Genomic DNA, 57671 nt, shown 5'->3' with positions numbered 1-57671 from the left:
GACGGCCGGCCGCCTCGAACTCACCCTGACCAACCACGGCCGCACCGACTGCCACCTCACCGTCACCCACGCCTACGGCGGCGCACACGAGACCTTCACGGTCCGCGCCGGTGCCACCGTCAAGAAGCAGGTCGACCTGCGTGCCAGCAAGCGCTGGTACGACGTGTCGGTCACCTCCGACGGTGACAGCACCTTCCTGCGCCGGTTCGCCGGCCATGTGGAGAACGGCGAGCCGGGCGTGAGCGACCCGGCGATCATCACGGGCTGAGCGGGCGGACGACGTCCGTCCGGCCCGTCGGCACCACCACATGGGGCACCCGTCGTCGTATCGGCGGGTGCCCTGTGGCGTGGGGGCAGCCGGGCCGGTGCCCCCGTACCCGCCGCGGCGGTGTGGTGCGCGCTGCACCACCGCGGCACCAAACGGTCAAACGGTCAGTCGGTCAGCCGTAGTTGCAGCCAGCACGAGAGCCGTACGTCCGGGTGGTCGAGGTCGATCCCGAACAGTTCACGGGCGCGGCGGAGGCGGTACTTGAGGGTGTTGGGGTGCACGGTCAGCCGCCGGGCGGCCTCCCCGACGTTGCCGGCCGCGTCCAGCCAGGCCAGGACCGACGCCGCGTAAGCGGTGTGCCGGGTCCGGTCGTGCTCCCGCATGGCCTCGATACCGGGGTGGCGCAGACGGGGCCGGCGGTCCAGCACGTCGGCGCAGTGCAGCAGCAGGACCCGGGCGTGTACGTCGCCGAGCGCCGCGACACCGGGGGCTTTTGGGTCGGCGGTCGTCACCCGGAGGATGTCGTCCACCTCCGCGCGCAGCGCGGGCAGTTCGGCAGGGTCGTCGGCGGGGCGGCTGACCGCGCAGCGCAGCGGGGTCTCCAGGGTGCGGCCGAGCGCGGCCACGGCCTGTTCGGACAGCCGGCGGGCCTCGGCCTGGCCGGCCCGGGGCAGCAGGACGTACACCGTACGGCCGACGGTGGCCACCGCCGCCTCGGCGTGCACGGCGGCCCAGTGCCGGGCGGCCGCGGCACCCAGCCGGACCGCCTCCGGACCGGTACGGTCAGGTCCGCCCGCGGCCGGCGCACAGCCGAGGAGCGTCAGCGGCGACCCCTCCGGCAGACCGAGCTGGAAGCGGATCTCCTGCGCCGTGCCGTCGCCGCGCAGCGCCGCCCGCAGGGTGTCCTCGCGGGCCCGCAGATCCAGTTCGGCCGAACTGCGGCGGCGCAGCATGTGCAGCGCGGCGAGCCGCGCACCGTCCAGCAGCGCCCGGTCACCGGCCGCATCGAGCCGGGAGTCTCCCTCGATCGCCCAGATGGTGCCCAGCGGCAGATCGCCCGCGCGTACGGCGGCCGCGGCGCGCGGCAGCTCGTCGGGGGCGAGGACCGGCAGCCGCACGACACCGGGCGCGCCGAGCACCTCGCGGTACTGGCGCTGCTGTGCGGGCTCGTCGGGCACCCGCCGGTCCAGGATGCCGCGGCGGCGCAGCTCATCGATGCGCTGGCCCGGCAGGGACGAATACGCCAGCACCCGGTGGTCGAGGTCCTCGATCGCCACCGACCCGCCGATCACCGCGGCAACGGCATTGGCCAGCGCGAACAGCTCCTCGCTGGTACCGCCGAGGCCGGCCGGGTTTGGCGTATCCGTCAGTTCCACGGTCGGACCCTAGGCGATCGCGCCAACGACGGGGAAGGGGGTGGGGCCCAGCATGGTGCGGAGCCGATCCGGGGCCGGAGTCCGACGGGCGCACCGCGCGTCCCCGCTCCCGGCGCGACCCCAGCAAGGAGATTTCCCATGGCCGTCCCGACCACCCCCGCGGCGCCTGCCCCGCCGTCCTCCGACGCCCTGCTCGGGCTGTTCCCGCCCGGCACCACGACGGCACCGGACGGCGGGCTGCGCATCGGCGGATGCCATGTGACCGACCTCGCCGCGCGCCACGGCACCCCCGCGCTGCTCATCGACGAGGGCGCCCTGCGGGACCGGGCCGGCCGCTACGCCGACGGGCTGGCCGCGCGCCGGCCGGACTCGATGGTGGCCTTCGCCTCCAAGGCCTTCCCGTGCACCGCCGTCTACCGGCTGCTCGCCGAGGAGGGCCTCGGCGTCGATGTCGCCAGTGGCGGCGAACTGGCGCTCGCCCTCGCCGCGGGCACCGACCCGGCCAAGGTGATCGTGCACGGCAACGCCAAGTCGGAGAGCTACCTCCGGGCGGCCCTGGAGGCCGGTGTGGGCCTTGTCGTCATCGACAACTTCGACGACATCGACCGGCTGGAACACCTCATGGCCCGGGTCAAGGCCCACGGCCCCGGCCGCCGCGAGCAACCCGTCCTGGTCCGGGTCACCCCCGATGTCCGCCCCGACACCCATGAGGCGGTCTCCACCGGCCAGCGCGGCTCGAAGTTCGGACTGCTGCTGCCCCAGGCGCGCGAGGCGATCGCCCGGCTGCGCGGCAGCGCCCGGCTGCGCCTGGACGGGCTGCATGTGCACATCGGCTCGCAGATCCTCGACACCGAGCCGTTCGTCCGGGCCGTGGCGGCGGTGGCGGAACTCGGCCGGTTTCCCGTGTACGACCTCGGCGGCGGGCTGGGGGCCCGCTATACGTACCACGACCGGCCGCCGGGGATCGAGGCCTACCTCGACGCGCTGACCGCCGCGGCCGACGAGCTGCTGCCGGCCGGCGCCCGGGTCATCATCGAGCCGGGCCGGTCGATGGTCGCGGAGGCCGGTGTCTCGCTCTACCGCGTGGTGTCGGTCAAGCGGTCCGGCGGCGAGACCTTTGTCGCCGTGGACGGCGGGATGGGCGACAACCTCGAAGTCTCGCTGTACGGGCAGCGGTTCGAGGCGACCGTGGCCACCCGGGTGCGGGCCCCCGCCGACGGGCCGCCCGGCGAGTGGTGCCGTGTCGTCGGCCGGCACTGCGAGTCCGGCGATGTGCTCAGCACGGGCGTGTTCCTCCAGGACCCGCGGCCCGGGGACCTGATCGCCGTCCCGGCCACCGGCGCGTACACCTACTCCCTCGCCAACAACTACAACGCGGCCCGCCGTCCACCGGTCGTCTTCTGCCGGGACGGCCGCTCCCGCCCCGTCGTACGACGCGAGACCTACGCGGACCTGATGCGCCGCGACCTGCCCTGACGGACCCCTGACGGACTCCCTGCCCCTCCCCGGATCGAGGCCCCTGTGCGACCCGCTGATGTACTGCCCGGTCAACCACCCCGCGCCCGACCGGGCCTGCGCCACCAACTCCTGCGCCGCAAACCGCCGGAGGCCTTTCTCGCCGAGGCCGCGTCACCGGCCGGCGGCGGACTGCGCCGCACCGTGGGCGCCTTCCAGCTGACCATGATCGGTATCGGGGCGACCGTCGGCACCGGCATCTTCTTCGCCCTCAACGCCGCGGTGCCCGAGGCCGGCCCCGCCGTCCTCGTCTCCTTCGTCATCGGAGCCGTCGCGGCGGCGCTCACCGCCCTGTGCTACGCCGAACTCGCCTCCGCCGTACCGGTCTCCGGGTCCTCGTACTCCTACGCCTATGCCACGCTCGGCGAGTTCGCGGCGTACGCCGTCGGCTGGTGCCTGCTGCTGGAGTACGCGGTCTCCGGTGCGGCCATCGCGGTGAGCTGGGGCCAGTACCTCAACGACCTGACCCAGCGGGTCTTCGGCGTCCAGATGCCGGCGGCGGTCTCCGCCCCTCCCGGTCAGGGCGGCTACCTCAATGTGCCCGGCGCCGTACTGGTGCTGCTGTGCGGACTGCTGCTGGTGCGCGGCGCCAGGGAGTCGGCGCTGGTCAACACCGTGATGGTGCTGCTCAAGCTGGCGGTGCTGGGGCTGTTCGTCACGCTGGGCGCCACCGGCTTCGACCCGGCGCATCTGCACCCCTTCGCCCCGATGGGCATGGCGGGCATCGGGGCCGCCGCCTCCACGGTCTTCTTCTCCTTCATCGGGCTGGACGCGGTCTCCACGGCCGGCGAGGAGGTCCGCAACCCGCGCCGGACGCTCCCGCTCGCCATCATCGGTGCGCTGCTGGCGGTCACCACCGTGTATGTGCTGGTGGCCCTCGTCGGTGTCGGTGCCCAGCCGTGGACCGCGTTCGCGGGCCAGGAAGCGGGGCTGTCGGCGATCCTGGCGAAGGTCACCGGGGCGGGCTGGCCCGGGGTGCTGCTGTCGGCGGGCGCGGTGCTGTCCATCGTCAGCGTCACCCTGGTGGTGCTCTACGGGCAGACCCGGATCCTGTACTCCATGGGCCGGGACGGGATGCTGCCCGCCGTCTTCCACCGCGTCGATCCCCGCACCGGAACCCCGGTGCTCGGCACGGCCCTGGTCAGCGGATTCGTCGCCGTACTGGCCGCGGTCTGCCCGCTCGACGTGCTGGCGGATCTGACCAGCCTCGGCACCCTCGTCGCCTTCGTCGTGGTCTCGGTGGGCGTGATCATCCTGCGCCGTACCGCGCCCGGTCTCGCCCGTGGCTTCAAGGTGCCGGGCTATCCGGTGGTGCCGCTGCTCTCGGTGGCGTTCTGCGGCTATCTGCTCGCCGGACTGCCGCTGCCCACCTACCTCATGTTCGCCGGCTGGCTCGCCCTGGCGCTGGCCGTGTACCTCGGCTACAGCCGGCACCGTTCGCGGCTCCCATGAGCCGCGGGCCGCGGCGACCAGGTTCTCCAGTGCGGCGCGCACCTCGGGCCAGCCGCGGGTCTTCAGGCCGCAGTCGGGGTTCACCCACAGCCGTTCGGCAGGGATGGCACCGAGTCCCTTGCGCAGCAGTGCCGTTGCCTCGTCCACGTCCGGTACGCGCGGCGAGTGGATGTCATAGACACCGGGCCCCACCTCGCGCGGATAGCCGGCCGTGGCGAGCTCCCCGGCGACCTGCATATGGGAGCGGGCCGCCTCCAGGCTGATGACATCGGCGTCGAGAGCGTCGATGGCCTGAAGGATGTCGCCGAACTCCGCGTAGCACATGTGGGTGTGGATCTGGGTGTCCGGGCGGACCCCGCTGGTGGTGAGGCGGAACGCCTCGGTGGCCCAGGCCAGGTACTCCGCATGGCCGGCGGTGCGCAGCGGCAGCGTCTCGCGCAGCGCGGGCTCATCGACCTGGATCACCGAACTCCCGGCTGTTTCCAGGTCGTTCACCTCGTCCCGCAGGGCGAGCGCCACCTGCCGGGCGGTCTCGCCGAGCGGCTGGTCGTCGCGGACGAAGGACCAGGCGAGCATGGTGACCGGACCGGTGAGCATGCCCTTGACGGGCCGGTCGGTGAGCGACTGGGCGTACGTCGTCCAGCGGACCGTCATCGGCTCGGGGCGGGAGATGTCCCCGGCCAGGATCGGCGGGCGGACGTAGCGGGTGCCGTAGGACTGCACCCAGCCGTGCTGGGTGGCCAGGTAGCCGGTGAGCTGCTCGGCGAAGTACTGGACCATGTCGTTGCGCTCGGGCTCGCCGTGCACCAGGACGTCGATGCCGGCCTTTTCCTGGAAGCCGAGGACGTCGCGGATCTCGGTCTTGATGCGCTCCTCGTACCCCGCGGTGTCGATCCGCCCGGCCCGCAGATCGGCGCGGGCGGTGCGCAGTTCGGCGGTCTGCGGGAACGAGCCGATGGTGGTGGTCGGCAGCAGCGGCAGCCCCAGGTGCGCGCGCTGGGCGGCGGCGCGCTCGGCGTACGGCTGCGAACGGCGGCCGTCGGCGTCGGTGACGGCCGCGGCACGGGCGCGCACCGCCGGGTCATGGGTGAGCGCCGAACCCGCCCGGGAGGACAAGTCCGCGCGGTTGGCGGCGAGTTCGGCCGCGATGGAGCCGGTGCCCTGGGCCAGGCCACGCGCCAGCGTCACGACCTCCGCGGTCTTCTGCCGGGCGAAGGCCAGCCAGCGGGCGATCTGCGGGTCGATGTCCCGCTCGGCGGCGGCGTCCAGCGGCACATGCAGCAGCGAGCACGAGGACGAGACATCGACCCGGTCGGCCAGGCCGAGGAGGGTCCCCAGCGTGGCCAGCGACTTCTCGAAGTCGTTGATCCACACATTGCGGCCGTTGACGACACCGGCCACCAGCCGCTTGCCGGGCAGCCCGCCGACCGCCGCCAGATCACCGAGGTTGCCGGCCGCGGCACCGGTGAAGTCCAGCGCCAGTCCGTCGACGGGCGCCTTGGCCAGCACGGGCAGCGCCTCGCCCAGCCGGTCGAAGTACGAGGCGACCAGCAGCCGCGGGCGGTCGCCGAGCGTGCCGAGATCGCGGTAGGCGCGGGCCGCGGCGTCCAGCACGGCGGGGGAGCGGTCCTGCACCAGCGCCGGTTCGTCCAGCTGCACCCAGTCGGCGCCGGCCGCCCGCAGATCGGCGAGCACCTCGGCGTAGACGGGCAGCAGCCGGTCGAGCAGCGTCAACGGGTCAAAACCGGCCGCGACACCGGGCGCGGGCTTGGCCAGCAGAAGATAGGTCACCGGCCCGACGAGGACCGGGCGGGCGCTGAGGCCGAGACCGAGTGCCTCCGTCAGCTCGGCGACCTGCTTGGCGGAGTCCGCGGCGAAGACCGTGTCCGGACCCAACTCCGGTACCAGGTAGTGGTAGTTGGTGTCGAACCACTTGGTCATCTCCAGCGGCGCCACGTCCTGCGTGCCGCGGGCCATCGCGAAGTAGCCGTCCAGAGGGTCGGCGGCCACCGCGGCGCGGTGCCGGGCGGGGATCGCGCCGAGCATCACGCTGGTGTCCAGGACGTGGTCGTAGTACGAGAAGTCGCCGGTCGGCACCTCGTGGACACCGGCCTCGGCGAGCTGCTGCCAATTGCCGCGGCGCAGCTCGGCGGCGGTGCCGCGGAGGGCGTCGGCGCCGACGCGGCCCTTCCAGTAGTCCTCGATGGCCTTCTTCAGTTCACGGTGCTGCCCCTGACGGGGATAGCCGTGCACGGTGGCGTGTGCTGCCGCGGCTGCGGACGTGCTGGTCACGGAACTCTCCTTCGCGAGTGTGTCTCCATGGACCCCGGGGACGGGTCGAGGACGCGAAGGGACGGCAAACCGGACGGACCCCGGCGCATTGCCGCCGTGTGATGCCCGTCTGATGTCCGCCGACCCGCCCTCGAGGTCACCGAGATCTCCCCGCGCACCGGTCGCGCGGGGGCACTGGCAGGTCTTCGGACTCGCGGGCACGTCCGCCGAAGGCGGACATCTACTGGCCGTCGCTTCCCAGACCCGGCCGGGCCCAGTGCGTATGACGGCGGTCGTTCCCACTCACCGCTGCGGGGCAGTCCCGGATTTCCACCGGGTTCCCTCTTGCGACGCGCCTGCCTGGCGGGCAGGGCGAACCAGTTGCTGCGGCCACCCTAGGGCATGCCGTCAACGCCCCTCCCGGCCCGTGCCCCGGCCGCGGCCGGAACCGGACGCCGCCGCCGGGCCGCGTCTTGCGCTGGAGCGCGCTCCAGCTCCTAGCGTGAGCGCACCACAGGAGAGCTGCCCCGATCGAAGGGAACCACGTGCGCTACACACTGTTCGGCAGGACCGGTCTGCGGGTGAGCGAGCTGAGCCTGGGCACCATGACCATCGGCGAGGACTGGGGCTGGGGCGCGGACAAGGACACCAGCGGCCGGATCCTGGACGCGTATGCGGACGCGGGCGGCAACTTCATCGACACCGCCAACAACTACACCGAAGGCGCCTCGGAGCGGATCCTGGGGGAGCTGCTCGAAGGCCGCCGGGACAGCTTCGTCCTGGGGACCAAGTACACCTGCGCGACCCGCAAGGGCGAGGTGAACGCGGCGGGCAGCCACCGCAAGAACCTCGTCCGGTCGGTGGAGACGAGCCTGGACCGGCTGCGCACCGACCACCTCGATGTGCTGTGGGTGCACGCACGGGACAACTTCACGCCCGTGGAGGAGGTGATGCGGGCGCTGGACGACGTGGTCCGGTCCGGGAAGGTGCTCTACGTCGGCGTCTCGGACTGGCCGGCCTGGGAGATCGCGCAGGCCAACACCCTCGCCGAGCTGCGCGGCTGGACCGCGTTCGCGGGCTCGCAGCTGCGCTACAACCTGCTGGAGCGGACCCCGGAGCGCGAACTGCTGCCCCAGGCCCGCGCCTTCGACCTGGCCGTGCTGGCCTGGGCGCCGCTCGCGGCGGGCCGGCTCACCGGCAAGTACCGCCGTGGTGAGACGGGCCGGCTGGATGTCGTCGGCGAGGACGGCCGGCTCGACGACCACGCCGAGGAGACCGTCACCGCGGTGCTGGAGATCGCCGAGCAGGGCGGCTGGAGCCCGGCGCAGGTGGCGCTGGCGTGGCTGCGCAGCCGGCCCGGCAACATCATCCCGATCGTCGCCGCCACCAAGGAGAGCCAGCTCCTCGACAACCTGGCCGCCGTCGATGTCACGCTGGACGCCGACGCGCTGGCGCGGCTCGACCGGTGCAGCGCGGTGCCGCTGGGCTTCCCGCACGACTTCCTGCGGGAGCCGGGCATCACCGAGAACGTCTACGGCGACCGCTGGTCCGAGATCGATGACCGGCGCTCCACGTACCGCCGTACGACGAGCGAGATCTGCTGACCCGTACGTATCGCCGCGTACGGTGCCACGTCGCCGCCCCGGCGGCCGGCTGCCCGGTACGCCGAACGCCGCCGCCCGGATGGCCGGGCGGCGGCGTCTGCGGTCTAGTGAGGTGGGTGTGGCCCGCGCGGGCCGGACCGGCCGGACCGAAGGAGACGGACGCCCGATGAGGAAGATCGCCAGGACGGCTGTCGCCGCGGCCACCGCCGCCTTGTCCGCCGCGGACCCCGCGGCGTCCACCCGTACATGAAGGCCTCGCCCACCGTCCGCCGGCCCGGCTGCCGTCGCTCACCGTGAGGCCGGGAGAAGCCGTGGCACTGGACAACTCCGTACCGGAGCGCGGGCGGCCCCGCCGGGTCGCCCGCGGTGTCGCGCGGCTGCTGGCGGCGGCCGGGCTGGCCGTGGACGCCTACGTCCACGCCCGGCTCGCCGGCCGGTACGACGAGGTCACGGCAACCCTCGGCCAGGGCCTGCTGTTCCGCGTCGACGCCGCACTGGCCGTGCTCGCCGCCCTGCTCGTGCTGACCTGGCGCCGCCCGGCGGCCGACACCTTCGCCTGGCTCGTCGCGACGGGCGGGCTCGCGCTGCTGCTCCTCTACACCTACGTGGATCTCGGCGCGCCGGGGCCGTTGCCGGACATGTACGAACCGGGCTGGAGCGGCGAGAAGAAGCTCGCCGCCCTGGCCCAGGCCGTCGCCGCCCTGGCCACCGTCTTCCTGCTGCTCACCCGCCCCCGCGTCCTCGGCAGGCACCGCAGATGAGCGTCCCGCGCAGGGTCAGTGCGTCAGCGCGCTGCGCTGCTGCCACTGCTCCCAGCTCTCCTGCCAGACCTCCAGGCCGTTGCCGACGTCGGTCTTGTTGGTGTTGGCGGTGCCCTTCACCTCGACCGTGGAGCCGATCGGCAGGAAGTCGTAGATCCTCTTGGCGTCCGAGGTCGTCATGCCGAAGCAGCCGTGGCTGTTGTTCTCCACACCGATCGACTTGTTCCACGGGGCGGAGTGCAGGAAGGTCCCGGACGCGGTGAGGTGGGTGACCCACTTGGAGGGCAGGCTCCACTCGTCGCCGTGGCCGATGGTGGCGGAATCCATCGTCTCGGCCGCGTTCTTGCTGCGTACGGTGTGCACCCCGCCGCGGGTCGGGTCCTGCGGGGAGCCCGCGGAGCCGGTGATGCTGCCGACGCTCTTGCCGTTCTCGTACATCGTCAGCGTGTGCGAGGGCACATCGATGACGGCCTTGTGGTCGGCGCCGATGCGGAAGCCGAAGTCGTAGTCGCGGGCGAACCAGCCGCCGTCGTCACCGGAGTTGATCCCGGACAGGGCGCCCTTGACGGAGACCTTGGTGCCGGACGGCCAGTAGTCCTTGGGACGCCAGTCGATCCGGTCCTTGCCGGAGTAGTCCTTGACCCAGCCCCAGGCGCCCTGCACCTTCGGCTGGGTGGTGACCTTCAGCGCCTTCTCGATGTCGGCGCGCCGGTCCTTCGCTATCGGGTGGTCGAAGAGGATCGACACCGGCATTCCGGTGCCCACCGTCTGCCCGCCGCCGGGGGTGTTGGTGAGCTTGTTGACCTTGTCGGCCCGCTCCGTGGTGAACTTCGACGTGGCGGAGGATTCCTTGCCCTGCGTCGACTTGGTCCTGGTCTGCACCGTGTAGGTGGTCTGCGGCTTGACCTTGCCGTCCGACTTCCATGACGCGCCGTCACCGGCGAGCCGCCCGGCGACCGTGCCGCCCTTGTCGTCCTTGACCTCGACCGAGGTGAGCTTTCCGCCGTCGGCCCGCACGGATATCTCGGAGCCGAGCTTGGCCGAGGTGTTTCCGGCGGCCGGGGTGACGGTCACCTTCGCCGCGGGCTGGTCCGACTTCGACGCGTCGGCACCCGACCCGCACGCGCTCAACAGCGTGCCCGCCGCTATCAGAGCGGGTATCAACCGGGCGGGGTGGCGACGTGATCCGGCGTACACGGGGATCCCTCCAAAGCAGAACAACTGACAGTGGCGGGGCCCGGTCCCGTGCGGGGATATCCGTCCAGGGCCGTCGATGCGCCCGCCGCATGTACAGAGGGTTTGTCTGCTTCGGTGGTTGTCCGGTGTGCCGGATCATTAGGACACAGTTCGATTTCGGAGACATGACGAAGCGGCGGGCGGCCTGCCGGCTGCCCGCCGCGCTCCCGTATGCGGCCTGCCTCAGCTGGACGGCGGTGTGTCGCCGCCTCCCGGCTGGGTGACTTCGCCCCCGTGTGACCCGCTGCTGCCCGGTGTCCCCCCGCCGGTCGAGCCGCCGGTTGCGTCTCCGCCGGTCGTGCCCTCGGAGGCGGTCGGGGACTGGTCGCTCGGCCCGCCGGTGGTGTCGGACCCTCCGGTGTCCGCCGGTGACTCGGGGGAGGCCGTGCCGGTGTCCGAGCCCGGGGGGCCGGATGTCCCCGTCGAGGTCTCACCGGCCGACGGCGAGCCGTTCGGCGGGGACTCGGAGGTCGTGGGCCCGCTGGGGGTTTCGTCCGGCGGAGCCGTCGGGGTGTCCGTGGTGCCGGTGCTGCCCTCGGGGCGCTTGAACCACTTGCCCGTCTTCGGGTCGCGCAGCACGAATTCCTTGATCTTGGTCTTCGCGGGCTTGACGACGACCGCGTTCGAGGGCTCGTATCCGGGCCACTTGGTACCGACCGTCTTCACATTGCCCTGGAGGGGAGTCGGCTCCGTGAGCGGATTCCCGCACTTGCAGCGCACCCGCGGCACCCCGTACGAGTCGACCATGACCGCCGTGCCGGCCTGGAGGACCGACTGGAAGGCGGTGGCCTTGCCGTCCTTGAAACCGTGGTTGGTGACCCGGGTGTCGTAGGCCAGCTGTAGGGGCGTCAGCGACCGCAGATAGGACGGGACCTGACCCGGCTTCCTGCCCAGGACCCCGGCGAACGCCTGGTTCCGCTCGGGGCTGCCGGTCAGATACGTGATCTGCTTCTCGACATCACAGCTCGCACTGTTCCGGGTACCGCCGTAGAGGCCGGGCGTCGCGCCCTCGAAGGTGCTGTTCCCGCCGCCGGACGGCTTTCTGGGCTTGGCGGACGAGGTCGGGGAGGAGTCGTTCGCCGTCGACTTGGTGACCGGGTCCTGGCCGGTCGAGGCGGCCGGTTCGGCGAACACCTCGCTGGTGCCGGAGCTCGGCCGGGTGAGCACCATCGTCACGATCACTGCGGCGACCACGGCGGCCGCGATGATGGCGACCCGCGGCGCGGACCGCCACCAGGGCTTGCCGCCCCCGGCCGCCCCGCCTGCGCCGCCGCCCCCGCCGCGCCCGGAACCGCCGCCTCCGCCCCCGCCGCCTCCGTCGCCCTCACCGGGGCCGCCCGGGGGAATGCGGGATCCCGGCTCGGTGGGCTCCTCCGGCGGTGTCCGCCCCGGTGCCGGGCCCACCTGCGTGGGCTCGTACGACGGTTCGGAGGACGGGCCGGACAGCGGGCCCGACGGGGGGCCGGTCGGGTGGCTGTCAGGCGGCGGTGGAGATGTCACGGGTCCCTCTTCCGACGCTGGCGGGCCATCCGGCGGTGCGAATTTTGCCCGTTTTTGTCAATGTCCAGACCATTGTGTGCCCGGGTGTGATGCCGTCCGCAAGCGGGGTGGCGCGCCGCTGCTTACGGTGGTGCGTGCATGCCGTGAATGCTGGACATGTACAGAGTTGGGCTCATTGCCCCGCTGTGACGGATGGCCAGAAGTCCGTGCATGTCGGCCGAGAGGTCCTTCCAGACGGATCGTGGGTACGCGGTCCCGTGACCGGCAGGAGAGAGCGTGAGCCAGATGCGAGGCCCCGCGCCGGACGGTTCGCCGGGCCCGGTCCGCCGCCACGGCGCACCGCCCGCCGTACTGGCCTGGGCACAAGCGCTCGGCGCGGCCGTGGCGGGCCTCGTCACCATGCTCGTGGTCGCCGCACTCGGCCTGTGGGCGGCGGGCGCGGCGGACCTTCCCGGCGGTGCGTTCCCCTCCGTGGTCGCGGCCACGGTGCTGGTCGCGGCCGGCGGTTCGGTCGGTCTCTACGGCGACGTCGGCAACCTCGCGCAGGCCGATGCCGCGCTCGACGTCGTACCGCTGTCGGTCACGCTCGCCGGCGCGCTGGTGACCGCCGCCGTTTTCCTGCTGCCGCTGCGCCACCGGGCGGTGGCCGGCACCCGGGAGCTGCTCGCCCGGATCGCCCGAACGGCGGTGTGCTGGCTGGTGCTTCTGCTGCTGCTCACGCTCGCCGCCCGGCACAGCTTCCGGATCTCCGTCGGCAACGGCCTCGCCGAACAGCTCGGCGCCGAGCTGGGCGCCACCCCCACCCTCGGCTTCCGCGCCGATGTGCCCGCGACGCTCGGGTTCGGGCTGCTGTGGGTGCTGGCGCTGCTCGTGCTGACCTTCGTCGTCTCGCGCCGGGCCCCGCTCTCCTCCCGGCTGCTGCACTTCCAGGATTCCGTACGGCCGCCCGCCTTCGCGATGCTGATGACACTGCTCGGCTATGTCGTGATCGGTCTGGTCGCCGGCATCGTCGAGCTCTGCACCAACGGGCGCCCGGCCCAGACCCTCGCCGTCATCTTGCTCGGACTGCCGAACCTCGCCTGGATGGCGCTGGGCATCGGCACCGGCGGCGCCTGGGTGGGCCATGTCGACAAAGCCATCGGACTGCCCCTGCCGCCCGCCCTCGCCGAGGCGCTCCGCGCCGACGGGCAGCGGACCCTCGACCTCGGCTCGCTCTCCCGCTACGACGGCCGGGTCTGGTACCTGGTGGCGGTGGCGGCCGTGGTGCTGCTCGTCGCCGCCTTCACCGCGGCGGTCCGCTCCCCGGCCCGGCGGCCGGCCTGGCGGCACGCCGTCGAGATGGCCGTGGCACTGGCGCTCACCCTGCTCATCGTCGGACTGCTCACCCGGATCTCCGCCCACTACGGACTCTCCCTGATCGGCCTCGGCGACCTCGGCGGCGACCTGGGCGGCAAGATCACCCTCGACCCGCAACTGCTCCGGCTGGTGGGCGTCGGCCTCGCCTGGGGGCTGGTCACCGGCTTCGTCGGCAGCGTGTCGGCCCGGCGGGTACGGCATCCGGGCGAGGTACGGGAGGCGGACGAGGCGCGGGAGCGCTAGGGGGCGGCGACCCGATCTCCGGTGGACCCATGAAGTGCGGGCGCCGCAGTGCCGGGACGCCGTGTGGCGCGGGAGCCGTAGCAGCCCCTGACTACCCCGCGCGGCCCGGGAACATCGGGGTCGCCCAGCGCGGCGGTGGCGGGGGAGCGGCGCTGCGCCGGCCGCCCGGGTCCGCCTGGGCGTCCACCTGTGTCATGGCGTGCTCGGGCGGGGTGCCCGCGGCCGCCCCGGGGGCAGCGGTCCGCCCGGCCGCGCGCAGCGCCGCCACAAACCCCCGGCAGGTCTCGTAGCGGTCCTCGGGCACCTTGGCCAGGGCTTCGGCGAAGACCGCGTCGACGGCCTCCGGCAGATCCGGGCGCAGCTCGGTGGCTGCCGGCGGCGGATCGTACTGGTGCGCCCACAGCAGTGCCATGTCGTCATCGCGCCGGAACGGCGGTGCCCCCGTCAGCATCTCGAACAGGACGCAGGCCAGGCTGTAGACGTCGCAGCGGCCGTCCACCGGGCGGCCGGAGATCTGCTCGGGCGCCACATAGTCGAGCGTGCCGACGAACTGGCCGACGCTGGTGAACCCGGTCAGCGACAGGGACTTCTTCGTCAGCCCGAAATCGGTGAGATAGGCGTGCTCGGGGCGGTCGCTGTCGGTGCCCTCGGCGATGAGGATGTTGCCCGGTTTGACGTCCCGGTGCACCAGGTCGTGTGCATGGGCGGCGTCCAGCGCGGAGGCGACCTGGAGGGCGATCCGGCAGGCGGTCTCCAAAGACAGCGGTCCGTCGCGGTCGAGCAGCGCCCGCAGATCCCGCCCCCGGACGTAGCGCATCGCGATGTAGAGCACGCCGTCGGTCTCCCCGGCCTCGAAGACCGGCACGATGTGCGGGTGGTCGATCGCCGCGGCCACCCGCGATTCATGGGCGAAGCGCTGGCGGAAGGTGTCGTTCCGGGCGAGCTCGGGCGCCAGCAGCTTCACCGCCACGGTACGGCCGAGCCGCAGATCTTCCGCGCGGTAGACCACCGCCATCCCGCCCCGGCCGATCTCGTCCTGGAGCAGGTACTCGGCGATCCGGCGCCCGCTCAGCCCTGAGGAGTCGGGAGCGGTGGACCGCTCCTGGCGCTGGTGGGGCGCTTCCCGCTCGTCGTTGTTCACCGGAGGTCACCCACGGGGTTCGGTGGCTGCGGCGGGGACTCGCCGGGGCGCACGGCCCGGGTCCGGTCGGGGTCCGGCGGGGGCGGCGGGGCCGGCTGACCGTCCGACGGACGCGGCGCATCGGCTTCCGGCCCGGAACCGGACCCGGTTTCGGTCTTCGGCTCGGCCGCTGCCCCTGCCCCGGCCCCGCGCTCGGCCCCGTTCCCGCGCTCCGTCCCGTTCCCGATCTCCGTCCCGCTCCCGGCGTCGCCCGGCGGGTCGGGGAGGGCGGCCGGTTCGACGGGTTCGGCCCGTTCGGCCGGGTCCGCCGCCCCTCCCGGCTCGTCCTGTTCCCCGGAGCTCGCCCCCGACGCCGCTCGCTCCCCCGACCGCGACGACGGCCCCGCCGTCACCGCGTACGTCTGCAACGACACCCCGTCGCAGAAGCACCACCGCTCGTGCCGTGCGTCGTACAGCCACACCGCATCGCCGTCCACGACCACCCCCAGCCGGGTGCCCCGGGTGCGCCGGGTGAACGACTCGCCGTCCAGCCGGCCGGCGGCCAGTTCCTCGATCAGCTGCCGGTAGCGGCTCAGGTCGCTCTCCACCGCGCCCAGCAGCGGACGGGGGTCCGCGGTCCGGGCGGCGGGCTGAGCCGCGGCCGGCGGCTCGTGCGGTACGGACAGCAGCAGCCGGCCGTCCACCCAGGCCGACCAGCCGTTGGAGCACAGTGCGCGCGCCCAGTCGCCGCGGCGCTCGACGACCTGGACCGGCAGCAGCGGATCGAGCGGCGCGGTCGGCCGGGTGGTGTCCGGCGCCGTCCAGGTCGCCATCCCTTCCGGGGGGACGACATGGCTGGGGAGGAACTCGGGCGCGGTCACAGGCGGCTCCTCGGCGCTACTTGCGCATGATTTCGGGCTCGCGCCGCCGCAGCAGCTTGGTGACCACGAATCCCAGGAGCAGTGAGAGCACGACCATCATGCCCATGTTCAGCAGCCAGGTTCCCGGACTGTGCTGGAACAACGGGTCCGAGGTCCCCTGCGGGACGAGGCGGTGCAGATCGATGGTGCCCGCCATGGCCCCCAGCGCCCACCGGGACGGCACCAGCCATGCCAGCTGCTCCAGCCCTGGTACGCCGTTCAGTTTGAGCAGCGCGCCGCAGAACACGACCTGGATGATCGCGAGGAGGACCAGCAGCGGCATGGTGACCTCCTCCTTCCGCACCAGCGCGGACACGAACAGGCCGAGCATCATGGCGGTGAAGGCCAACAGGGCCACCGCGAGGGTGATTTCGAGCAGTGGCGGCAGCAACACACCCTTGCCGCCCGGTGCGTGCAGTTGGACGCCGAACAGCGCCACCAAGGTCAGCACCACGGCCTGGACGATCGTGATGACACCCAGGACCAGCACCTTGGACATCAGATACGCCGAGCGGGACAGGCCGACGGCTCTCTCCCGCTGATAGATCGTCCGCTCCTTGACCAGCTCACGCACCGCGTTGGCGGCGCCGGTCAGCACCGCTCCCACGCACAGGATCAGCAGCGCGTTGATCGCGGCCGAGCCCTTGGCGAGCGAGGACCCGGCCAGGGCGTGCGCCATCGCCCCCATCACGAAGGGCAGCGCGACCATGATGATCAGGAAGGTCCGGTCGGCGGTCAGCGCCGCCGCATAGCGCCGGACCAGCGTGTTGAGCTGCTTGCCCCAGCTCTGCGCCTTGGGCGCGGCCACCGGCCCCCGCGGCGCCTCGGGGGGACGCAGCGGCTGATGGGAGTCCCCGGTGATGTAGCGCCGGTGCAGCGGCGAGGCGCGGAACTCACCTTGCCAGTCACGCTCCTTGTCGTTCTCGAAGGCCTCGAACGCCTCCGGCCACTGCTCGTACCCGAAGTACGCCAGCGCCTCGTCCGGCGGCCCGTAGTAGGCGATCGTGCCGCCCGGCGCCAGGACCAGCAGCCGGTCGCAGACATCCAGGCTCAGCACGCTGTGGGTGACGACGATGACCGTCCGGCCGTCGTCCGCCAGGCCGCGCAGCATATGCATGACGGAGCGGTCCATGCCGGGGTCGAGACCGGAGGTCGGCTCGTCGAGGAAGAGCAGCGACGGTTTCGTCAGCAGCTCCAGGGCCACGCTCACGCGCTTGCGCTGGCCGCCCGAGAGGCTGTGGATCGGCTGGTTCACCCGCTGTTCGAGGCCCAGTTCATGGATCACCTCGTCGACCCGCGCCTGCCGCTCGGCCTTCGCGGTGTCCTCGGGGAAGCGCAGTTGCGCGGCGTAGCCGAGCGCCCGGCGGACGGTCAGCTGAAGATGCAGGATGTCGTCCTGCGGGACGAGTCCGATGCGCTGGCGCAGCTCGGCGTAGTCGCGGTAGAGGTCACGGCCGTCGTAGAGCACCGTGCCGTGGTCCGCGGGGCGCAGCCCGGTCAGCGCGTTGAGCAGCGTCGACTTGCCCGCGCCACTGGGTCCGACGACGGCCAGCAGCGACTTCTCGCCCACCGGGAAGGACACCTTGTCCAGCAGCGTCTTTCTGCCCTTGTCGACCTGTACGGCCAGGTCCTGCACGTCCAGCGAGACCTCGCCGGTGTCGATGAACTCCTGGAGTTCGTCGCCGACCAGCGCGAACGCGGAGTGGCCGATGCCGACGATGTCGCCGGGGATCATCGGCGCCCGGTCCACCGCCCGGCCGTTGAGGTAGGTGCCGTTGTGGCTGCCCAGGTCGACGATCTCGAAGCCCTCCGGGCCCGCCCGCAGCTCCGCGTGCCGCCGGGAGACCGTGAGGTCGTCGACGACCAGGTCGCTGTCGGGCGCGCGGCCGATACGGGTGATCCGGGCGGCTGGCAGCGGCCGTACCGCGCTGGGGCTGCGGAAGGTGCGGGTGCCGGCGGGATACGAGACGGCGGAGGGCCGCTCGACCCGGGTCGGCGGCGGTGCCTCCCGGGGCGGTGACACCCCGGAGAGCACCGCGCACGGGCCGTCCGCGGGGTTGCCGAACCGGATCACACTGCCCGGTCCGATATCGGTCTCCTGCACCCGCCGCCCGTCGGCGTAGGTGCCGTTCGTGCTGCCCTCGTCCTCCACCGTCCAATGGCCGGATCTGGTGCGCAGCACGGCGTGATGCCAGGAGACCCGGGCGTCGCTCATGACGAGTTCGCTCTCGGGGTCCCGCCCTACGTGATAGACGCGGCTGGGATTCATCACCTGGGTGCTGCCGTCGGACTCGACGACAAGTTCCGGTGCGGTGGGCGCATCCTGCCGCTCAGCCATACCGAAATGCTACGGCGGCGGACCGGGCCCCGCCTGTTGGCGCACACGTCGCCGCGGCATACAAAGCCCGTTCTCAAAACGGGATTTCGGTGCATGATCCCCTTTTGTGTGAGCGAATACGACCGGTTACTCGCGAGAAACGGTGCAGGTCAACTAAGGTGAACCGCTCCGATTAGTCCCACCTGTAAATTCCATGGAAATGCCGGAATTTGCCGCGCTGATCGACGGAAGTCCTGCCGAACCAGGACGCACAGTGCAGCGCAGGGCTACGTGGTGTCGGCAACACCGCTCAACGTCGGCTTTGTAAGACCCAGCCGGCCCGTCCGTCCCCGGGGATGCGACGGTGCCGGTTCCTTCTTATTCACCTACCTCGCGAAGGCAAGGCAGAGATGGCACGAGTCTCCCGACAAGAACCCCAGCAGTTCTCCCGCCAGCAGGCCCACCCCGTCGACGAGGTGCTCCCCGTCGGCAAGCTCACCCTCTACGGTTTCCAGCACGTCCTCGCTTTCTACGCGGGAGCGGTGATCGTCCCGATCGTCCTCGGGAACGCCCTGGGCCTCTCCCACGAGGAGCTCGTCTATCTGATCAACGCGGACCTGCTGACCTGCGGTGTCGCCTCGATCATCCAGGCCCTCGGGATCTGGAAGATCGGCGCCCGGCTGCCGCTGGTCCAGGGGGTCACCTTCACCGCGGTCTCGCCGATGATCGCCATCGGCCTGGGCGCGGGCGGCGGCACCGCCGGACTGCTCGTCGTCTACGGCGCGGTGATCACCGCGGGCATAGCGACCTTCCTGTTCGCGCCGTTCTTCAGCAAGTTGGTGAAGTACTTCCCGCCGGTCGTCATCGGCACGATCCTCACCATCATCGGCCTCACCCTGATCCCGCAGGGCCTCCAGGACGCGGCCGGCGGTGCGCAGTTGATCGGGCACCCCGGTTACGGCGATCCCAAGAACCTCGCCTATGCGCTGGGCACCCTGCTCTTCGTCCTGCTCGTGGTCCGGCTCGGGAAGCCGTACTTCAGCAGTCTGGCCGTCCTGCTCGGCCTCGTCGCCGGTACCACGGTCGCCTGGCTCTTCGGCGATGTGGACTTCAGCGCGGTGCAGAGTGCCGACTGGTTCGGTGTCAGCACGCCCTTCCACTACGGAATGCCGAAGTTCGAGCTGTTCCCGATCATCGCCATGGTCGTCGTCATGCTGATCACCATGGTGGAGACCACCGGAGACGTCTACGCCATCGGGGAGATCACCCGCAAGAAGGTCGACAACAACACCGTCGCCAACGCCCTGCGCGCCGACGGTGTCGCCACCGTCCTCGGCGGTGTGTTCAACTCCTTCCCCTACGTGGCCTTTGCCGAAAACATCGGCCTGGTGCGGATGTCGAAGGTCATGAGCCGGTTCGTGGTGGTCGCGGCCGGCGGCTTCATGATCATTCTGGGGCTGCTGCCGAAGGCGGGCAGTGTGGTGGCCGCGATTCCGCATCCGGTGCTCGGCGGCGCCGCGATCGCGATGTTCGGCATGGTCGCCGCGGTCGGTATCCAGATCCTGGGCAAGGTGGATCTGCGCGAGGAGCGCAACGCCCTGATCCTGGCCGTCAGCCTCGCCGCCGCGCTGCTGCCCAACGCGGTCGAGCCGTTCTTCGCGCGGATGCCGGAGGACGTCCGGGCGGTCCTCAACAGCGGGATCACGCTGGGCAGTCTGACCGCCGTCCTGCTGAACCTCTTCTTCAACGTCTTCACCCGCCGCAGCACGATGGAGATCGACTGGGACGACATCGAGCAGGACGAGCCGGCTGAGGCGCACGGTCCGACCGGTGCGCACGAGCCGGCCGGCACCCCCGGGCCGGCGGGTCCGTACGAGCCGCAGAGCCCGCAGCCTCCGCAGGGCCTCTACCCGCCGGGTCCGCAGAGCCCGCAGCACCCGCAGGGCCCGCAGTACCCGCCGGGTCCGGCCGGACCGCAGGGCCCGCCCTGGGGGACCCCCACCCACTGAGCCGGGAACGGCCGCGGGGGGGGAGGGAGCCGTTATCCCGGCCCCTCCCCGCCCGCTTCCGTCGGCGCCCTCGCCGCTCCCGTCAGTGGGTGGGCACGCTGTTGAACGGCGGTGCCTCGCCCGCATCCCCGATCAGGTCCCAGAAGTGGTCGACCAGCCGGCGCAGATACGCCGAGCGCTCCGCCGCGACCTCCTTGAGCCGGGAGTCGTCGTTCCGCGCCACCACATGCCCCATGTAGCGCTCGGAGAACTCCGCGAACTCCGCATGCATCGTGCGCAGGGCGTCGCTCACCCGGGTCTTGTTCAGCGTGGTGATCTTCGCGATCGCCCCTACCTGTGCCTTCCAGCGTCCGTCGATGGCCGACCGCAGATGCCCGGCCAGCTCCTCGTCGTGGCCCATCACCCCGATCAGCTTGCGCAGCGACAGCCCCAGCGCCTCCACCAGTGCCTTGGTCTGCCGGTAGTCGCCGTTCCACTGCTGTGCCGACTCGGCCGCCCAGTACATGGCCGGGTCCATGCCGATCAGCTGCGCCAGCCGCTCCACGCTCAGCTGGCGGGCCATCCGGTGTTCGGCCAGGGTCCGGGGCTCGACGCCCATCAGCGCCGTCGGCGGACACCACAGCACATCCGCCAGGACGAACAGCTGCGACTCGGTCGGCGCCTGGGTGCCGTACTCCCAGGCCTCGATCAGTTCGGGACGGACCGGCGCGCCGCACGCCGTCATGGCCTGGGCGACCTGAGCCGTGCTCAGGCCCACCCGGGCCCGCGCCGATCTGGCCTCTGCGGGGGAAAAGGGAGTGCTGTACACGTACGGGACACCTCGCTGCACCCGGTGAACGGGGGGTGCTTGGGGGGAGCGGAGATGGAGGAACCTCCAGGAGCGGGCAGATTAACAGATGGTCGATAGGTACGAATCTCCAGTTCCCCTTCGGGTCGAAGGGGCGCAGGAGCCGCGAGGGCGGATGCGCGGGAGATGTGCACTATCTGTCCGATTTCACGCATCAACTCGCTTACTGGGTATAGCCGATTCGTCGGTGCTTACCGGGCGGTAGCGTTTCTTGAGACCCCCTGGACGGCACGACGTAATAAGAGCGTTACGTGGAAGAAGGTGTGGTGTCACAGTCAGCGTCAAGGCTGGCGATATCGACCGGCGCCGCCACGCGGTGCCGGTCCGTAACACCCGACATCCGGTCCTCCCCCACAATCCGATCAGGATGGGACCCTTCATATGCGATCAGTGCTCGAACGCACCTGTGCGTTCCGAGGCTTGGAGCCTGCCTCAGCAGCCGTGCGCCCGCGCGCCCTTGTCCGTTCCGCGGAGAGACGGACCCGAAGAGCGAGCGCGGCGTCTCACATGTCATGCATCTGACGACCGGCTGAAGACCCGGACTGCTGCCGCCCCTTCGGCGGCCGGTCCGGCTCTCGCATGTCTCCTTGCACGAAAGGACATTCCCAGGTGCTCACTTCGCACCACAACAACGCAAAGGGCTCACCCATGGCCCTGCTCGACGATGTGACCCGCCACGCCCCCACCGCCCCCACCGCCCACGACGGCCCCGCCGATTCCCCGAGCGGCGGGCACGTCCTCGTGGTCGGCGCTCCAGGACCGCGCCGCGAGCGGCTCACCCGGACCCTGCGCGCCACCGGCCACGAGGTGAGCCAGGCCCCGCCCGGCGAGGTCGAACGGCGGATGGGACAGGCACAGCCGGACGCCATCGTCGCCCTCGACGAAGAGGGCGTCCACGGGGCCCGGGACGCGCACGGCCTCGACATGATCCACGAGGTCCGTACCGTCCCCGCAGGCCGGGCGCTGCCGCTCCTGATGGTGACCGCCAGGCCGGAGCCCGCCGGGGTGGCGGACATGCTGCACCACGGCGCCGACGACTGCATACCCGAGGCCTCCGACCCGGTCGAGCTGTCCGCCCGTATCGCGGCCAAGCTCCGCCGGGTCCCCGTACCGGTCGAGAACCTGCCGCGCGACCCGCGCACCGGTCTGTACTCCCACCCGCACTTCCTCGACGAACTCGCCCGCGAATTACAGCGCCCCGGGGCCGCCCGGCACGGCGGCGTGCTCGCCGTGGTCGGTGTCGCCGAGATGGCCGCCCTGGAGGCCCGGCTCGGGCCGCGGGTGCGCCGCGAGGTCGCCGAACGGCTGGCCGGGGTGGCGGAGCGGCTCGGCAGCTTCTGCGACCGGCTCGGCTGGGACGAGGACGGCAGTCTGCTGATGCTGCTGCCCGGCGTCGACGAGGAGACGGCCCGCCGCGGCCTGGAGAAGTTCGCCGCCACCGTGGCCGGCACCAAGTTCATCGTCGCCGACGAGAACGTCCGCCTCACCCCGGCGATCGGCTGGCTGCCGCTCACCGGATGCGCGGACGGCAACCGGGCCACCGGCCAGGCCCGGGACGCCGTGCAGGAAGCGCTCCGCCACCGGGACCTGCGCCCGGTCAGGTACGCACCGTGGATGCGCGGCACGCCGCACCGCCACCGGCGCCCGCCGCTCAGGGCCCTGATCCGGCCCGCCCTCTCGGCGCTCTCCCCGCTGCTGGTGCTGCTGCTCGGTGTCGCGGTGCCGTTCGTGCTCTACCAGCAGGCGTACGAGCTGGGCTTCGACCTCGGCTCCGGGATGTACTGGGCGGTGGTGGCCGGACTGGTGCTGTCCGCGCTGCTGATCGTCCTGGAGTGCCTCTTCTCGCTCGACGCGGTCGCCCGGCCCGAGACGCCCGGAGCGCCGTACCCGCCGGCCAGTGCCGTCATCGCCGCGTATCTGCCCAATGAGGCCGCGACGATCGTCGAAACGGTGGAGTCGTTCCTGCGCCTCGACTACCCCGCCGAGCTGGAGATCGTGCTGGCGTACAACACACCGCATCCGCTGCCCGTCGAGGACACCCTCCGCACGATCGCGGCCCGCGACCCGCGGCTGGTGCTGCTGCCGGTCGCCGGCTCCACCTCCAAGGCGCAGAACGTCAACGCCGCGGTCACCCGCGTCCGCGGTGAGTTCGTCGGGATCTTCGACGCCGACCACCATCCGGCCCCGTCCTCCTTCCGCGACGCCTGGCACTGGCTGTCCAACGGTCATGACGTCGTCCAGGGCCACTGTGTGATCCGCAACGGCGACAGTTCCCGGGTCGCCAAGCTGGTGGCGGTGGAGTTCGAGGCGATCTACGCGGTCAGCCACCCGGGCCGTACCCGGCTCTACGGTTTTGGCGTGTTCGGCGGTTCGAACGGGTTCTGGCGCACCGACCTGCTGGCCCGTACCCGTATGCACGGTTCGATGCTGACCGAGGACATCGACTCGACGCTGCGCGCGCTGGGCGAAGGCGCCCGGTTCGCCGTCGACCGCACCCTCATCTCCCGTGAGCTGGCGCCCACCACGCTGAAGGCGCTGTGGAACCAGCGCTCCCGCTGGGCGCAGGGCTGGCTCCAGGTCTCGCTCAAGCATCTGTGGCGGGGCCTGCGCTCACCGGTCTTCACGGCACGTCAGAAGCTGGGCCTGTTCGTGCTGTTGGGATGGCGGGAGGTGCAGCCGTGGCTGACGCTCCAGATCCTGCCCATCCTGCTGTACTCGGCATGGAAGGCCGGCGGGCTTCAGCGGCTCGACTGGGCGGTGCCGGTGTGTGTCCTGGCGATGCTCTTCACCATGGCGGCCGGCCCGGTGCAGGCGCTCTTCGCCTGGCGGCTGGCGGTTCCCGAACTCCGCGGCCGCGGCCCGTGGTTCTGGTCGTATCTGTTCGTCTCGACCTTCTTCTACAGCCACTTCAAGAACATGGTGGCCCGGCAGGCCCATCTGAAGGAGGCGTTGGGGGACCGGCAGTGGCGGGTCACCCCGCGGGCCGCCGCGGTGAAGGCGGTGGCCCGCCGATGAGCAGCACGGACGCCGCGGCCGGCAACCGGAACCGTGCCGTCGCCGGATTCCGCGGGCTCGCGGCGATCAGCACCGTCGCCTTCCACGTCTGGCAGCAGTACTTCCGCTACGACGCCGAGGGCGGCCATCCGCCGGTCGACAACCCGGTCATCGGCGCCGTCCTCTCGCTCGAAGTCATCGACCTGTTCTTCGTGCTGTCCGCGTATCTGCTGACGCTGTCGTACGCACGGGCCGCCATCGACGGGCGCTCGACCCGGACGGCCCGGCACTTCCTCTTCCGGCGGGCGATCCGGATCCTCCCGCTGTACGTCCTGGCGGTACTGGTCGTCTGGGCGAGCCGCAATCCGACCCTGCCGGGCAACTGGCGGGACCTGGTCGAGCACCTCACCTTCACCCATGTCTTCGACCAGCAGCGGATCTTCTACACCCTGGGCCCCACCTGGTCGCTGTCGCTGGAGGTGCTCTTCTACCTCGTGCTGGTGGCGCTCGGGCCGCTGGCGGTACGCGCCTGCCGTCCGCTGCGGCAGCGCCGTACCAGGGTGGCGGTGTGCGCGGCGGGGTGTCTGTTCCTGTTCGCGGCGCCGCTCGCCTGGATCGCCGTCGCCCACTACGGGTTCGGGGTGCCGCACACCGACTGGGTGGTGTACTTCGGCCCGCAGGCCCGCTTCGGCGGCTTCGCGGCGGGGATGGGGCTGGCCGTGCTGACGGCCGCCCTCGGTGACCGGGGCCGGCTCGGCCCGCGCACCGCGCTGCCGCTGGTGGCGTTCGCGCTGGCCGGTCTGTTCGCGCTCTCCCTGGACTCCGGTCCGGAGAACTTCACGTTCACCTTCTACCACCCGATCGCCTCGGTCCTGTGGCTGGTGCTGATCTTCAGCACCCTCCATGTACGTCAACAGACGTTCTGGCAGGGCTTTTTGGCGTCCCGTTGGCTGGCCGCGGCCGGACTGGTCAGCTACAGCCTCTTCATCTGGCACGAGCCGGTCATGCTCCAGCTCCACCAGGCCGGGCTGCTGCCCACCGGCCAGTCGGGCTTCCCGTTGGCGCTGCTGATCGTGTTCGCGGCGGCGGTGCCGGTGGCCACGGCGAGCTACTGGCTCATCGAATACCCGGCGAGTCTGCTGGGCCGTCTCAAGGACCACCGCGGCCGGCCGCGGGACTTCTATCCGGAGCCGGCCACCCGCTGACCGCCTCCGCCACCGCCTTCGCCGGAGATCAGCGCCCTGTGCGCGGGTCTCCGGCGAAGATCTTGTCGAGGTGGTAGTCGAGCGTGCGGCGCACCTCGTCCAGCGCCCGGCGGCCGTGGAGCACATCGTTGCCCAGCCCCACCGCGCCGGACACCAGCAGATCGGCCTCGCGCCACGCGTCGAGACCGGGGACGGTCCGCCCGTCGGTCTGCGCCCCGCTGATCAGCTCCGCCACCAGGCGCTCCAGGGGCTGTTCATCGGGCAGAAAGACCTTGGCGAGCGCCGGGTCGGTCAGGCTGCGGGCGTAGTACGCGGCGAACACCCGCAGCGCGGTGGTGCGTTGGGCATCCACCGGCAGGAACTCGTCCAGCACCGCCCGCAGCAGGGCACGGGGATCGGTGGCGTCGAACCGGATACGGGAGCGGGCGATGCGCTCGTTCTCCGCGTGCAGCATGCGCAGCGCGTCGACCAGCAGCCGGTGCTTGCTCGTGAAGTGGTACTGGACCGCGCGCAACGAGACACCGGCCTCGGCCGCCACCTCCCGCAGGCTCGCCGCGTGCAGCCCCCGCTCGGCGGCGATCCGCCAGAGGGCCTCGGCGATCTGCCGACGGCGGTGTGACGGGGCGCCTGCCGTCGGCTGCTCGGCCGCCGGAACGGGCGGCTGCTTGCGTCGCCGGTACGCCTTCGCCTGGCAGCTCCGTGAGCAGTAGAGCGCCGGCCGGCCCCGCCCCGTCGCCGGGACGGCCGCCGGGCACATCCGGCACACCGCCCTCTGTGCCTCTCCCTTTTCGTCACGCTCAATTCTCATTTCCCACCCCTGAAATTGTGTGACGAAATGCGAATGCATCAGTAATTCAGCAGCGAATTGCTGATTCCTCAATGATACGTTCGTAACGTCCCGAGGGGGACAGGGGACGTCCGAGAGGACTTGGGGGACTCATGAAGTACGACATCTTGCAGATCATCGGCGCCGCCCTGATGGTGGTTTTCGCGCAAGGGGCGATCCGGTTACTCGTCGACCACGACAGCACCGGACTCCTGGGCGGGCTGGGCGGAGGCTTCGCGCTCACGCTGTCCGTGCACGGAGTGCTGGTCGCCGTGGGCGTTCTGCTGACGGGCTGGTCCCACACCCGGGCGAAGGCGCTCGGCCGCCGGGGCTGACCCGTCCGGCGTGTCCAGGAGGAGCAGGCGGCCCGCCTCAAGGAGCTGCCGGCCCGCCGGTGACGGCGGGCAACCGGAGCCTCAGAACGCGGAGTTGGCGAACCAGCGGCTCAACAGCTCCTCGTCCCCGTGGCTCTCGAACGCGTCCGAGCCGCGGTCGAGGCGTCCGTACAGGAGCAGCAGCAGATCCGCCGCCGCTCCGCTGACGGCGGCGTCCGCGGTGGCGGTGTCCGCCGTGTCCACGGGCCGCCGCTCGGCCAGGAAGCCGTCCGGCCGCAGCCGGACCAGCCAGTCGCCGTGCGCCGCCGGGGTATCGGTGCACCGGAAGCGCAGGGTCTCGCCGTTGCCGCGCAGGTGCGCCACCTCGGGGGCGAAGAGCGTGGCGAACGGCAGATTGACCAGGAACTCGGCCACGCCGTCCGCCGCCAGATCACGGTCGATCACCGGCCGGATGCCGACGGCGGATTCCGCGTCGGTGCGATGCACCAGCGTCTCGAACAGCATCCGCCGTACCCAGAACCTGGCATGGTGATCCGCGCCCCACGCCCACATCGGGGCATCCAGGTCGGTGACCGCACACGCTGCGGCCGCCTCGGCCGCGCTCTCGGCCAGCCAGCTGCCGTAGCCGCTCTCGTCCGCCGGCAGCCGCAGCTCCACCTCGCGGCTTCGCGGCGGTTCCTGGACGCGCTGCCGCAGCAGCACGGAGAACCAGCGCTGCACGCTCCCGGTGTGCCGGACCAGGTCGAGGAGCGTCCAGCCGGGGCAGCCGGGCACCGGGGCCGACAGGTCCGCGCCCTCCAGGGCCGCCACGAACCGGGCGGTCTCGCTCGCGACCGCGTCGAGGTGCGCTGCGGGGCTCACGGTCCGGCCCGGGTCATCCGAGGTGTTCATGGTGCGGTGCTTCCCGATCGTCCGGGCCCGGCGACCTCACCGGCCGGGCCTGTGCGCGCAGCCTGTCACAGCGCCTTCCCGTGCGGCGCGTCAGCCCACGTGGACCCGCGGGCGCCGGGCCGGGTCGGGCTCCGCGCGGCGGAGGACCTCCCGGGCGACCGGAGCGACCTCGCCGTCGCCGAAGACCAGGAAGCGCAGCAGATGGCTGAACGGATGGCCCTCGGTCCAGTTGAAGTAGGCGTGCGGCACCTGCCCGGTGTGCTCGCGCAGCTGCATCAGGACGGCGGCGATGGTGTTCGCCACGCCGGCGCCCTCCACCCGCAGGATCTGCGCCCCGTACCGCTCCTCGCCCCGGACGTGCAGATCCGTGGTGAAGTCCGAGGAGTCCCTGACGGTCACCTCGAGGAACAGCACCGGCCGGCCGTCGGGTATATGGGTCTCCTCGCGCTGGCTGTACTCCTTCTCCCGGTACTCCTCCGCGTCCCGCTCGTCGGGCTCGTTGGCGATCACCCGCAGTGGCCCGGCCGCCATCGCGGCGCCGATCAGCCGCTCGGCCGTCTCGTCGAAATCGACCTGTACGGCGCGCAGTTCGAAGGCCCGGTGGACACGTGAGGCGAACGAGGTCAGCAGGATGCCGAGGATGAACAGCAGCGCGATCTTCAGGCCGTCCGGCCGCTCGATGACATTGGTGACCAGGGTGTAGCCGAAGACGAGCGTGATGGCGCCGAAGCCGACCGTCGCCGCCCGCAGCCGCCGGTGGCGGGCGGCGACGGTGGAGGCGAAGGACGCCGAGAGCATCAGGACCAGCACACCGGTCGCATACGCACCGCTCTGCTCGTCGACGCTGGCGTTGAAGAAGAAGGTGATGGCGAAGGCGGTGGCCAGGAAGATCAGCACCAGCGGACGCACCGCACGGGCCCACTCCGGAGCCATGCCGTAGCGCGGCAGATAACGCGGTACGAGATTGAGCAGTCCCGCCATCGCCGAGGCGCCGGCGAACCAGAGGATGGCGATGGTGGAGAGGTCGTAGACGGTGCCGAAGGCCTCGCCCAGGTATTCGTGCGCGAGGTAGGCCAGCGCACGCCCGTTGGCCGAACCGCCGGTCTCGAACTCCTTCTGCGGGATGAGCAGCGTGGTGGCCAGGCTCGACAGCAGCAGGAAGCCGCTCATGACCAGGGCCGCGGTGGTCAGCAGCCGGCGGGTGCCCCGGATCCGGCCGGCCGGGCGCGCCGCGGTGTCGGTGGCGGCGCCCTGTACCTGCGGCATGACCGCCACGCCCGTCTCGAAGCCGGACATGCCCAGCGCCAGCTTGGGGAAGACCAGCAGCGCCACACCGACGATCGCCACCGGTGAGGAGTGCTGGGCGGTCATCGCGTCCCACCAGTTGTCGATCACCACCGGGTGCGCGAGCACATTCCCGGCCGCGGTGGCCAGGACCACGACGTTCAGCGCCAGATAGGTTCCGACCAGTCCGACGGCGATGCCGATCGCCTCACGGAAGCCCTTGAGGAACACCGCACCCAGGGCGGCCAGCAGCACCAGGGTGATCCACAGGTTGGCGCCGTGCAGCAGGGGAGGGGCGAACGGGTTCTCCACGACGTGCGCCGAGGCGTCGGCGGCCGACAGCGTCATGGTGATGATGAAGTCCGTCGCGGCGAACCCCAGCAGCACCAGGACCAGCAGCTTCCCCGCCCACCACGGCAGCAGCCGCTCCAGCATGGCGATCGAACCCTCGCCGTTCGGGCTCTCCTTGGCGACCCTGCGGTACACGGGCAGCGCGCCGAGCAGGGTCAGTGCGATGAGCACGAGCGTGGCGAACGGCGAGAGCAGCCCGGCCGCCAGGGCGGCGATGCCCGGCTGGTAGCCCAGCGTGGAGAAGTAGTCGACGCCCGTGAGACACATGACGCGCCACCAGGAGTGGCCCTTGTGCTCGGCCGGCGGGGTGCCGTGCGGCCCGGGGTGGCGGGCGGCCTGGCTGCTCAGTCCGTCCAGGAGCCAGGCGCGCCACCGTCGGGAGGTGGGGGTGGGGGGCGTGGGGTCCGCCTGGACAGTGGTCATGCGGGTGCGTCCTGCCGATCATCGGTCGTCGTTCGGGCAACGAGGAGCGAGTATGCATCACCAGGTCAGCGGCGCCACGTCGCACCCCGCGCGGGACGACATCGGCAACATCCCCCCGCCGTCAAGGCCGTGTCAGAAACCGTTCGCCGCCCGTACGCACGGCGTTAAGGGACGGCACGGCGGAGCCCCCGCACCGCCTCCGGCGCGCAGTCTGGCGGTATGGGGCCACCGCGGGTCCACGGGACCGACCGGTCCGCCGCAGGGGCCGCAGCAGGAGGTGTTCCCCGTGGCCACCCTTCACCGTCCGGCGCCCCCGCACCGTCCGTACCTCCCCTACGCACCCCACATCCCGCGTACCCCACCGTTCCCGAGGGTGACGCCGACCCGCACCCGCCCGGCCCCGCGGGTGCGGCCCCACCGCACCCTCGCCCGGGACCTCGCCCTGCCGCTCGGCGCCGTGGGGGCGGCGCTGCTGGTGACCGCCCTGATGCTGACCGGTGGGACCGCCCATGCCCCTGTCGCGCTGGCGCTGTTCGCCCTGCTGACCGTGGCCGTGTCCCTGCTCGCCCGGCCGGTGCTGCTGCCCGCCGTGGTCCTGGTGTCCTGGATGTTCTACGACGGCTTCGTGCTCAACCAGCGCTCCGACCTGGCCTTCCAGCCGCAGGACCGGACGGGTCTGCTCGTCCTGCTGCTCGCCGGTGTGGCGGGCGCGGGCGGCGCCGCCGCCGTACGGGCCGTCCGGCGGCACCCGGCCCGCTGACCGGGGCCCGCCGGCTCAGGCCGCCACCGGTCGGACCGCGGCGCTCAGCACCAGCAACGGCCCCGGTGGCGCCGACGGCAGCCGGCCGCGTGCCGGTACCGGGCCGCCGCGGCCCTCCGCCGCCGGCCCGGCGTGGCCAGGAACCCGAGCCCGATACCCAGCATCCAGCTGTCCTTGGCCATCGGAATCCCGTCCTGGGTCGGCCGCAGACTTCCCTGCTGCCGCATCCCCGGGATGCGCAGATACAGACCGACCAGCCCGCCGGAGAACCCGGTCAGCGCCAGTCCGGCCAGCCGGGTCGGTACGAACGGGGCCAGCAGCGCGCCGCCGACCGTGAGTTCCGAGACCGCCAGCAGCCGGGTGAACCGCTCGGCGGGAATCTTCTCCAGGAACGGATACGCCACACAGGCCATGCCGTGCACGGCCTGCGCGGTGGCCTGATCGGCCCGCAGCTTCGACAGTCCGGAGTTCAGGATGAACGCGCCGGTGGCCAGTCGCGGGGCCAGATCACGCGCTTCGGGCAGCCGCACCATGGAGCCTCCAAGATCAGATCTTCGGCCCCTTCACCGAGCTTAGCCAGGGGGCAACGGGGGTGCATCCGGCAGTCGCGCGGGCGAGCCGGCGCACCGGGCGACTGTCGGCCGCGCGGGCGGGCGGGGCACCGGCGACGGCGGGCGGCTCCGCTGCCACCGGACCTGGACCGCGTGGCACGACCGCCCGTCACAGCGCAGGGACGTCGTCCCACTGGTCGAGGATGTCGTCGGCCGAGTCCGGACCGGGTTCCGGCCGGCCGCCGTCGAGGGACTGCTCGGTCCAGATGACCTTGCCGTCCGGCGTGTAACGGGTGCCCCAGTGCTGGGCGAACTGGGCGACGAGGAAGAGGCCGCGGCCGCCCTCGTCCGTGATCGCGGCCCGGCGCAGATGCGGGGAGGCACTGGTGCCGTCGGAGACCTCGCAGATCAGGGCGCGGTCGTACAGCAGACGGACCCGGATCGGCTGCGCCCCGTAGCGGATGGCATTGGTGATCAGCTCGCTGAGGATCAGCTCGGTGGTGAACGCGAGCGCCTCCAGACCCCAGGACTCCAGCGTGCGCAGGCAGGCCGACCGGACGGGGGCGACGGCCGACGGGTCGGAGGACACCTCCCATTCGGCCACCCGGCTGTGGTCCAGCAACCGGGTACGGGCCACCAGCAGGGCGATGTCGTCTCCGGGGTGTTCGGGCAGCATCGTGTCGAGGACCGCCGTGCAGATCTGCTCCGGCGTGCGGTCCGCCGCGGTGGTCAGGGCCGTACGGAGCCGCTCCAGCCCGGCGCCGATATCGCGGTCACGGCCCTCGATCAGCCCGTCCGTGTAGAGCACCAGCCGGGAGCCCTCGCTCAGGGTGAGTTCCGTGGTCTCCACCGGCTCCCTGCCGCCCAGGCCCAGCGGTGGGGAGACGGGCAGGTCGGGGAACGAGACGGTGCCGTCGGAGGCGATCACGGCCGGCCCCGGGTGGCCCGCCCTGGCCAGGGTGACCCGGCCGCCGACCGGGTCGTAGATGGCGTACAGGCAGGTCGCGCCGGTGATACCGGTGCGTCGCATGTTCGCCCGCGCCCCCGCCGTGTCGCTGTCCCTGCCGCCCGGCCAGGTGCCCTCGTCGTCGCCCTGCTCGCCGCTGCCGGAGGCCGCCGCCTGCGCCTCGTCCGTATCGATATGGGCGACGAGTTCGTCCAGGTGGTTGAGGAGTTCGTCGGGCGGCAGGTCGAGGGCGGAGAAGTTGTGCACGGCGGTCCGCAGCCGGCCCATGGTGGCGGCGGCGTGCAGCCCGTGTCCGACGACATCGCCGACCACCAGCGCGACCCGGGCCCCGGGCAGCGGGATGACATCGAACCAGTCGCCGCCGACCCCGGCGTGCGCGGGCAGATAGCGGTGCGCCACCTCCAGCGCGGACTGCTCGGGCAGGGTCTGCGGCAGCAGACTGCGCTGAAGGGTGACGGCCGTGGTGTGCTCGCGGGTGTAGCGGCGGGCGTTGTCGATGGAGACCGCGGCACGCGCCGCCAGCTCCTCGGCGAAGGCCAGGTCCTCCTCCTCGAAGTCGCCGGAGGTCTCGTCCCGCCAGAAGTTGGCCAGCCCCAGCACCACGCCCCGCGCCTGCAACGGAACGGCGATCAGCGACCGGATGCCGGCATCCAGCACCCGCTGGGTGCCCCGGGGGTCCTGCCGCCGCCACTCGTCCGACCTGCGCAGATCGTCCACCAGGACCGGACGGCCGCTCTCCAGAGCCGTCGCCATCGGGGTGCCGGGCACAAACCTCAGCACCTCGCCCACCCGGTAGTTCGCCGACTCCTCGGTGACACCGCTGACCGCCATCCGCCGCAGCGCGGTGCCCACCCCGGCCACCGGTTCGTCGCCCCGCAGCACCGGCTCCAGCAACTCGACGGTGGCCACCCCGGCGAACCGGGGGACGGCCACATCGGCCAGCTCCTCGGCGGTACGCCCCACCTCCAGCGTGGTGCCGATCCGCAGCCCCGCGTCATAGATCAGCCGCAGCCGCTCCTGGGCCACGCCCGCGCGTCCGGCCAGCGCCCGCAGTTCGGTGGAGTCCCGCAGCGTCACCACGGTCCCGGCGGGCCCGCCGTAGGGGGCGGTCGGCCGGACGTTCGCCGCGAGCAGCCGGTCGCCCGCCAGCAGTACTTCATCGGTCGCCTCCCGCCCCGAGGTCAGCAGTGCGCTCAGCCGCGGTTCCAGGCCGAGAGTCACGACCGGGCGCCGCTCCGCGTCCGCGGGCAGGGCGAGCAGCCGCCGGGCCTCGTCGTTGGCCAGCAGCAGCCGCCCGTCGCTGCCGATGATCAGTACGCCCTCCCGGACGGCGTGCAGCACCGCGTCATGGTGTTCGTACATCCGCCGCAACTCGGCCGGATGCAGCCCGTGCGTCTGCCGCCGCAGCCGACGGCTCACCCATGCCGCCCCGCCGACGACGAGCAGCAGCCCCCCGGCGGCGGAGCCGACCAGCAGCGGCAGCTGGTGCAGCACCTGCTCGGACGTCCGCTGGACGCGGATGCCGACGGACACGAACCCGGCGGTCGAGCCGTTCCGGTCGACGACCGGGACCGTCGTGTTCACGGCGGGACCGAGGGCCGAGGTGAAGGTGGAGATGTGCGGCCTCGCGCTGGGCGAGGGCCGATAGGCGTTACTGACGACATGCTTGCCGATCAGACGCGTATCGGGATGGGTCCAGCGGATGCCCGTGGGGCTGAACGCGACGATGTAGTCGACACCGGAGGCCTTGCGTGCCGCCTCCGTCTGAGGTTGCAGCAGCGCGGTGGGGTCGCGGGATTTCATGGCGGCGAGTGTTCCGGGCGCATGGGCGAAGGTGGTGGCCCCGACGAAGGAGCGCTGACGGGCCTCCTGCATGCTCGCGCCCTGGGACTGGAGGGCGAGGGCCACGACTGCCGCGATGACCAGCAGCACCGCGAGGGCGAGCTGCAACACGAACACCTGGCTCGCGACGCTGTGCACATTCAGCAGCGAGCGGAGGCGCTGTCCCGGGGAGCGTGATGACGCCTGAGAATCGTCACCTTCTCGCCCGAAATTTTCCGTCATGACCCATATTTAGCATTGTGCTCCACCGCAGGGTGACCGGCCGCCGGCTGCGCCGACACCGTGCCCCTCCGGCGCGCCCGCCCGCACGCCACGGGGCGATGCCCGGCCGCTTCCTTCCTGCCGCCGCCCCGAGCGGGCGTGCGAGCCCGCGGCCTCCCTCGTCCCTCCTCTTCCGCCCTTGCGTGGCGCTCCTGCACAGCGGTGCCGGAGCGCGGTATTGCCACGCCGCCCTCCGACGGCCTGTGCAAGGGTGAGGCGCATGGAGACCACACCGGACGGACGGCGCATCCCGCCCCCGCAAGCCGATGAACGCGCCATGCTGGAAGCCTGGTTGGACTTCCACCGCGACACGCTCGCCCTCAAGTGCGCAGGGCTGGACGACCGTCAGCTCCGCCTGGCCTCGGTGACACCCTCGTCCATGTCGCTGCTGGGCCTGGTCCAGCACATGGCCATCGTCGAACGCAACTGGTTCCAGCGGGTGTTCGCCGGTCAGGACATGCCGCCGCTAAGCGAGGCGGGGGACAAGGACGGGTTCACGCTCGCCCCGGACCGGGGGATCGACGAGGCGCTGGCCCATTGGCGCGCGGAAGTCGCACGGAGCCGCGAGGCGGCCGCCGCCGCTTCGCTGGACGACACCGGCAAGCTCTCGGGGCGAGAGGCCGCGTACCTCGGCGGCCAGGTTTCGCTGCGCTGGATCCTGGTCCACATGATCGAGGAGTACGCACGCCACAACGGCCATGCGGATCTGATCAGGGAGAGCATCGACGGCGCTACGGGCCCCTGAGCCCGGACGGTCCGCCCGCGCGCCTTATTGCCTATCCTTCGCAGTTACGAACCAGCAGCATTTAACGCTGGTCAGTGCGCGAGAGGAGAGCGGCATGCGTGGGACACCCGTGGTGCTGGGCATCGAGTCGTCCTGTGACGAGACGGGCGCCGGCCTGGTGCGGGACGGCCGGCTGCTGGGGCATGCCGTGGCGTCGAGCATGGACGAGCACGCCCGGTTCGGCGGAGTGGTGCCGGAGATCGCCGCCCGCGCCCATGTTCACTCGTTCACCCCGGTGGTGCACCGGGCGCTGGAGGAGGCCGGGCTGCGGATGTCCGACATCGGGGCGGTCGCGGTGACGACCGGCCCGGGGCTCTCCGGTGCGCTCCAGGTCGGTCTGGCCGGTGCGAAGAGCCTGGCGTATGCGCTGGACGTGCCGCTGTACGGCGTGCACCACCTGGCCGGCCATGTCGCCGCCGACACCCTCGCCCACGGCCCGCTGCCCGACCCCTGCGTGGTGCTGATCGTCTCCGGCGGCCACACCTCGCTGCTGCTCGTCCGTGACCTGGCCCGCGACCGCATCGTGCACCTCGGCGACACCCTGGACGACGCCGCCGGCGAGTGCTTCGACAAGGTCGCCCGGGTCTTCGGCCTGCCCTACCCCGGTGGGCCGGCCATCGACCGGACCGCGCGTACGGGCGATGCCCGCGCCGTGGCCTTTCCCCGGCCGCTGACCGGGCCGCGCGATGATCCGTACGGCTTCTCGTTCTCGGGCCTCAAGACCGCCGCCGCACGGTGGGCGGAGCGGCATCGTGGTCAGGTGCTGCCGGTGGCGGACGGCGCGGCGTCGCTCCAGGAGGCGGTCGCCGATGTGCTGACCCGTAAGGCGGTGGCCGCCTGCACCGCGAACGGGGTCGGCACTCTCGTCGTGGTCGGCGGGGTCGCCGCCAACTCCCGCGTCCGGAGCCTGGCGGAGGAACGGTGCGCCGCCGCCGGCATCACCCTGCGGGTGCCCCCGCTGCGGCTGTGCACGGACAACGGCGCGATGATCGCCGCCATCGGAGACCTGCTGGTCCGGGCAGGAGCCGAACCGGCCCCGCTGGACGTCTCGATCGACCCGTCGGCGCCCCTGGACCACGCGGCGCTGCATCCGGTCGCCCGTACCGCGGCCGTGAAGGTGTCCTGACGGCGCGGTGGATGACGGTGCGCCGAGGAAGAGGGCGCGCTGAGGGAGAGGGCGCTCAGAGGAAGAGGATGCTCCGAGGAAGAGGGCGCCGGAAAGCCGGAAAAAGGGTTGGCGCTGCCGTACCGGGTCGGCATACGGTTGCCCTGTTCGCGACGGAGGCCCCGGGCCGCCGTAGTTGGCCGTTGAGGAATACGGGAGGTGAGTACTGATGACTGTCGCTGCGATGGGCGCTGCCCGCATCCAGAAGATCATCACTCCCATTCCCGTGGTCTCCGGCTGACTCGACCTCACTTCTTCGTGCGCACGGCGCACGCGGCCGGGACCGCTCTTCCTGAAGGGTCATCCCGTTGTTCGACCTCGATCTTTCTGCTGCGCACCCGTTCACCGGCTATGGCTGGGACGACGGGTTCGCGGAGAGATTCACCCCCTATGCCGGGCAGGGGTTCGTGCCCGGCCGTATCGTCCGCGTGGATCGCGGGCGGGTGGATGTCGTCGTGCCCGACGGCGAGAGCATCCGCACGCTGCTGGCGGATACCGCGCTGGTGGCGACCAGTGACCCGATGCGGGTGCCGTGCACCGGTGACTGGGCCGTGATCGACCCGGAGAACGGGCTGACCGGCGACCATCTCGACGGTGTCGTACGGGCGTTGCTGCCGCGGCGTACGGCGTTCTTGCGGTCCGCTTCCTCCAAGCGCTCCGAGGGGCAGATCCTCGCGGCGAACGTCGACCATGCCGTGATCGCGGTGTCGCTGGCCGATGCGCTGGATCTCGGGCGTATCGAACGGTTCGTCTCGCTGGCCTGGGAGAGCGGCGCGCAGCCGCTGGTGGCGCTGACCAAGGCGGATCTGGCGGGGGAGCCGGACGGGCTGGCGTATCTCGTCGCGGATGCCGAGTCCGCGGCTCCCGGAGTGCAGGTGCTGGCGGTCAGCTCGGCGACCGGGGACGGGCTCGATGTGCTCGCCGCGGTGCTCGCGGGGGGCACGTCCGTACTGCTGGGGCAGTCCGGTGCGGGCAAGTCCACGCTGGCCAATGCCTTGCTCGGTGAGGAGGTGCAGCTGGTGCAGGCGATCCGCGACCGGGACGGCAAGGGCCGGCACACCACGACCACTCGGGATCTGCGGGCGCTGCCCGGCGGCGGAGTGCTGATCGATACACCAGGGCTGCGCGGCGTCGGGATGTGGGACGCGGGGACCGGACTGGCCCGGACGTTCTCGGATGTCGAGTCGCTGGCCGAGGAGTGCCGCTTCCATGACTGTGCGCACGAGGCGGAGCCCGGCTGTGCGGTGCAAGAGGCGGCCGAGAACGGGGAGTTGCCCGTGCGCCGGCTGGAGAGCTACCGCAAGCTGCTGCGGGAGAACCAGCGCATCGTGGCGAAGACGGATGCCCGGCTGCGGGCCGAGATCCGCCGGGACTGGAAGCAGAAGCAGGCCCTGGGGCGCCACATGATGGAGCGGAAGCGGGGGCCGCAGAGGTGAGGTGAGGTGGGGTGGGGGTGAGTCGGGGAGCGGGGGAGGGGCGGTGTCGGGCCGGCGCTCCTCTGCTCTCCCGCTCGCCCATGCCCCGGGAAGGCTGTCCGTCCCGGGGAAGGCCATCAGCTCTGGGGAAGGCCATCCGCCCTGGGGACCGCCGCCCGCCCCGGGAGAGCGCCATGTCCGATTTCCGCCAGCCGGGGCGCCGGGCGCGACGCAGACTGAAGGGGTGATGGACGACGAGACCAGGTACGAAGCGGTGTCCAGCCGGGACGCGCGGTTCGACGGGGAATTCTTCTTCGCGGTGGTGACGACCGGCATCTACTGCCGGCCGAGCTGTCCCGCGGTCACTCCCAAGCGGGTGAATGTGCGGTTCTTCCCGTCGGCCGCCGCCGCGCAGGCGGGCGGGTTCCGGGCCTGCCGTCGGTGCCGGCCGGACGCCGTGCCGGGGTCCGCCGAGTGGAATGTGCGCGCCGACCTGGTCGGCCGGGCCATGCGGTTCATCGGGGACGGAGTCGTCGACCGGGAGGGGGTCGGCGGGCTTGCCAGGCGGCTGGGGTACAGCGCACGCCAGGTACAGCGGCAGCTGACCGCGGAGCTCGGCGCGGGGCCGGTGGCGCTGGCGCGGGCCCGCCGGGCGCACACCGCGCGGGTGCTGCTTCAGACCACCACACTGCCCGTCACCGAGCTGGCGTTCGCGGCCGGGTTCGCCAGTATCCGGCAGTTCAACGACACGATGCGGGAGATCTACGCGGGGACGCCCAGTGAGCTGCGGGCGGCGACGGCCATGGGCGGGCGTGCGACGGCCGGGCGCGCGGGGGCCGGGCGTACGGCGGCCGCGCGGCGTGGGGCCGAGAGCGCGAGGTGCGGGTCCGGCGCGGGGCATGGGTCCGGCGAGGGGCACGGGTCCGGTGCGGGACGTGGCGCCGCCGCCGTCCGTCGTACCGCCGGGGCCGGGGCCGGGGCCGGGGTCGGGGTCGGGGTGGATACCGGGCCGGGAGCCGGGCCCGACGGTGGCCCGGCGCCCGCCGGGATTCCGCTGCGGCTGGCCTACCGCGGACCGTACGCGGCGGCCGAGATCTTCGACTTTCTCCAGGTGCGGGCGGTGGACGGCGTCGAGGAGGTGCGCGGGCCGCGCGGCGGGCGCACCTACCGCCGTACGCTGCGGCTCACCCACGGCAGCGGGATCGCCGAGGTCGACGAGCCCACCGGGCCGCGCGGGCGGCGCCGGCCACCGGCGGGCCTGGTGTGCCCGGCGGCGCGCGGGACGGACGGCGGCTGGCTGGAGTGCCGGCTGCGACTGACCGATCTGCGGGATCTGTCGACGGCCGTGCAGCGGATCCGCCGGCTGTTCGACCTGGATGCCGACCCGTATGCGGTCGCCGAGCGGCTCGGTGCCGACCCGCTGCTCCGTCCGCTGGTGGCCGAGCGGCCGGGGCTGCGCTCACCCGGCGCCGCGGACCCCGAGGAACTGGCCGTACGGACGGTGCTCGGCGGCCCGCCTGAACGCGCCGCCGCACTGGTGCGCAGGTACGGCAAACCGCTGGACGCGGCCGACGGCGGGCTCACCCACCTCTTCCCGGCGCCCGCAGAACTGACCGGCGCACAGGTCGCGGAGCCGGTGCGCAGCCTGTGCCTCGCGCTCGCGGATGGTGCGGTCCTGCTGGACGCGGGCGCTGACCGTGGCGCCGCCGAGCGGGCGCTGGCCGCACTGCCCGGTGTCGGCCCGAGGGCGGCCGCGTACATCAGGATGCGGGCACTGGGCGACCCGGATGTGGGGGCGGCGGCGCACGGGAGCGGCCCGGAGCGGGACGGGTACGGAAGCGGCCAGGAGCGGGACGGGCACGGGACGATGGGCCCGGCCGCCGCATGGCGGCCCTGGGGCGCGTACGCCCTGCACCACCTGTGGAACGCCGGGCTGCTGCCGGCGGGGGAGATGCTTACGGGGGAGACGCCGCGGGAGCCCGGGCCCGAGCGGGAGCCGGAGCCGCGCGGCGTGCGGGAGGGGTCCGTGATGTCGGACCCGCCCGTCCACGCCGCGGCCGGCAGCTCCTGGTAGCGCGCGCCGCTGCCGTCCGCTCCTGGTAACGCCTCAGCCGGCCGCTCGTGGTGACTGACCCCTCATCCCGCCACCACCGCTCCGGTCCAGGCGCCGACGACCAGCAGGCAGGCGAACAGCTCGATCAGCACGCTCAGTCCGATGGCGCGCATGACCGTACGGGTCGAGGCCCCGGCATCGCCGCGGCTGCCGAGCCGGACCCGCTCCAGCAGATAGAGGCCGCCGACGGCACCCAGCGGGCCCCCGACGACCGGGATCAGGAAGAACCCCACGATGCCGGCCACCCCCGCCAGGAACAGCGTCCGGTACGGCGCGCCCGCGGCCCGCAGGTTGCGGACCGGCAGCAGCCACTTCAGCGTCTGGTTGAGGAGCAGCACGGTGGTGGCACCCATGAGCACCACCCAGGCGAGGGAGGTCTTCTCGGACAGCGCCCACCACACCACGCCCGCCCACACGATCAGCGGTCCGGGGATGCCGGGCACCAGCACCCCGAGCAGCCCGAGCAGCATGACCAGGCCGACCGCGACCAGCTGCCACACACCCATGCGTAGGCCTCACTTCGCTCGGCCGGCTCGCCTTCGCGGGCCAGGCACCTGCGCATGGCCCGCTCGCCGCACTCGCTCACGCACCGGTCTCGCTCCCGGCGCCCGCACGCCCTGTGACGGCTCGTTCGCTGCACACTCTCATGGGCCCAGCGTGCCGGACGGGACCCGGAAGCGCTTGCCGGCCGGCCGGGCCGGGGGCGCCCCGCCGTCAGCCCCGCCCCTCCCGTGTCACCCGGCGAACGGTCACGCCGCAGGCCGAACTGACCGGCACCCACGGCAATTCGGCCCGCCGTGCCCGTGGCCCGCGCTCATCACCTGCACGGACCTCTGGACCCGGCCGTGCGGTCACCCGTGGGCTGCCGGCCGCCCGGCGGACGCTCTTACGCGCCCTGTTTCGGCCGCGGCCGTCCAGGGACAATACGGCGCATGAATCAGCAGGGAGCCGAGCGCGGCCACGAGGACGACTGGTGGCGGCAGTTGTACGGCGACGGCAGCGAGGGCGAGCGCGCGGGCGGGGACGCCCCGGCGCGCGGCGCGGTGTGCGATGCCGGGCCGTCCGACGCCCCGGACACCCTCGATGACCGGGTCGAGTCGGCGCTGCGTGCGCTGGGAGCGCCGCGTTGGGCCGATCCGGCACCGGAAGAGCCCCCGGCTCCCGGCCCGGCCGCCCAGAAACCGTGGTCACCGCCGGCCCGCCCCGTACCGCCCCCACCGGCCCGCCACGCACCGCCCCCGCCCGAGCCCTCGGCACCGATCCCGCTCCGGTCCACCGGGCCCGCCACCCGCGCGACGCCCACCGACCGCCCCTCCGCCGACTACCTCTCCGGCGACCGTCCCTCCACCGACCGCCCCTCCGCCGACCGCGCCTCCACCGACTACTTCTCCGCCGGCAACCCTTCCCCCGACAGGCGGGCCCCCGACCAGCAAGCCACCCCGCCCCCACGCACCCCCCAGGACACCCCACCGCCCGCCACCACCCGCCTCCCCGGTGACCGGCCGCCCTCCTACGGTGCTGAACCCGGCGAACTTCCCGCCGCCGACGCGGCCGCGCTGGACGACCTGGTGCCCGACACCACGCTGGACGGCGGCCGGTACGGCACGCTGACCCTGCGTGCCGTCTCACACCGCGGCGACGCCGCCCGCCGCCGCGGTGACGTACGCCGTGATGCGCTGCTCACCGCCCGCTTCGGGGCCGGCCGGCACGCCCTGCTCCTGGTCGCCGTCGCCACGGGCCGGTCGGCCGCCGAGGGCGCCCACCGCGCCGCCCGGGACGCCTGCACCTGGATCGGCGGTGCGGTCGGCCGCAGTTACACCCGACTGGCGGAGGACATCCGGACGGACCGTCGCGGCGCCCTCAAATCCGGGCTCCAGCGGCTCACCGACCGCAGCCACGGCAAGCTGCGCGGCCGGGCTCCCGAGCGTGGCGTCGCACCGCCGCAGTACCCGGCCGCACTGCGCTGTCTGCTGCTGCCCGCCGATCCGGACTGCCGTACGCGGGTGTTCTTCGGCGTCGGCGCGGGCGGCCTCTTCCTCCTGCGCGACGGCGCCTGGCAGGACCTGGAGCCTTCCACGGACCACGTCTCCGGGGAGGCAGCGGACGACGACACCGCCGGCCTGCCCCGTCCCGCCTCCGGCCCGCCGCACGGCGCGTACCCGGCCGAGAGCGCGGTGCGGCCCGAGCCGTTCCTCTTCCGGACGGCCTTCGCCCGTCCGGGGGACACCCTGCTGCTGTGCAGCTCCGGTCTCGCCGAGCCGCTGCGGGAGGAGCCCGCGTTCGCCGCCCGGCTGGCCGACCGGTGGTCCGCCGCCGAACCGCCGGGCCTGGTGGATGTCCTCGACGCCGCGCAACTGCGGGTCGAGGGCCACCCGAAGGACCGTACGGCCGTCGGGGTGTGGGAGTCGTAGCGCCGGGAACGGGTGGACCCGGACCGCGGACCGGCGGGACCGCACAGCGGAGGCGCGCCGGGGCGTCCCATGGGTTCATGGGAGTGCGGCCCCGACCTCGGCGGCGGGCTGCCACTCACCCGTCGAAGGAGCGACAGCGACATGGCGAAGCAGACCGTGGCCGAGCAGTTCGTGGACATCCTCGTGCGGGCGGGGGTACAGCGGCTCTACGGCGTCGTCGGCGACAGCCTCAACCCGGTGGTGGACGCCATCCGCCGCAACTCCGCGATCGACTGGATCCAGGTCCGGCACGAGGAGGTCGCCGCTTTCGCCGCCGGGGCGGAAGCGCAGCTCACCGGCTCGCTCGCGGCCTGCGCCGGCTCCTGCGGCCCCGGCAATCTGCACCTCATCAACGGCCTGTACGACGCCCACCGCTCGATGGCCCCGGTCCTCGCCCTGGCGTCCCAGATCCCCTCCAGCGAGATCGGCACCAACTACTTCCAGGAGACCCACCCCGACCGGCTGTTCGCCGAGTGCAGCCACTACAGCGAGCTGATCTCCAGCACCCAGCAGATGCCGCGGGTGCTCCAGACCGCGATCCAGCACGCCATCGGACAGAGCGGGGTCGCGGTCGTCTCCCTCCCCGGCGATATCGCAGCCCAGCAGGCCCCCGAGCGGGCGATCGAACATGCCCTGGTCACCTCGCGTCCGTCCGTACGCCCCGGAGACGCCGAGATCGACAAGCTGGCCCGGATGATCGACGAGGCCGACAAGGTCACGCTGTTCTGCGGCAGCGGCACGGCGGGCGCCCATGCCGAGGTGATGGAGTTCGCCGAGCGGGTGAAGTCCCCGGTCGGCCACGCGCTGCGCGGCAAGGAGTGGATCCAGTACGACAACCCCTACGACGTGGGCATGAGCGGACTGCTCGGCTACGGCGCGGCCTACGAGGCCACCCACGAGTGCGATCTGCTGATCCTGCTCGGCACGGACTTCCCGTACAACGCGTTCCTGCCCGACAACAACAAGATCGTCCAGATCGATGTCCGGCCCGAACACCTGGGCCGCCGCACCAAGCTCGACCTGGCCGTCTGGGGCGATGTCCGGGAGACGCTGCGCGGTCTGATCCCCAAGGTCCGGCCGAAGCAGAACCGCAAGTTCCTGGACCGGATGCTGAAGAAGCACGCCGACGCGCTGGAGGGCGTGGTCAAGGCCTACACCCGCAATGTCGAGAAGCATGTCCCGATCCACCCCGAGTTCGTCGCCTCCCTCCTGGACGAGGAGGCCGCCGACGACGCGATCTTCACGGTCGACACCGGTATGTGCAACGTCTGGGCGGCGCGCTATCTCACCCCCAACGGCCGCCGCCGGGTGATCGGTTCGTTCAGCCACGGCTCGATGGCCAACGCGCTGCCGCAGGCGATCGGCGCCCAGTTCATCGACCGCAAGCGCCAGGTCGTCTCCATGTCGGGCGACGGCGGATTCTCCATGCTGATGGGCGACTTCCTCACCCTGGTCCAGTACGACCTGCCGGTGAAGGTGGTGCTGTTCAACAACTCCTCACTGGGCATGGTGGAGCTGGAGATGCTGGTCTCCGGACTGCCGTCGTACGGCACCACCAACCGGAACCCGGACTTCGCGGCCATCGCCCGCGCGGCCGGGGCGCACGGCATCCGGGTGGAGAAGCCCAAGCACCTGCGCGGCGCACTGCGCGAGGCCTTCAAGCACAAGGGCCCGGCGCTGGTCGATGTGGTCACCGACCCCAACGCCCTGTCCATCCCGCCGAAGATCAGCGCCGAGATGGTGTCCGGCTTCGCCCTGTCGGCCGGCAAGATCGTGCTGGACGGCGGCGTCGGCCGGATGCTCCAGCTGGCCCGCTCCAACCTGCGGAACATCCCCCGGGTGTAGGCCGGGCCGCCCCTGCGCAGCCGGCCCGGAGCCGGGTCACCCTGCCTCACCAGGCCGGAAACAAGTCCGGAGGCAGGCCGACCCTTCGCAGCCGGTTGCCCGGAGGCAGCTCAGACCTAGGCCGGACGCTGAGGCCGCAGCCGCAGTGTCAGGATCTGGAACGGGCGCAGCTCCACCGTCACATCCGAGGTCGGCCCTTCCTCCTCCTCGTGCAGCGGCCGTTCCAACAGGTCGGTCACGGTGGCCCGTTCGACCGGGAAGCCGGGGGAGAGCGTGCCGGTGGCGCGGCCGCCGCGGGACTCGTACAGCCGTACCACCACATCGCCGCTGCGGTCCTCGGCGAGCTTGACCGACTCGACGGTGAGGGCCGGGTGGTCGACGCGGACCAGCGGGGGGACGGGCGGCGCGGTGGCGGTCCGCAAGGGCAGGTTGAGGGCCAACCCCTCGGCCACCGCGTCGCCGGTCCCGGCGCCCGGCAGCAGGGCGTAGCTGAAGCGGTGGGTGCCCTGGTCGGTCTCGGGGTCGGGGCTGTGCGGGGCGCGCAGCAGCGTCAGCCGGACCGTCGTGCCCAGACCCCCGGGGTGCGGGCTGCGGGTGACGTCGTGCCCGTACGTCGAGTCGTTGAGCAGGGCGATGCCGTAGCCCGGCTCGGCGACCCGCAGCCAGCGGTGCGCACAGATCTCGAAACGGGCCGCGTCCCAGCTGGTGTTGGTGTGGGTGGGGCGGTGTACGTGCCCGAACTGCACCTCGGAGGTGGACCGTTCGGCGTGGACATCCAGCGGGAAGGCGGCCTTGAGGACCTTCTCCGACTCGTGCCAGTCGATGTCGGTGGTGATGTCGAGGCGGTGCGAGCCCGCCCGCAGGGTCAGCTCCTGGGTGATCCGGGACGCGCCGAACGCCCTGGTCACCCGCACCGTCCCGGACAGCGGCCCGGCCGCGGCCAGCTCGACGGACTCGGCGTCGGTCAGATCGGTGTGCCGGTGGCGGTAGTGCCCGTCGAGGTCCCAGGCGTCGTACTTGTTGGGGTGGTCGGGGTGCAGTTGCAGCAGATTGCCCCGGGCGCCCGGCGCCAGCACCTCCCGGCCGGCGTGCAGATCGCGCACGGAGGCCAGCAGGCCGTCGGCGTCGACCGTCACCCGCAGCAGCCCGTTGTCGAGCGTGAGGGTGCCCTCGGCGCCGGTGTCCGCCCGGACGGGCGCGGGCGGCGGAGTGACGGAGTCCGGGCCGGGCGGACGGACGGCCGCCGAACCCAGCGCGGGGACATGCACCGCGACCCGGGTCGGCTCGTCCGGCCCCGGCCCCGGCCCCGGGAGCGCCACGATCTCGTCCCGGTCGTAGGGCGAGGCGTTGAACACCGTCGGCACCCCGTCGGGCACCGCCTCGCTCCCCGCCAGTGCCCCGAGCGCCGTCTCGATGATCCCGGTCAGTTCGGCCGCGACCGCCGCATAGGTGTCGCGGGCCTCGCGGTGGACCCAGGCGATGGACGACCCCGGCAGGATGTCGTGGAACTGGTGCAGCAGCACGGTCTTCCAGAGGCGGTCGAGGGCGTCGTACGGGTAGACGTACCCGCCGTCGCCCGCCCGTACCGCCGCCGTCGCGGCCCACAACTCCGCCTCGCGCAACAGATGTTCACTGCGGCGGTTGCCCTGCTTGGTCTTCGCCTGCGAGGTGTACGTACCGCGGTGGAACTGGAGGTACAGCTCACCCGACCAGACCGGCGCCGCGGCCCCGTACTCCTCATGGGCGGCCTCGAAGAACCGGGCCGGCGGCTCGATCCCGACCCGCGGTGAGCCCTCCAGGGAGCGGATCCGGCGGGCCCGCTCCAGCATCTCGCGGGTCGGTCCGCCCCCGCCGTCGCCCCAGCCGAAGGGCACCAGGGAGCGGGTGGCGCGGCCCTTGTCCGCGAAGTTGCGTTCGGCGTGGGCGAGTTCGGCGGCGTGCAGGCGGGAGTTGTAGGTGTCGACCGGAGGGAAGTGGGTGAAGACGCGGGTGCCGTCGATGCCCTCCCACCAGAAGGTGTGGTGCGGCATCTTGTCCGTCTGGTTCCACGACAGCTTCTGGGTCAGGAACCACTTCGCGCCGGCCAGCCGCGCCAGCTGCGGGAACGCGGCGGTGTAGCCGAACGAGTCCGGCAGCCAGATCTCCTCGGTCTCCACCCCCAGCTCCTCCAGGAAGAAGCGTTTGCCGTGCACCAGCTGCCGGGCCAGCGCCTCCCCGCCGGGCATATTGGCGTCGGACTCCACCCACATCGAGCCCACCGGCGCCCAATTGCCCCTGCGGACAGCTTCCTTGATGCGCTCCCAGATGTGTGGCTGATGCTCCTTGACCCAGGCGTACTGCTGCGCCTGGGAGCAGGCAAACACCAACTCGGGGTATTCATCGGCCAGTTGGGTGACATTGGCGAAGGTGCGGGACGCCTTGCGCACGGTCTCGCGCAGCGGCCACAGCCAGGCGGAATCGATATGGGCATGGCCGGTGGCGACGACACGATGGGCGCTCGCGGTGGCCGGGCGGCTCAGTACGTCCGCCAGTGCGGCCCGGCCCGCGGCCGCCGTACCGCCGACATCGTGCAGATCGAGCGCGTCCAGCATGTCCTCCAGGGCCCGCAGGATCTCGTGCCGGCGCGAGCCGTCGGCGGGCAGCTCGTGCATCAGCTCGGAGAGCACCTCGATATCGAGGACCAGCTGCCAGACGGTCTCGTCGAGCACCGCGAGGTCCGCCGAGGCGAAGCGGTACAGCGGCCGGTTCGGAGCGGTCCGTACATCGCCGAGGCCGGTGGGACGGAAGTCCCGCAGCACCGCCGGATTCGCGGCGGCCTCCAGTAGCAGCCGCACCTCCTCACCGCCGTCGACCGGCGCGCCGACGGGTACATGCCGGTTGCGCGGATGGATGCCCTTGAGGGGAACCCCCTCGGCGTCATAGACCAGTCCCTCGGCCTGGAACCCGGGCCCGTCGCCGCTGAAGCCGGGGTCGATGACGGCCTCCACCCGCCGCCCCGCCCACTCCCGCGGCACCTCGCCCGCCAGCCGGAACCAGCTCGTGGACCACGGCGGGCCCCAGGGCTCACCGGCCACGAACGGCTCGTACGGGGCCACAAGCGCCTCGCCCACCGGCACCGTTCCCCAAGCTCTCGACTTTGCTCGAGCAGGGGAGGCTCCAATCCCCGGCGCATGCCAGACGGCGAGCCGCAGCGGCACCCGCGCCGCGTACTGCGCGGGCCTGATGAACTGCCCCAGCGCCCGCTCCAGGCGCCCCTCCACCAGCAGTCGGTCGTCGTGCACAGCGGCTCCTCAGGCTCGTACGCCCCGACGTCTCCAGGACGCGGGCGGGGGTGCCCCGGCGGTTGCCGGGAATGCCCCGCTCATCCGGTTCCCGGCCGGGGCTCCACGACTGGCTCGGATCAGGCATACCCACTGAGGCACGACCCGGCGCACCCGGCGCGCGGGCCGCGCACCGGTGCCCCTGAGACCCGGCGCGCGGAAGCATGGCGGCAGATCCGATGGGCATGCTGACCGTGAGGCTGTTCGAGGCAGAGCGCCGATGTTTGTTGGGGGCGGGGGAGAAAATGCGTCAGCCTGTGCGGCGCGAGGAACGGGACAGAAGACAGGAAACGGCCGAGGGGAGCCGGAACGGGGGAGTCACGGCGCGAGCGCCGGGTGTACTGGAACGCAAAGTGCGGCATGCGGATCTGAAAGCGGTCGGTGAGGTGCGCAGGGAGCTGCGTCAGCTGCTGAACCGCTGGGCGGCGCCGGGGGGCGGCGAGCTCGCGGAGCTCGCGACCCTGCTCACCAGCGAGCTGGTCACCAACGCCCTGGTGCATGCCGAGGGCGGCGCCGTCGTCACGGCCAGGGTCAGCGACCGGCTGCGGGTGGAGGTCAGGGACTTCGCGCCCGGCCGCCCCGAGCCCCGCACACCGACCACGGACGGAACCTCCGGCAGGGGGCTGATGCTGGTGCGCTCCTTGGCCGACGCGTGGGGGATACGTACCGAAGGCCTCGGCAAGAGCGTCTGGTTCGAGCTGGGCAGCGGACCGGCCTGACCCATGGACGGGGGTGCCGAAGGGCGCGGTCCGCCGCCGGTCAGCCGAATTGCCGTTCGATCTCGGCGAGTTTCTCCTCGAGGGAGTCCAGACGCGGAATCGTCTGGGTGTCGTCCTCGGCGGTGAGATCCACGGCCCTACGGGGCCCGGCCGCGGCATCGACGCCCTCGGCCTCAGTGCCGGACACGGCTTTGAGTGCCGGACGGGGGGCACGCACCGACAGTTCCCCGGTGAGCGGCGGCTCGATGTCGCCGGCTATGGCGGGGTCGGGGCCGGCCACCTCCGCGGGGGCCGCCACCGCCTGCGTCACCGCCAGCTGCCGGCCGCCGCCACGGCCGAGGCCCCAGCCGCGGTGCTGCCGGTTGATGGCCTTGATGCGGGCCCGGTCGAGCTTGCCCTGCTCGCGCCTGCGGAGACGGTTCTGCTCCTTCTCGCGCCGGTCCTCGCGGACCTCCTCGACCGCCTCGTCCAGTGTCCGTACGCCCTCCAGCAGCATCAGCGACCAGGCCGCGAAGGTCTCCCGGGGCGCGCGCAGCCAGCGCACGATCCGGATCTGCGGCAGCGGACGGGGCACCAGGCCCTGCTCGCGCAGCGCCGCCCGGCGGGTCTGCTTGAGCGCCCGGTCGAAGAGGACCGCCGCCGACAGCGACATCCCGGCGAAGAACTGCGGAGCGCCCGCGTGGTCCAGGCCGCGCGGCGCATGCACCCAGTTGAACCACGCCGCCGCGCCCGCGAACGTCCACACCAGCAACCGGGAGCCGAGGGCCGCATCGCCGTGGCTGGCCTCCCGCACGGCGAGCACGGAGCAGAACATCGCCGCGCCGTCGAGCCCGAACGGCACCAGATACTCCCAGCCCCCGGAGAGGTTGAGGTTCTGTACGCCGAAGCCGACCAGCCCGTGGAAGGACAGCGCGGCGGCGACCGCCGCACAGCAGAACAGCAGCAGGTACGAGGCCGAGGCGAAGACCGTCTCCTTGCGGCGGCGCCGCTCCTCGCTGCGTTCCCAGGAGTCGTCACCGGTGGACCGGGCCGCGGCCGCGCGCCTGCCGCGTACCACCAGTGCCGCGGCCACCAGCACGCCGATGAGCAGCAGGGCTCCGGGAACCAGCCAATCCAGCGATATATCGGTCATTCTCATTCTGGGATCCCTTTGCCTCGGGTACGCGATTTCCGCGACATCCTGGCGGAAGCCGTCGCCGTAACCGAGGCATTCGGAATAAGACGACGCCAAGGGGTGCGATGAAGCCACCGTGGCGTCGAACTACCGTTCCTTGAAGGGAAGTTGAGTTCGATCGAAATCACCCTGGCGGGTGGCGCGGGGCGCGACGTCGAGCGTCGATTCCCGTCTCCGAGGATCAAGCCCCTACCGAGATCAAAGATGCAAGGCGACCGCCCCGTAGCGAATAGCTCGGCCGAGCCTTCGTCTCCGCCGCGTGGCCGACGGTAACCCCGCCTATCTCCAGGCGCTTGCCGAGCGTGGTGGACGGGAACGCTGGGGCCCCCATGCCGCCCCAGGGAGTTGACGGAGCGCGGCGCACGAGCGACCTCACGGGACTCGTCAGTCACCTGCGCAACACGTCCACCCGGGCGAACCCCGTTACACGGCTATGACATAGCCGGCTTGAGTCGCTGTCATCGCACAAGTAGATTCACGATGAACCGAGTTCTGCTACTTCCCCTACGCACCGGCGTCCCTTCGCCGGAAGGACGGACGCCCCATGGGTTCCCACGCCCGCCCCAACCGAATACACCGCACCGGAGTCCGGATCGCGATGGTCGCACTCGTCGGTGCCGCCCTGCCGATCAGCGCCGCCGGCCTCGCCGAGGCGGCCACCCCCGGCGCCACGCACTCCGCGGACGAGAACGACCAGCAGGGCAGTGGGGCCACTACGACGGCCAGTCAGAAGCAGGGCGTGCAGCGGCAGTTCCAGTCTGCCCAGGCGTCACAGCACGCCGTCAAGGACAAGGCAGCCGAGGCCCAGGACGCGAAGGACCAGGCCGCTCCCCAGATCAACGCCGACCATGCCTTCCTGCTGGACGCCCGCGACGGCAGCCAGGAGCGGGAGCTGTGGGGCGGGGCCAAGGCGGACGAGAGCGTGTCGATGGCCAGCACCACCAAGATCATGACGGCCATCGTGGTGCTCAAGCACCCGGAGTGGCTGGACCGGCAGATCACGGTGAAGCAGGAGTACCGGGACTACGTCCAGAAGGTCGGCGGCAGCACCGCCGACCTCCAGACCGGCGACACGCTGACCGTCGAGCAGCTGCTGCACGCCATGCTGATCCCGTCCGGCGACGATGCCGCGATGGCCCTGGCCGACAACCTCGGCTCCGGGGACACCACGGACGCGCGGATCGCCGACTTCGTGAACCAGATGAACGCCGAGGCGCAACAACTGGGCTTGACCGGTACGCACTTCGACAGCTTCGACGGCATCTCGCACGGCAACAACCACAGCACCGCCCGCGACCTGGCCAAGCTCGGCCAGCGCGCCATGCTGCAACCGGTGTTCGCCGACGTCGTGAAGAACAAGCAGTTCAAGACCGAGGCCCCGGCGGCCAACGGCCACACCCGGTACTACACCTGGGACACCACCAACAAGCTGCTGAGCAGCTACGACGGTGCCCTGGGCATCAAGACGGGCAGCGGCCCGGAGGCGGGCTACGCCCTCGTCTTCGCCGCTGAGCGCGACAACCGCACCCTGGTCGGCGCGATCCTCAAGGACGACCAGAGCCGCTTCGACGACGCCACCAAGATGCTCGACTGGGGCTTCGCCCACTGAGCAGGCAGCGCCCCCGGCGCCGAGCGCACACCGCGTGCGGCACCGCCGGCCCCTGACCCAGCTCCCACGGCACCGCCAATCGCACAGGCCCCACTGTCGGGGGAGTTGGGCGTCATGAGGGCGACCGTGAGAAGACGAACCCCCGCCGGCTTGTTCCGGCGGGGGTTCGTGCGTGGCGGTCATGACGGCGTGCGGTGTCCGGCGCGGGTACCGCTGTACTCCGGCTCTCCCGGATCCCGTTGATCCCGCTGCGGGCCTCCGGTGGCTGATCGCCGTCAGGCGCGGAGGGCGGCGTCGAGATCGCGAATGAACTCGCCCACGCGGCCGCCTCCGGGAGGTGCGGTGGGCATACGGCCGAGCACCGCGGTGACCGCCGTGGGTGCGTGCTGACGCGCCCGTTCAAGGGTCCCCGCGGTGACTTGTTGGTCTTCGCCGGATGCCAGCTCTTCTGCCCGTGCCGCATGCGCTGCCGCACCGAGAAGGTGTTTCACCTGATGAGCGTCCGCCAAGGGGTGAAGGTAGGCAGCGGCGGCCGCATGGCTTGCCGCTCGTGCCGCGTCGGCCGCGGCGGGTGAAGCGGCTTCCCGTGCCGCGCGGTATGCCGCCCATGCGCTCTGTCGCAGAGCCGCTGTGCGCCGGCCGCCCTCGGCGAAGGCCTGTGCGGCTTCGATGGCGTCGCGCGGGCGCGGGTCGGCAGGAACGCTCTGTTCGAAGATCGACAGTGTCCTGCGCGCGCACTCGGCCGCGTATCCCGTGATCTCGCGGAGTTCGTGTGGGGTCAGCTCGATCTTTTCCGACTGGGTGGGCACCGCCCCATCTTGCCGCAAGTCGCCGATCGGCGCGGAGATCTGGACCTGCTGCGGCGGCGGGAGCGCCCGCCGGGTGTTACCTGGGTCCGGAGGCCAGCAGCGCGGCCACGTCCGGGTTCTTGATCTCGACGACATCGAAGAGCTCCAATGCGTCGAGGGCGGGCTTCAGATCGCGGATCTGCTGTGCGACCGCCTCGTGTTCGGAGGTGCCCGGCTCCAGGTTCTCCAGGGCCTTGGCGTTTCCGATGAAGGCCGCGATGGACCCCTTGCGGACGAGCACTCCGTTGAATTCCGCCTGCTCCTGGCCGTCGGCAAGGACGTCCTGGGGGGTGAGGGGGGCGGGAGTGGCCGGGGCGGCGGGGGCGGGCGTTGTGAGGTGCGAGTTCTGCTGCTGGGCGTCGGACGTCGCGGAGGTAGGCAGGGTGGACATGGGGGCCTTCTTTCAGTGGGAGGATTTGCGTGCCAGCAGCACGCTTCCCTCAAGGTAGCAGAGATGCGTGCCGCTGGCACGTACAATCTGCCCATGAACGATTCCTCAGTAGCGGCAAGCGTGGAGGCCTCCTTGGGTCTGCTGCTTCGGCGCAGTACGCGAGCGAGCCTGTACTCGGCCCTGGTCGACCAGTTGGACGGCGTGAACGAGACCACCTATCCGGTGCTGAGCGGGATCGCCCGGATGGAACCGGTGAGCAGCAGCCGACTCGCCGCGGAGATCGGCATCGACCGCACGGCGACCACCCGTTACGCGGACCGCCTGGTGACCGCGGGTCTGGTGGCGCGTGAGGCCGATCCGGCGGACGCCCGGTCCACGCTGCTCCGGCTCACGGAACAGGGGCGGAGCATCGTTGAAGTAGCCCGGGTGCGACTCGTGGACCAGGTGGAAGAGGCGCTGTCGGAATGGTCCGACGAGGAGAGGGCCGTGTTCGCGGCGGTTCTCGGGCGCTTCGTCGAAACGCTGCGTGCGGGCGGTACGTCGCCTGGGTGATCGCGAAACGAGGCAGGCCCCCCGCCCCTTGCGTTTGCCGGCCCGTCGGCCGTCCCGCCCGGCCTCGGTTCGTGCGGGAGTGTGCGTGAACTCCCTTATGGCGCTGGCGGATTGAGCCGGGATGCGGGAGGTGGCCTGACGAGTGGCCCAGGGGTCAGGTGGCTGCGGTGAGGCGCGTGATGCGGTCCGCGTCGGCGGTGCGCGGGCAGGTGACGCAGGTGTCGTCGGGGCGCAGGGTGTAGAACATGCAGCAGCTGGCGCGGTCCCGGGTCGCCAGCACCTCGCCCTGCGGCCCGGTCAGTTCGCGGAATCCCGCGCTCCCCACGTACGGAGCGGTGGCCCCCGGCAGCAGCTGCTCCAGTGCGGCCACCGCGCGTGGTTCCTCGCCCAGCAGATGCCCCAGGTACCACAGGCCCTCGACGATCTCGTCGGACGCCATGCCCCACAGCGCCCGCGGCCCGCGCCGCATCCGGGTGCGGAAGCCCTCCAGTACGGGCTGGAGATGCTGGGCCACCGCCGCCCGTACCTCCGCCCGCAGTGCCTCCTCGTCCGGTACGACCCGGGCGCCGGGCAGCGCCGCGGCGGGGTCGTCCGGCAGGCAGCTGAACGTGCCGATCCGCACCGCCATCCGTCCCAGCTCGCGCTGGAAGGAGACGTCCTGCACGGGCAGCCGCGGGACCCTGCGGTGCAGGAACCAGGGGATGGTGATCAACAGGCAGGCGGGCCAGGCATAGCGGTGCAGTGCGAAGCTCGCGATGACGTCCGGCCGGGCACGCCGGCCGTAATCCCGCACGATCTGGGCGTCGTCCCAGGCGAGAAAGGTGTCCAGGCTCTGGCCGCCGGCTGCGAGCCCGGCCGCGCACACCCAGCCGTCGCCGCTGGGCGGTGCCGTGTCCCAGAGGGCGACCTGGAGGCCGGGGAACGCCGCGGAGAGCCGGGTGTAGGCCTTGGCGACGGGGTGTGCGGCGGGCGGGGCGGCGGGGGCACGAGTCATGCGGGAGACCACCGAATCGCGAGCGTTAACAGGTAAGGCTTACCTTACTCGAAGACTTACCCGTGCCCGCCGAGCGCCAGTCCTGCCGCGGCCCCCAGGCTTCCGTACGGGCTCCGCAATTTGAACTGTGGCGCGCGCCGCCTATGGTGCTGGAAACGTCAGGAGGAACCGTCATGGAGCAGGGCACAGCGGAACAGGAGCCGCACGCCCGGGCCTGGGTGCCCGCGCAGGCCGGCCCCGCCGTACCCCGGCGGCACTCCGTCCGCGGCCAGGTGCTGGCCGCACTGCGCCATGCGCTGGTCGGCGGGGAGCTCATCCCGGGCGAGGTCTACTCCGCGCCCGCGCTCGCCGAGCGCTACGGCGTCTCCGCGACCCCGGTCCGCGAGGCCATGCAGCAGCTCGCGGGCGAGGGCGCCGTCGAGGTCGTGCCCAACCGCGGCTTCCGGGTCGCCGAGCGCAGCTCCCGTGACCTCGCCGAGCTGGCCGAGGTCCGGGCGATGCTGGAGGTGCCCGCGATCGTCCGGCTGGCCCGGGCGCTGCCCCCCGAGCGCTGGGAGGCGCTGCGCCCGCTCGCCGAGGCGGGCGTCGCGGCCGCCGCCCACGGCGACCGGGTCGGCTACGCCGAGGCGGACCACGCCTTCCACGAAGCCCTGATGTCGCTCACCGGCAACCGACGGCTCACCGAGGTCACCGGCGATCTGCTGCGCCGTGCCCAGTGGCCGCCGGCCGACGGTCCCCGGAGGCGCACGGCCGAGCTGCTGGCCGACGCCTCCGAGCACACGGCACTGCTCGACGCCCTGGTCGCCCGGGAGTACGCGGTGGCCGAGCGGATCGCCCGCGAGCACGTGTCGGTGGCCCGACACCCGCACTGAGCGAGTCCGCCCGCCCACGGTCCAGGGAGATGGCTCTAGCCGGGCAGCAGCTCATCCAGTGGCAGCGCCGCGACATCGGCGGCGGGCCGGGAGAGATAGAGATCGGCGTGGTAGAAGCCGTCGGATTCCTTGCCCGCGGTGGGCAGGCCGCGGGCGGCCAGCGCCTCGAACGCCGCCTGCCGCTCGTTGCCGTCGGCGAACCGCCGCTGCCGGAACGTGCGGGTGGTGAGCTTCTCCGTCACCAGGCCGGCCCGGGCCAGCAGGGCGGAGACCGGCCGGTAGGACACCTCGCGCAGCACGAACGCGGCGACCCAGGGCGGCGAGGACACACAGTCGAAGAGGCGGCCGAAGGTACGCGCGGAGATGTAGCCGACACCGCCGGTGACGGTGATCAGATCGGTGTCGGCCAGCACCTTCCGCAGCTCCGGGCTCGGCTCGTCGAGCTCCAGATTCTCCGCGAAGCCGTGATCGAGCAGACCGACCGACCGGGCGTAGCCGACGGCACGGTCCGCCGCGTCGATGCCGGTGATCCGGAAGGGTTCGGCACGCCGCCGGGTGGCGAAGAACGTGCGGTCCTCCTCGGTGAGTTGGCCGGTGGACGGCATGGCCTGGCCGTTCGCCGTGTAGCGGCCGTAGAGATCGGTGAGGGACAGCCGGTGGTTGAGCAGCGCGGCGTTGACCCCGTACGAGCAGCAGAGGTCGACGACGTTCAGTGGCGGGCGGTCGCTCCGGTGCCGTTGCAGGGTCTCGGCCACGGCACGGAACACCGCTTGGCCGTGGTGCGGAATTTGGTACTCCAGGGGGTGCAGTGTGGTGAAGTACCGGCGGGGATCCGGGCAGTTGTAAATCGCCTCGAAATCCGCCTTGCCCCAGTCGGTTGCAGCGGTTGTGTTGGTCACTCCTGCTGTCATGTGGCCTCCTGAAAGGCTGTGCCAGTGGGTGGGGCCGGCTGGTCCCGGACCAGCATCCATACCCCGCCGCCGCCTCACAGTGCGACTTGCGGCCATTCTCGGGGCCCATGGGGCGTCGTGAGACGCCACTGCCCCCGGCCTTCGGCCCATAGTCCCACCTCAGGGTTCGCCTGGCGCGTCGACGGACGACCGGTGAGGCAACCGTCACACCCCGGCCGATCCGCCGCGGGGACCGTTCGGATTCAGCCATTCGTCGGGGGAGCTCGCATGGCCGACTACGGGGGGTTGACGGCGAGCGGGTCAGTGGGCTCAGCGGGCAAGGACGACAGCGAAACAGGCGACGGCCAACCCCCTGCGGAGTGCGGAGGGTTGGCCGTCGCCCGTCGCCCGTCGCCCGTCGCCCGTCGCCCGTCGCCCGTCGCCCGTCGCCCGTTCGGGTCGCGCGCCGCGGAACCCGCTAGGTCGCCGGCACGCCGGTGGACAGATGGTCGGCGAGCCACGTGGGAACGCCGCCCATGAGGCGGAAGAGCCGGGCCGCCTCGGCGCGCAGCCGGTCCGCGTCGCCGTCCGGTGCGGCGTCGGCCAGCGCCACGAGGGCCGGCGCCGTGCCGACCAGGAAGCCCAGCTCCTCGCGGATCCGCAGCGACTCGGCGAAACCGTGCCGGGCCTCCGCCACCTCCCCGTCGCGCAGCGCGAGCCCGGCCAGATGACGCCAGGTGAAGGACAACAGCAGGGTGTCACCGTGCGCCGTGGCGCCGGCGTGCGCGCGGCGGTAGGCGGCCCGTGCCGCGTCCGGGCTGTCGGCCACATGCTCGGCCATCAGCCCGCGGCGGAAGTCCAGCAGCGGCCGGCCGGCCGCGGTGGGCGCCAGCAGCGCGGCGGCCCGGCCGAGCGCCGAGCGTGCCTCGTCCGCCCGGTCCCGGACGCCCAGGACCGTGGCGGCGTACGCGAGGTGGCCGCGCTCGCACGCCGCGCCGCCCCGCTCGTCGTCGTCGCCCGCCAGCGCCTCGGCGGTGCGCAGCGCGTCCTCGGCCCCCGCCCAGCCGGTGGCCGTGAACATGCACCGCTCGACCAGCAGCGCGGCGCGACGCAGCGCGGACGGCGCGTGATGGACGGAGTGCGGTTCCAGCAGCGCGGCCGCATCGTCCCAGCAGCCGCGCGAACGCAGCCGCCAAACGGCACGGTCGAGGGGACCGTCCCCCTCGACCGTGCCGATTGCGCCTGTCTCCGGTGCTGATGCGGGTGCTGGTACCGCGAGCGGTACCGGATCCGCAGAACTGACCGGATCCGCGGAATCCGCGGATTCCGACATGGCGGTGTCCGCCACATTGCCCTCCCCGAGCGCGCCATTGAGCCTGGAAATTGGAGCTGTGGGCGAATCTCAGCACGAATGCCGTGGTGCGGCCAAGGGGGTGGGTGAATGAATTCACAATCGCTCGACGGGCGGTCGGAAAGCGATACACGGCCCTGATCGGGCGCTGCGCCGCGCCGGCGGTCGGCCGCCGGCCGGCCACGTCGGGCGCGATGCCGCCCGATCGAATTACCCCGAACGGAGTAGTCGGCCCCGCCGGATCGAACCGGCCGGGCCCGGGGAAGCGCAGGGGGCCGGCCCGGATCCCGCCGCCGGGCGACGGAATCCGTGGGACGCTGCCCCGTCAGCTCATGGGACGCCGCCGCGTCAGCTCATCCGCAGTGCCAGGAAGAAGTCGAGCTTGTCCTCCAGGCGGGACAGATCGCGGCCGGTGAGCTGCTCGATGCGGCCGACGCGGTAGCGGAGGGTGTTCACGTGCAGGTGGAGGCGGCCGGCGCAGCGGGTCCAGGAGCCGTCACAGTCCAAGAACGCCTCCAGGGTGGGGATCAGTTCGGCGCGGTGCTTGCGGTCGTAGTCGCGCAGCGGGTCCAGGAGGCGGGCGGTGAAGGCCCGGCGGACGTCGTCCGGCACGAACGGCAGCAGCAGGACGTGCGAGGCCAGCTCCTCGTGTCCGGCGGCGCAGACCCGGCCCGGGCGGGCGGCGGCGACCCGGCGGGCGTGCCGGGCCTCCTCCAGGGCGCCGCGCAGGCCCTCGGCCGAGTGGACCGCGGCGCTCACCCCGACCGTCAGCCGGCCGTCGTCCGCCAGACCGCGGCCCAGCGGCTCCTGGACGACGGAGAGCAGCTCACCGGCGTGCAGACCGGTTGCCGAGGGGTCCCCGGGCTCGTCCGGGGCGGGCAGCGGCACCAGCGCCACCGCCTCGTCGCCGGTGTGTGCCACGGCGATGCGGTCGGAGGGCTCCGGCCCGAACGTGCCGGGGTCGACCAGCATCTCCTCCAGCAGGGTCTGCGCCACCGGGCCGCCGGGGACGTCGCCGTCCTCCCACTCGACCCTGGCCACCACGATCTGCCAGTGCGGCGCGGCGCCCAGTCCGGGCAGCAGCACCGGGGCCGCCACCCGCAGCCGGGCCGCGATCTCGGCGGGCGGTGCGCCGGTCTGGACGAGCTCCAGCACCTCCTGGGCGAGCCGGCGGCGGACCGTACGGGCCGCATCGCGCCGGTCGCGTTCCACGGCGATCAGCTGGGTGACCCCGTGCAGCAGGTCGAGGCGCTCCGCGGACCAGTCGCCGGCGTCCGCCTCGACGGCCAGCAGCCAGTCGCTCAGCAGCGTCTGGCGCAGATCACGGCCCTCGTGGCGGACCGGGAACAGCGAGAAGGTGGCGCCGCCCGGCGCGTCGCCCGTCTCGACCGTGACGCGGTGCGGGCCGCGGCGGCCCGTACGGGCGGCCGCCAGATGTTCGCCCGCGAGCCGGGCGGCCAGTTCACCGGACAGCGGGGGCCCGGCGTCCGCCAGCGTCGAGCCGGCGATCTGGCGGCCGGTGGGGGAGAGCACCCAGGCGCGCAGGTCCAGGTCGGAGCCGAGCAGGTCCAGGACCACCTCCGGGCCGCCGCCCGTGGGACCCGACGTCATCAGCCGCCGGTGGCGGTCCACGACGGCCGCCAGGTCACCGGCCCGCTCGCTGGAGACCTGGCGGACGACATGCTCGGTGATGG

Annotated in this window: 42 protein-coding genes, 1 pseudogene and 1 riboswitch (2 of these 44 cut by a window edge); of the genes and pseudogenes, 21 read left to right on the top strand and 22 right to left on the bottom strand. The window is 72.3% G+C overall.

From position 1 onward, the window contains the following. Positions 1-268, top strand: the 3' end of a protein-coding gene (locus M8I34_RS18860) for a phosphocholine-specific phospholipase C (RefSeq protein ID WP_250050586.1). The gene continues 1790 nt to the left of window position 1, outside the view; only the last 268 of its 2058 coding nucleotides appear in the window; the start codon falls outside the window, past its left edge; it ends in the stop codon at positions 266-268. A 164-nt stretch (positions 269-432) separates the two neighbouring features. Here M8I34_RS18860 and M8I34_RS18855 read toward each other — a convergent pair whose 3' ends face one another. After that, positions 433-1644: a CdaR family transcriptional regulator gene (locus tag M8I34_RS18855; RefSeq protein WP_250050585.1), complete on the bottom strand. Its 1212-nt coding sequence runs from the start codon at positions 1642-1644 to the stop codon at positions 433-435. Positions 1645-1782: 138 nt separating this feature from the next. Between M8I34_RS18855 and lysA the strand changes: the two genes are divergently transcribed. Both lysA and M8I34_RS18845 read left to right on the top strand, forming a co-directional pair. Continuing rightward, a complete protein-coding gene (lysA, locus tag M8I34_RS18850; RefSeq protein ID WP_250050584.1) occupies positions 1783-3120 on the top strand; it encodes a diaminopimelate decarboxylase in 1338 nt (445 codons plus the stop codon). Between the two features lie 204 nt (positions 3121-3324). Beyond that, positions 3325-4611, top strand: coding sequence for an APC family permease (locus M8I34_RS18845; protein ID WP_250050611.1), 1287 nt, complete (start codon positions 3325-3327; stop codon positions 4609-4611). 3 nt (positions 4612-4614) lie between these two features. Here M8I34_RS18845 and metE read toward each other — a convergent pair. Then, positions 4615-6903 (bottom strand): annotated as a pseudogene (gene metE / locus M8I34_RS18840) (5-methyltetrahydropteroyltriglutamate--homocysteine S-methyltransferase); the annotation flags it as partial. A 173-nt stretch (positions 6904-7076) separates the two neighbouring features. Beyond that, positions 7077-7264, bottom strand: a riboswitch (cobalamin riboswitch). Between the two features lie 163 nt (positions 7265-7427). Here metE and M8I34_RS18835 point away from each other — a divergent pair. Both M8I34_RS18835 and M8I34_RS18830 read left to right on the top strand, forming a co-directional pair. Further along, positions 7428-8486 carry an aldo/keto reductase gene (locus M8I34_RS18835; RefSeq protein ID WP_250050583.1) on the top strand — a complete coding sequence of 353 codons (1059 nt, stop codon included), beginning with the start codon at positions 7428-7430 and terminating at the stop codon, positions 8484-8486. 311 nt (positions 8487-8797) lie between these two features. After that, a complete protein-coding gene (locus tag M8I34_RS18830) occupies positions 8798-9247 on the top strand; it encodes a hypothetical protein (protein ID WP_250050582.1) in 450 nt (149 codons plus the stop codon). A gap of 15 nt (positions 9248-9262) precedes the next feature. On the opposite strand, the gene M8I34_RS18825 is transcribed toward M8I34_RS18830, so the two are convergent. Next, positions 9263-10444: an Ig-like domain-containing protein gene (locus tag M8I34_RS18825; protein ID WP_250050581.1), complete on the bottom strand. Its 1182-nt coding sequence runs from the start codon at positions 10442-10444 to the stop codon at positions 9263-9265. A gap of 222 nt (positions 10445-10666) precedes the next feature. After that, a complete protein-coding gene (locus tag M8I34_RS18820) occupies positions 10667-11983 on the bottom strand; it encodes a DUF6777 domain-containing protein (RefSeq protein WP_250050580.1) in 1317 nt (438 codons plus the stop codon). 276 nt (positions 11984-12259) lie between these two features. On the opposite strand from M8I34_RS18820, the gene M8I34_RS18815 reads away from it, so the two are divergent. After that, the gene (locus tag M8I34_RS18815) at positions 12260-13582 is read left to right on the top strand and encodes a streptophobe family protein (RefSeq protein ID WP_374210935.1); all 1323 of its coding nucleotides are present in this window, start codon (positions 12260-12262) and stop codon (positions 13580-13582) included. A gap of 91 nt (positions 13583-13673) precedes the next feature. On the opposite strand, the gene M8I34_RS18810 is transcribed toward M8I34_RS18815, so the two are convergent. From M8I34_RS18810 to M8I34_RS18800, 3 genes are all read right to left on the bottom strand, one after another. Next, a complete protein-coding gene (locus M8I34_RS18810; protein WP_250050609.1) occupies positions 13674-14654 on the bottom strand; it encodes a serine/threonine-protein kinase in 981 nt (326 codons plus the stop codon). 65 nt (positions 14655-14719) lie between these two features. Beyond that, positions 14720-15583 (bottom strand): hypothetical protein, encoded by an 864-nt coding sequence (locus M8I34_RS18805; protein ID WP_250050579.1) that lies wholly within the window; start codon positions 15581-15583, stop codon positions 14720-14722. Positions 15584-15599: 16 nt separating this feature from the next. Further along, positions 15600-17960 carry an FHA domain-containing protein gene (locus M8I34_RS18800; protein WP_250050578.1) on the bottom strand — a complete coding sequence of 787 codons (2361 nt, stop codon included), beginning with the start codon at positions 17958-17960 and terminating at the stop codon, positions 15600-15602. A gap of 389 nt (positions 17961-18349) precedes the next feature. On the opposite strand from M8I34_RS18800, the gene M8I34_RS18795 reads away from it, so the two are divergent. Then, complete coding sequence (locus M8I34_RS18795) at positions 18350-19948, top strand: solute carrier family 23 protein (protein ID WP_250050577.1); 1599 nt, start codon at positions 18350-18352, stop codon at positions 19946-19948. A gap of 82 nt (positions 19949-20030) precedes the next feature. Here M8I34_RS18795 and M8I34_RS18790 read toward each other — a convergent pair whose 3' ends face one another. Then, positions 20031-20756, bottom strand: a complete 726-nt coding sequence (locus M8I34_RS18790; RefSeq protein ID WP_250050576.1) for a transcriptional regulator — start codon at positions 20754-20756, stop codon at positions 20031-20033. Positions 20757-21404: 648 nt separating this feature from the next. Between M8I34_RS18790 and M8I34_RS18785 the strand changes: the two genes are divergently transcribed. Beyond that, a complete protein-coding gene (locus tag M8I34_RS18785; protein WP_250050575.1) occupies positions 21405-23810 on the top strand; it encodes a glycosyltransferase in 2406 nt (801 codons plus the stop codon). Continuing rightward, complete coding sequence (locus tag M8I34_RS18780) at positions 23807-24994, top strand: acyltransferase (RefSeq protein ID WP_250050574.1); 1188 nt, start codon at positions 23807-23809, stop codon at positions 24992-24994. Before M8I34_RS18785 ends, M8I34_RS18780 begins: the two co-directional genes overlap by 4 nt. Positions 24995-25022: 28 nt before the next feature. Here the strand turns inward: M8I34_RS18780 and M8I34_RS18775 are convergent, their stop codons facing one another. Next, positions 25023-25802: a TetR/AcrR family transcriptional regulator gene (locus M8I34_RS18775; RefSeq protein ID WP_250050573.1), complete on the bottom strand. Its 780-nt coding sequence runs from the start codon at positions 25800-25802 to the stop codon at positions 25023-25025. Positions 25803-25933: 131 nt separating this feature from the next. On the opposite strand from M8I34_RS18775, the gene M8I34_RS18770 reads away from it, so the two are divergent. Continuing rightward, a complete protein-coding gene (locus M8I34_RS18770; protein ID WP_250050572.1) occupies positions 25934-26155 on the top strand; it encodes a hypothetical protein in 222 nt (73 codons plus the stop codon). 81 nt (positions 26156-26236) lie between these two features. Here the strand turns inward: M8I34_RS18770 and M8I34_RS18765 are convergent, their stop codons facing one another. Together M8I34_RS18765 and M8I34_RS18760 are read right to left on the bottom strand one after the other, a co-directional pair. Further along, positions 26237-27046, bottom strand: a complete 810-nt coding sequence (locus tag M8I34_RS18765) for a maleylpyruvate isomerase family mycothiol-dependent enzyme (protein ID WP_250050571.1) — start codon at positions 27044-27046, stop codon at positions 26237-26239. Between the two features lie 90 nt (positions 27047-27136). Further along, positions 27137-29104 carry an amino acid transporter gene (locus M8I34_RS18760; RefSeq protein ID WP_250050570.1) on the bottom strand — a complete coding sequence of 656 codons (1968 nt, stop codon included), beginning with the start codon at positions 29102-29104 and terminating at the stop codon, positions 27137-27139. A gap of 286 nt (positions 29105-29390) precedes the next feature. Between M8I34_RS18760 and M8I34_RS18755 the strand changes: the two genes are divergently transcribed. Then, complete coding sequence (locus tag M8I34_RS18755) at positions 29391-29864, top strand: DUF4118 domain-containing protein (protein ID WP_250050569.1); 474 nt, start codon at positions 29391-29393, stop codon at positions 29862-29864. Positions 29865-29908: 44 nt separating this feature from the next. Here M8I34_RS18755 and M8I34_RS18750 read toward each other — a convergent pair whose 3' ends face one another. Beyond that, positions 29909-30397, bottom strand: a complete 489-nt coding sequence (locus tag M8I34_RS18750; RefSeq protein WP_250050568.1) for a hypothetical protein — start codon at positions 30395-30397, stop codon at positions 29909-29911. A gap of 187 nt (positions 30398-30584) precedes the next feature. Next, positions 30585-33371, bottom strand: a complete 2787-nt coding sequence (locus M8I34_RS18745; RefSeq protein ID WP_250050608.1) for a SpoIIE family protein phosphatase/ATP-binding protein — start codon at positions 33369-33371, stop codon at positions 30585-30587. A gap of 334 nt (positions 33372-33705) precedes the next feature. On the opposite strand from M8I34_RS18745, the gene M8I34_RS18740 reads away from it, so the two are divergent. The 4 genes from M8I34_RS18740 (at position 33706) to M8I34_RS18725 (ending at position 38923) form a co-directional block, all read left to right on the top strand. Continuing rightward, complete coding sequence (locus tag M8I34_RS18740; protein WP_250050567.1) at positions 33706-34230, top strand: DinB family protein; 525 nt, start codon at positions 33706-33708, stop codon at positions 34228-34230. A 94-nt stretch (positions 34231-34324) separates the two neighbouring features. Next, positions 34325-35395, top strand: coding sequence for a tRNA (adenosine(37)-N6)-threonylcarbamoyltransferase complex transferase subunit TsaD (gene tsaD / locus M8I34_RS18735; protein ID WP_250050566.1), 1071 nt, complete (start codon positions 34325-34327; stop codon positions 35393-35395). 347 nt (positions 35396-35742) lie between these two features. Further along, positions 35743-36870, top strand: coding sequence for a ribosome small subunit-dependent GTPase A (rsgA, locus tag M8I34_RS18730; protein WP_250050565.1), 1128 nt, complete (start codon positions 35743-35745; stop codon positions 36868-36870). A 226-nt stretch (positions 36871-37096) separates the two neighbouring features. Further along, complete coding sequence (locus M8I34_RS18725) at positions 37097-38923, top strand: AlkA N-terminal domain-containing protein (RefSeq protein ID WP_284050497.1); 1827 nt, start codon at positions 37097-37099, stop codon at positions 38921-38923. A gap of 62 nt (positions 38924-38985) precedes the next feature. Here M8I34_RS18725 and M8I34_RS18720 read toward each other — a convergent pair whose 3' ends face one another. Next, complete coding sequence (locus tag M8I34_RS18720; RefSeq protein ID WP_244418051.1) at positions 38986-39468, bottom strand: DUF456 domain-containing protein; 483 nt, start codon at positions 39466-39468, stop codon at positions 38986-38988. Between the two features lie 426 nt (positions 39469-39894). Here M8I34_RS18720 and M8I34_RS41325 point away from each other — a divergent pair, with 426 nt between their 5' ends. Next, positions 39895-41373, top strand: coding sequence for a protein phosphatase 2C domain-containing protein (locus tag M8I34_RS41325; protein WP_284050496.1), 1479 nt, complete (start codon positions 39895-39897; stop codon positions 41371-41373). 141 nt (positions 41374-41514) lie between these two features. Next, positions 41515-43257 carry a pyruvate dehydrogenase gene (locus M8I34_RS18710; protein ID WP_250050562.1) on the top strand — a complete coding sequence of 581 codons (1743 nt, stop codon included), beginning with the start codon at positions 41515-41517 and terminating at the stop codon, positions 43255-43257. A gap of 116 nt (positions 43258-43373) precedes the next feature. Here M8I34_RS18710 and M8I34_RS18705 read toward each other — a convergent pair whose 3' ends face one another. Beyond that, on the bottom strand, positions 43374-46538 hold the full coding sequence (locus tag M8I34_RS18705) for a glycoside hydrolase family 38 C-terminal domain-containing protein (protein ID WP_250050561.1): 3165 nt from the start codon (positions 46536-46538) through the stop codon (positions 43374-43376). Between the two features lie 392 nt (positions 46539-46930). On the opposite strand from M8I34_RS18705, the gene M8I34_RS18700 reads away from it, so the two are divergent. Next, positions 46931-47296 carry an ATP-binding protein gene (locus M8I34_RS18700; RefSeq protein WP_374210934.1) on the top strand — a complete coding sequence of 122 codons (366 nt, stop codon included), beginning with the start codon at positions 46931-46933 and terminating at the stop codon, positions 47294-47296. Between the two features lie 40 nt (positions 47297-47336). Here M8I34_RS18700 and M8I34_RS18695 read toward each other — a convergent pair whose 3' ends face one another. Then, a complete protein-coding gene (locus tag M8I34_RS18695) occupies positions 47337-48434 on the bottom strand; it encodes a DUF2637 domain-containing protein (protein WP_250050560.1) in 1098 nt (365 codons plus the stop codon). A gap of 580 nt (positions 48435-49014) precedes the next feature. Here M8I34_RS18695 and M8I34_RS18690 point away from each other — a divergent pair. Beyond that, the gene (locus M8I34_RS18690) at positions 49015-50079 is read left to right on the top strand and encodes a D-alanyl-D-alanine carboxypeptidase family protein (RefSeq protein ID WP_250050559.1); all 1065 of its coding nucleotides are present in this window, start codon (positions 49015-49017) and stop codon (positions 50077-50079) included. Positions 50080-50354: 275 nt separating this feature from the next. On the opposite strand, the gene M8I34_RS18685 is transcribed toward M8I34_RS18690, so the two are convergent. Together M8I34_RS18685 and M8I34_RS18680 are read right to left on the bottom strand one after the other, a co-directional pair. Next, positions 50355-50888 (bottom strand): putative immunity protein, encoded by a 534-nt coding sequence (locus M8I34_RS18685; protein WP_250050558.1) that lies wholly within the window; start codon positions 50886-50888, stop codon positions 50355-50357. A gap of 76 nt (positions 50889-50964) precedes the next feature. Beyond that, positions 50965-51318: a hypothetical protein gene (locus tag M8I34_RS18680; protein ID WP_250050557.1), complete on the bottom strand. Its 354-nt coding sequence runs from the start codon at positions 51316-51318 to the stop codon at positions 50965-50967. Between the two features lie 93 nt (positions 51319-51411). Here M8I34_RS18680 and M8I34_RS18675 point away from each other — a divergent pair, with 93 nt between their 5' ends. Beyond that, entirely contained in the window at positions 51412-51870 is a 459-nt protein-coding gene (locus M8I34_RS18675) for a MarR family winged helix-turn-helix transcriptional regulator (RefSeq protein WP_250050556.1), read from the top strand. Positions 51871-52024: 154 nt separating this feature from the next. Here the strand turns inward: M8I34_RS18675 and M8I34_RS18670 are convergent, their stop codons facing one another. After that, a complete protein-coding gene (locus M8I34_RS18670) occupies positions 52025-52864 on the bottom strand; it encodes a (2Fe-2S)-binding protein (RefSeq protein WP_250050555.1) in 840 nt (279 codons plus the stop codon). A 173-nt stretch (positions 52865-53037) separates the two neighbouring features. On the opposite strand from M8I34_RS18670, the gene M8I34_RS18665 reads away from it, so the two are divergent. Beyond that, positions 53038-53736, top strand: coding sequence for a GntR family transcriptional regulator (locus M8I34_RS18665; RefSeq protein WP_250050554.1), 699 nt, complete (start codon positions 53038-53040; stop codon positions 53734-53736). A 35-nt stretch (positions 53737-53771) separates the two neighbouring features. Here the strand turns inward: M8I34_RS18665 and M8I34_RS18660 are convergent, their stop codons facing one another. The 3 genes from M8I34_RS18660 to M8I34_RS18650 form a co-directional block, all read right to left on the bottom strand. After that, positions 53772-54647, bottom strand: coding sequence for a hypothetical protein (locus M8I34_RS18660; protein ID WP_250050553.1), 876 nt, complete (start codon positions 54645-54647; stop codon positions 53772-53774). A gap of 457 nt (positions 54648-55104) precedes the next feature. Next, a complete protein-coding gene (locus M8I34_RS18655) occupies positions 55105-55959 on the bottom strand; it encodes a hypothetical protein (RefSeq protein ID WP_284050509.1) in 855 nt (284 codons plus the stop codon). Positions 55960-56325: 366 nt separating this feature from the next. Continuing rightward, positions 56326-57671 carry the 3' portion of a PucR family transcriptional regulator ligand-binding domain-containing protein gene (locus tag M8I34_RS18650; protein ID WP_244418036.1) on the bottom strand. The gene runs 334 nt beyond the window's last position, so only the last 1346 of its 1680 coding nucleotides appear in the window; the start codon falls outside the window, past its right edge — the gene reads right to left on this strand; its stop codon occupies positions 56326-56328.

Source organism: Streptomyces sp. MCA2 (genome assembly GCF_023544705.1).
Lineage (GTDB): Bacteria > Actinomycetota > Actinomycetes > Streptomycetales > Streptomycetaceae > Streptomyces > Streptomyces decoyicus.
This window is presented reverse-complemented; position numbering and strand designations above follow the sequence as displayed.

Excerpts from the sequence above, each read along its gene's own strand:
- lysA (WP_250050584.1), top strand. The coding sequence starts at position 1,783 with ATGGCCGTCCCGACCACCCCCGCGGCGCCTGCCCCGCCGTCCTCCGAC.
- M8I34_RS18845 (WP_250050611.1), top strand. The coding sequence starts at position 3,325 with ATGATCGGTATCGGGGCGACCGTCGGCACCGGCATCTTCTTCGCCCTC.
- M8I34_RS18800 (WP_250050578.1), bottom strand. The coding sequence starts at position 17,960 with ATGGCTGAGCGGCAGGATGCGCCCACCGCACCGGAACTTGTCGTCGAG.
- M8I34_RS18795 (WP_250050577.1), top strand. The coding sequence starts at position 18,350 with ATGGCACGAGTCTCCCGACAAGAACCCCAGCAGTTCTCCCGCCAGCAG.
- M8I34_RS18780 (WP_250050574.1), top strand. The coding sequence starts at position 23,807 with ATGAGCAGCACGGACGCCGCGGCCGGCAACCGGAACCGTGCCGTCGCC.
- M8I34_RS18775 (WP_250050573.1), bottom strand. The coding sequence starts at position 25,802 with ATGAGAATTGAGCGTGACGAAAAGGGAGAGGCACAGAGGGCGGTGTGC.
- M8I34_RS18770 (WP_250050572.1), top strand. The coding sequence starts at position 25,934 with ATGAAGTACGACATCTTGCAGATCATCGGCGCCGCCCTGATGGTGGTT.
- M8I34_RS18765 (WP_250050571.1), bottom strand. The coding sequence starts at position 27,046 with ATGAACACCTCGGATGACCCGGGCCGGACCGTGAGCCCCGCAGCGCAC.
- M8I34_RS18760 (WP_250050570.1), bottom strand. The coding sequence starts at position 29,104 with ATGACCACTGTCCAGGCGGACCCCACGCCCCCCACCCCCACCTCCCGA.
- M8I34_RS18750 (WP_250050568.1), bottom strand. The coding sequence starts at position 30,397 with ATGGTGCGGCTGCCCGAAGCGCGTGATCTGGCCCCGCGACTGGCCACC.
- M8I34_RS18740 (WP_250050567.1), top strand. The coding sequence starts at position 33,706 with ATGGAGACCACACCGGACGGACGGCGCATCCCGCCCCCGCAAGCCGAT.
- tsaD (WP_250050566.1), top strand. The coding sequence starts at position 34,325 with ATGCGTGGGACACCCGTGGTGCTGGGCATCGAGTCGTCCTGTGACGAG.
- M8I34_RS18725 (WP_284050497.1), top strand. The coding sequence starts at position 37,097 with ATGGACGACGAGACCAGGTACGAAGCGGTGTCCAGCCGGGACGCGCGG.
- M8I34_RS18720 (WP_244418051.1), bottom strand. The coding sequence starts at position 39,468 with ATGGGTGTGTGGCAGCTGGTCGCGGTCGGCCTGGTCATGCTGCTCGGG.
- M8I34_RS41325 (WP_284050496.1), top strand. The coding sequence starts at position 39,895 with ATGAATCAGCAGGGAGCCGAGCGCGGCCACGAGGACGACTGGTGGCGG.
- M8I34_RS18710 (WP_250050562.1), top strand. The coding sequence starts at position 41,515 with ATGGCGAAGCAGACCGTGGCCGAGCAGTTCGTGGACATCCTCGTGCGG.
- M8I34_RS18695 (WP_250050560.1), bottom strand. The coding sequence starts at position 48,434 with ATGAGAATGACCGATATATCGCTGGATTGGCTGGTTCCCGGAGCCCTG.
- M8I34_RS18690 (WP_250050559.1), top strand. The coding sequence starts at position 49,015 with ATGGGTTCCCACGCCCGCCCCAACCGAATACACCGCACCGGAGTCCGG.
- M8I34_RS18680 (WP_250050557.1), bottom strand. The coding sequence starts at position 51,318 with ATGTCCACCCTGCCTACCTCCGCGACGTCCGACGCCCAGCAGCAGAAC.
- M8I34_RS18675 (WP_250050556.1), top strand. The coding sequence starts at position 51,412 with ATGAACGATTCCTCAGTAGCGGCAAGCGTGGAGGCCTCCTTGGGTCTG.
- M8I34_RS18670 (WP_250050555.1), bottom strand. The coding sequence starts at position 52,864 with ATGACTCGTGCCCCCGCCGCCCCGCCCGCCGCACACCCCGTCGCCAAG.
- M8I34_RS18665 (WP_250050554.1), top strand. The coding sequence starts at position 53,038 with ATGGAGCAGGGCACAGCGGAACAGGAGCCGCACGCCCGGGCCTGGGTG.
- M8I34_RS18660 (WP_250050553.1), bottom strand. The coding sequence starts at position 54,647 with ATGACAGCAGGAGTGACCAACACAACCGCTGCAACCGACTGGGGCAAG.
- M8I34_RS18655 (WP_284050509.1), bottom strand. The coding sequence starts at position 55,959 with ATGTCGGAATCCGCGGATTCCGCGGATCCGGTCAGTTCTGCGGATCCG.